This window comes from Limimaricola pyoseonensis (assembly GCF_900102015.1).
In the GTDB taxonomy this organism is placed as follows: domain Bacteria; phylum Pseudomonadota; class Alphaproteobacteria; order Rhodobacterales; family Rhodobacteraceae; genus Limimaricola; species Limimaricola pyoseonensis.
In genome coordinates this window covers 273997-328268 of record NZ_FNAT01000003.1, presented here as the reverse complement: position 1 = coordinate 328268, position 54272 = coordinate 273997, and the positions used below count along the sequence as shown (strand labels likewise).

The 54272-nt window shown below is 71.1% G+C and carries 53 protein-coding genes, 1 tRNA gene, 1 pseudogene and 1 riboswitch (1 of these 56 running past the window's edge); of the genes and pseudogenes, 19 read left to right on the top strand and 36 right to left on the bottom strand.

All coding sequences use genetic code 11. From position 1 onward, the window contains the following. Together BLT43_RS09145 and BLT43_RS19345 are read right to left on the bottom strand one after the other, a co-directional pair. On the bottom strand, nucleotides 1–329 hold the 5' portion of the coding sequence (locus BLT43_RS09145) for an outer membrane protein (protein ID WP_090112132.1). The gene continues 319 nt to the left of window position 1, outside the view; the window shows 329 of its 648 coding nt (coding positions 1–329); it begins with the start codon at nucleotides 327–329; its stop codon lies off the left edge, out of view. A 127-nt stretch (nucleotides 330–456) separates the two neighbouring features. Beyond that, nucleotides 457–828 (bottom strand): GFA family protein, encoded by a 372-nt coding sequence (locus BLT43_RS19345; protein ID WP_090112130.1) that lies wholly within the window; start codon nucleotides 826–828, stop codon nucleotides 457–459. A 183-nt stretch (nucleotides 829–1011) separates the two neighbouring features. On the opposite strand from BLT43_RS19345, the gene petA reads away from it, so the two are divergent. The 3 genes from petA to BLT43_RS09125 are packed head-to-tail and all read left to right on the top strand — an operon-like array spanning nucleotide 1012 to nucleotide 3800. Continuing rightward, nucleotides 1012–1572 (top strand): ubiquinol-cytochrome c reductase iron-sulfur subunit, encoded by a 561-nt coding sequence (gene petA / locus BLT43_RS09135; RefSeq protein ID WP_090112128.1) that lies wholly within the window; start codon nucleotides 1012–1014, stop codon nucleotides 1570–1572. 12 nt (nucleotides 1573–1584) lie between these two features. After that, nucleotides 1585–2928 (top strand): cytochrome b, encoded by a 1344-nt coding sequence (locus BLT43_RS09130; RefSeq protein WP_090112126.1) that lies wholly within the window; start codon nucleotides 1585–1587, stop codon nucleotides 2926–2928. A 14-nt stretch (nucleotides 2929–2942) separates the two neighbouring features. Then, entirely contained in the window at nucleotides 2943–3800 is an 858-nt protein-coding gene (locus tag BLT43_RS09125) for a cytochrome c1 (RefSeq protein ID WP_090112123.1), read from the top strand. A 155-nt stretch (nucleotides 3801–3955) separates the two neighbouring features. On the opposite strand, the gene BLT43_RS09120 is transcribed toward BLT43_RS09125, so the two are convergent. Genes BLT43_RS09120 through BLT43_RS09110 form a run of 3 tightly spaced genes read right to left on the bottom strand, consistent with a single transcriptional unit; the run spans nucleotide 3956 to nucleotide 7144 of the window. Continuing rightward, nucleotides 3956–4651, bottom strand: coding sequence for a thiamine ABC transporter ATP-binding protein (locus BLT43_RS09120; protein WP_090112121.1), 696 nt, complete (start codon nucleotides 4649–4651; stop codon nucleotides 3956–3958). Further along, nucleotides 4638–6182, bottom strand: a complete 1545-nt coding sequence (locus tag BLT43_RS09115) for an ABC transporter permease family protein (RefSeq protein ID WP_165612575.1) — start codon at nucleotides 6180–6182, stop codon at nucleotides 4638–4640. The genes BLT43_RS09120 and BLT43_RS09115 overlap by 14 nt, the downstream gene beginning before the upstream one ends. Then, a complete protein-coding gene (locus BLT43_RS09110; protein ID WP_090112117.1) occupies nucleotides 6158–7144 on the bottom strand; it encodes a thiamine ABC transporter substrate-binding protein in 987 nt (328 codons plus the stop codon). The genes BLT43_RS09115 and BLT43_RS09110 overlap by 25 nt, the downstream gene beginning before the upstream one ends. A gap of 37 nt (nucleotides 7145–7181) precedes the next feature. Continuing rightward, a riboswitch (TPP riboswitch) is annotated at nucleotides 7182–7285 on the bottom strand. Nucleotides 7286–7419: 134 nt separating this feature from the next. Between BLT43_RS09110 and aroC the strand changes: the two genes are divergently transcribed. Continuing rightward, a complete protein-coding gene (gene aroC, locus BLT43_RS09105; RefSeq protein WP_090112115.1) occupies nucleotides 7420–8520 on the top strand; it encodes a chorismate synthase in 1101 nt (366 codons plus the stop codon). Between the two features lie 99 nt (nucleotides 8521–8619). Here aroC and BLT43_RS19120 read toward each other — a convergent pair whose 3' ends face one another. The 5 genes and pseudogenes from BLT43_RS19120 to BLT43_RS09085 all read right to left on the bottom strand — a co-directional run bounded on the left by BLT43_RS19120 (nucleotide 8620) and on the right by BLT43_RS09085 (nucleotide 13726). Beyond that, nucleotides 8620–8976 carry a PRC-barrel domain-containing protein gene (locus BLT43_RS19120; RefSeq protein ID WP_165612582.1) on the bottom strand — a complete coding sequence of 119 codons (357 nt, stop codon included), beginning with the start codon at nucleotides 8974–8976 and terminating at the stop codon, nucleotides 8620–8622. Between the two features lie 87 nt (nucleotides 8977–9063). Then, nucleotides 9064–9924: pseudogene (locus tag BLT43_RS09100) on the bottom strand (DMT family transporter); the annotation flags it as partial. A gap of 98 nt (nucleotides 9925–10022) precedes the next feature. Continuing rightward, nucleotides 10023–10310, bottom strand: a complete 288-nt coding sequence (locus BLT43_RS09095) for an HU family DNA-binding protein (RefSeq protein WP_090112111.1) — start codon at nucleotides 10308–10310, stop codon at nucleotides 10023–10025. A gap of 132 nt (nucleotides 10311–10442) precedes the next feature. Continuing rightward, nucleotides 10443–11927 (bottom strand): AMP nucleosidase, encoded by a 1485-nt coding sequence (locus BLT43_RS09090; protein ID WP_090112109.1) that lies wholly within the window; start codon nucleotides 11925–11927, stop codon nucleotides 10443–10445. Further along, a complete protein-coding gene (locus tag BLT43_RS09085) occupies nucleotides 11924–13726 on the bottom strand; it encodes an adenine deaminase (protein WP_090112108.1) in 1803 nt (600 codons plus the stop codon). Before BLT43_RS09085 ends, BLT43_RS09090 begins: the two co-directional genes overlap by 4 nt. A gap of 173 nt (nucleotides 13727–13899) precedes the next feature. Here BLT43_RS09085 and BLT43_RS09080 point away from each other — a divergent pair, with 173 nt between their 5' ends. The 3 genes from BLT43_RS09080 to BLT43_RS09070 are packed head-to-tail and all read left to right on the top strand — an operon-like array spanning nucleotide 13900 to nucleotide 16166. Beyond that, on the top strand, nucleotides 13900–14880 hold the full coding sequence (locus tag BLT43_RS09080; RefSeq protein WP_090112107.1) for a DNA topoisomerase IB: 981 nt from the start codon (nucleotides 13900–13902) through the stop codon (nucleotides 14878–14880). Next, complete coding sequence (locus BLT43_RS09075; protein WP_090112106.1) at nucleotides 14877–15287, top strand: DUF1810 domain-containing protein; 411 nt, start codon at nucleotides 14877–14879, stop codon at nucleotides 15285–15287. The genes BLT43_RS09080 and BLT43_RS09075 overlap by 4 nt, the downstream gene beginning before the upstream one ends. A 24-nt stretch (nucleotides 15288–15311) precedes the next feature. Further along, nucleotides 15312–16166 (top strand): SDR family oxidoreductase, encoded by an 855-nt coding sequence (locus BLT43_RS09070; RefSeq protein WP_090112105.1) that lies wholly within the window; start codon nucleotides 15312–15314, stop codon nucleotides 16164–16166. A 13-nt stretch (nucleotides 16167–16179) separates the two neighbouring features. On the opposite strand, the gene dxs is transcribed toward BLT43_RS09070, so the two are convergent. The 6 genes from dxs to BLT43_RS09040 are packed head-to-tail and all read right to left on the bottom strand — an operon-like array spanning nucleotide 16180 to nucleotide 21412. Then, entirely contained in the window at nucleotides 16180–18123 is a 1944-nt protein-coding gene (gene dxs, locus BLT43_RS09065) for a 1-deoxy-D-xylulose-5-phosphate synthase (RefSeq protein WP_090112104.1), read from the bottom strand. Nucleotides 18124–18135: 12 nt separating this feature from the next. After that, nucleotides 18136–19002, bottom strand: a complete 867-nt coding sequence (locus BLT43_RS09060; protein WP_090112103.1) for a polyprenyl synthetase family protein — start codon at nucleotides 19000–19002, stop codon at nucleotides 18136–18138. Further along, nucleotides 18995–19234: an exodeoxyribonuclease VII small subunit gene (locus BLT43_RS09055; protein ID WP_090112102.1), complete on the bottom strand. Its 240-nt coding sequence runs from the start codon at nucleotides 19232–19234 to the stop codon at nucleotides 18995–18997. The genes BLT43_RS09060 and BLT43_RS09055 overlap by 8 nt, the downstream gene beginning before the upstream one ends. Further along, the gene (locus BLT43_RS09050) at nucleotides 19231–20157 is read right to left on the bottom strand and encodes a histone deacetylase family protein (protein ID WP_090112101.1); all 927 of its coding nucleotides are present in this window, start codon (nucleotides 20155–20157) and stop codon (nucleotides 19231–19233) included. The genes BLT43_RS09055 and BLT43_RS09050 overlap by 4 nt, the downstream gene beginning before the upstream one ends. Nucleotides 20158–20210: 53 nt before the next feature. After that, nucleotides 20211–20909, bottom strand: coding sequence for a response regulator (locus tag BLT43_RS09045; RefSeq protein WP_090112100.1), 699 nt, complete (start codon nucleotides 20907–20909; stop codon nucleotides 20211–20213). Then, entirely contained in the window at nucleotides 20906–21412 is a 507-nt protein-coding gene (locus tag BLT43_RS09040; RefSeq protein WP_090112098.1) for a MarR family winged helix-turn-helix transcriptional regulator, read from the bottom strand. The genes BLT43_RS09045 and BLT43_RS09040 overlap by 4 nt, the downstream gene beginning before the upstream one ends. Before the next feature lie 155 nt (nucleotides 21413–21567). Here BLT43_RS09040 and BLT43_RS09035 point away from each other — a divergent pair, with 155 nt between their 5' ends. Further along, complete coding sequence (locus BLT43_RS09035) at nucleotides 21568–22437, top strand: branched-chain amino acid aminotransferase (RefSeq protein ID WP_090112096.1); 870 nt, start codon at nucleotides 21568–21570, stop codon at nucleotides 22435–22437. A gap of 93 nt (nucleotides 22438–22530) precedes the next feature. On the opposite strand, the gene BLT43_RS09030 is transcribed toward BLT43_RS09035, so the two are convergent. Further along, the gene (locus BLT43_RS09030) at nucleotides 22531–22875 is read right to left on the bottom strand and encodes a hypothetical protein (protein WP_090112094.1); all 345 of its coding nucleotides are present in this window, start codon (nucleotides 22873–22875) and stop codon (nucleotides 22531–22533) included. A 213-nt stretch (nucleotides 22876–23088) separates the two neighbouring features. Between BLT43_RS09030 and BLT43_RS09025 the strand changes: the two genes are divergently transcribed. After that, nucleotides 23089–23988, top strand: a complete 900-nt coding sequence (locus tag BLT43_RS09025) for a formate/nitrite transporter family protein (protein ID WP_090112092.1) — start codon at nucleotides 23089–23091, stop codon at nucleotides 23986–23988. 42 nt (nucleotides 23989–24030) lie between these two features. On the opposite strand, the gene BLT43_RS09020 is transcribed toward BLT43_RS09025, so the two are convergent. The 11 genes from BLT43_RS09020 to BLT43_RS08970 all read right to left on the bottom strand — a co-directional run bounded on the left by BLT43_RS09020 (nucleotide 24031) and on the right by BLT43_RS08970 (nucleotide 38205). Beyond that, nucleotides 24031–24996, bottom strand: coding sequence for a DMT family transporter (locus BLT43_RS09020; RefSeq protein WP_090112089.1), 966 nt, complete (start codon nucleotides 24994–24996; stop codon nucleotides 24031–24033). Nucleotides 24997–25243: 247 nt separating this feature from the next. Further along, the gene (locus BLT43_RS09015; RefSeq protein WP_090112087.1) at nucleotides 25244–25432 is read right to left on the bottom strand and encodes a hypothetical protein; all 189 of its coding nucleotides are present in this window, start codon (nucleotides 25430–25432) and stop codon (nucleotides 25244–25246) included. A gap of 113 nt (nucleotides 25433–25545) precedes the next feature. After that, nucleotides 25546–26745: a PQQ-dependent sugar dehydrogenase gene (locus BLT43_RS09010; protein ID WP_090112086.1), complete on the bottom strand. Its 1200-nt coding sequence runs from the start codon at nucleotides 26743–26745 to the stop codon at nucleotides 25546–25548. Between the two features lie 38 nt (nucleotides 26746–26783). Next, the gene (gene queG / locus BLT43_RS09005) at nucleotides 26784–27824 is read right to left on the bottom strand and encodes a tRNA epoxyqueuosine(34) reductase QueG (RefSeq protein WP_090112085.1); all 1041 of its coding nucleotides are present in this window, start codon (nucleotides 27822–27824) and stop codon (nucleotides 26784–26786) included. Between the two features lie 25 nt (nucleotides 27825–27849). After that, the gene (gene fzlA / locus BLT43_RS09000; protein WP_090112083.1) at nucleotides 27850–28536 is read right to left on the bottom strand and encodes an FtsZ-binding protein FzlA; all 687 of its coding nucleotides are present in this window, start codon (nucleotides 28534–28536) and stop codon (nucleotides 27850–27852) included. 38 nt (nucleotides 28537–28574) lie between these two features. After that, nucleotides 28575–29333 (bottom strand): monofunctional biosynthetic peptidoglycan transglycosylase, encoded by a 759-nt coding sequence (mtgA, locus tag BLT43_RS08995; protein ID WP_090112081.1) that lies wholly within the window; start codon nucleotides 29331–29333, stop codon nucleotides 28575–28577. A gap of 109 nt (nucleotides 29334–29442) precedes the next feature. Then, the gene (gene gltB, locus BLT43_RS08990; RefSeq protein WP_090112079.1) at nucleotides 29443–33990 is read right to left on the bottom strand and encodes a glutamate synthase large subunit; all 4548 of its coding nucleotides are present in this window, start codon (nucleotides 33988–33990) and stop codon (nucleotides 29443–29445) included. Next, nucleotides 33977–34699 carry a hypothetical protein gene (locus BLT43_RS08985; protein ID WP_090112077.1) on the bottom strand — a complete coding sequence of 241 codons (723 nt, stop codon included), beginning with the start codon at nucleotides 34697–34699 and terminating at the stop codon, nucleotides 33977–33979. Before BLT43_RS08985 ends, gltB begins: the two co-directional genes overlap by 14 nt. A gap of 98 nt (nucleotides 34700–34797) precedes the next feature. Further along, a complete protein-coding gene (locus tag BLT43_RS08980) occupies nucleotides 34798–36237 on the bottom strand; it encodes an NAD(P)-dependent oxidoreductase (protein ID WP_090112075.1) in 1440 nt (479 codons plus the stop codon). A gap of 158 nt (nucleotides 36238–36395) precedes the next feature. Continuing rightward, nucleotides 36396–37202: an undecaprenyl-diphosphate phosphatase gene (locus tag BLT43_RS08975; protein ID WP_090112073.1), complete on the bottom strand. Its 807-nt coding sequence runs from the start codon at nucleotides 37200–37202 to the stop codon at nucleotides 36396–36398. A 19-nt stretch (nucleotides 37203–37221) separates the two neighbouring features. Next, nucleotides 37222–38205, bottom strand: a complete 984-nt coding sequence (locus BLT43_RS08970; RefSeq protein ID WP_090112071.1) for a complex I NDUFA9 subunit family protein — start codon at nucleotides 38203–38205, stop codon at nucleotides 37222–37224. A gap of 376 nt (nucleotides 38206–38581) precedes the next feature. On the opposite strand from BLT43_RS08970, the gene BLT43_RS08965 reads away from it, so the two are divergent. From BLT43_RS08965 to BLT43_RS08925, 8 genes are all read left to right on the top strand, one after another. After that, nucleotides 38582–38668, top strand: a tRNA-Leu gene (locus BLT43_RS08965). 32 nt (nucleotides 38669–38700) lie between these two features. Then, nucleotides 38701–39312 (top strand): ribonuclease D, encoded by a 612-nt coding sequence (locus BLT43_RS08960; protein ID WP_090112069.1) that lies wholly within the window; start codon nucleotides 38701–38703, stop codon nucleotides 39310–39312. A gap of 1 nt (nucleotide 39313) precedes the next feature. Continuing rightward, entirely contained in the window at nucleotides 39314–40300 is a 987-nt protein-coding gene (locus tag BLT43_RS08955; RefSeq protein WP_090112066.1) for a KpsF/GutQ family sugar-phosphate isomerase, read from the top strand. A 2-nt stretch (nucleotides 40301–40302) separates the two neighbouring features. Beyond that, entirely contained in the window at nucleotides 40303–40914 is a 612-nt protein-coding gene (gene lptC, locus BLT43_RS08950) for an LPS export ABC transporter periplasmic protein LptC (protein ID WP_090112064.1), read from the top strand. Then, the gene (locus BLT43_RS08945; RefSeq protein ID WP_090112062.1) at nucleotides 40911–41399 is read left to right on the top strand and encodes an LptA/OstA family protein; all 489 of its coding nucleotides are present in this window, start codon (nucleotides 40911–40913) and stop codon (nucleotides 41397–41399) included. The genes lptC and BLT43_RS08945 overlap by 4 nt, the downstream gene beginning before the upstream one ends. Further along, a complete protein-coding gene (gene lptB / locus BLT43_RS08940; protein ID WP_090112060.1) occupies nucleotides 41396–42157 on the top strand; it encodes an LPS export ABC transporter ATP-binding protein in 762 nt (253 codons plus the stop codon). Before BLT43_RS08945 ends, lptB begins: the two co-directional genes overlap by 4 nt. 213 nt (nucleotides 42158–42370) lie before the next feature. After that, entirely contained in the window at nucleotides 42371–42946 is a 576-nt protein-coding gene (hpf, locus tag BLT43_RS08930; protein ID WP_090112056.1) for a ribosome hibernation-promoting factor, HPF/YfiA family, read from the top strand. 54 nt (nucleotides 42947–43000) lie between these two features. Next, nucleotides 43001–43465 (top strand): PTS sugar transporter subunit IIA, encoded by a 465-nt coding sequence (locus tag BLT43_RS08925; RefSeq protein ID WP_090112055.1) that lies wholly within the window; start codon nucleotides 43001–43003, stop codon nucleotides 43463–43465. A 21-nt stretch (nucleotides 43466–43486) separates the two neighbouring features. Here BLT43_RS08925 and BLT43_RS08920 read toward each other — a convergent pair whose 3' ends face one another. The 8 genes from BLT43_RS08920 to cysQ all read right to left on the bottom strand — a co-directional run bounded on the left by BLT43_RS08920 (nucleotide 43487) and on the right by cysQ (nucleotide 52674). Then, nucleotides 43487–44905: a nodulation protein NodH gene (locus BLT43_RS08920; protein ID WP_090112053.1), complete on the bottom strand. Its 1419-nt coding sequence runs from the start codon at nucleotides 44903–44905 to the stop codon at nucleotides 43487–43489. After that, nucleotides 44902–46563 carry a DUF5927 domain-containing protein gene (locus tag BLT43_RS08915; protein WP_090112051.1) on the bottom strand — a complete coding sequence of 554 codons (1662 nt, stop codon included), beginning with the start codon at nucleotides 46561–46563 and terminating at the stop codon, nucleotides 44902–44904. Before BLT43_RS08915 ends, BLT43_RS08920 begins: the two co-directional genes overlap by 4 nt. After that, nucleotides 46560–47558: a glycosyltransferase family 2 protein gene (locus tag BLT43_RS08910; protein ID WP_090112049.1), complete on the bottom strand. Its 999-nt coding sequence runs from the start codon at nucleotides 47556–47558 to the stop codon at nucleotides 46560–46562. The genes BLT43_RS08915 and BLT43_RS08910 overlap by 4 nt, the downstream gene beginning before the upstream one ends. Next, a complete protein-coding gene (locus BLT43_RS08905; RefSeq protein WP_090112047.1) occupies nucleotides 47531–48799 on the bottom strand; it encodes a glycosyltransferase family 4 protein in 1269 nt (422 codons plus the stop codon). The genes BLT43_RS08910 and BLT43_RS08905 overlap by 28 nt, the downstream gene beginning before the upstream one ends. A 12-nt stretch (nucleotides 48800–48811) precedes the next feature. Then, the gene (galU, locus tag BLT43_RS08900) at nucleotides 48812–49705 is read right to left on the bottom strand and encodes a UTP--glucose-1-phosphate uridylyltransferase GalU (RefSeq protein ID WP_090112045.1); all 894 of its coding nucleotides are present in this window, start codon (nucleotides 49703–49705) and stop codon (nucleotides 48812–48814) included. Nucleotides 49706–49847: 142 nt separating this feature from the next. After that, a complete protein-coding gene (locus tag BLT43_RS08895; RefSeq protein WP_242652254.1) occupies nucleotides 49848–51080 on the bottom strand; it encodes a glycosyltransferase family 2 protein in 1233 nt (410 codons plus the stop codon). Further along, entirely contained in the window at nucleotides 51077–51880 is an 804-nt protein-coding gene (locus BLT43_RS08890; RefSeq protein WP_090112041.1) for a 3-deoxy-manno-octulosonate cytidylyltransferase, read from the bottom strand. Before BLT43_RS08890 ends, BLT43_RS08895 begins: the two co-directional genes overlap by 4 nt. Continuing rightward, the gene (gene cysQ / locus BLT43_RS08885; protein WP_090112039.1) at nucleotides 51880–52674 is read right to left on the bottom strand and encodes a 3'(2'),5'-bisphosphate nucleotidase CysQ; all 795 of its coding nucleotides are present in this window, start codon (nucleotides 52672–52674) and stop codon (nucleotides 51880–51882) included. The genes BLT43_RS08890 and cysQ overlap by 1 nt, the downstream gene beginning before the upstream one ends. 145 nt (nucleotides 52675–52819) lie before the next feature. Between cysQ and BLT43_RS08880 the strand changes: the two genes are divergently transcribed. Next, entirely contained in the window at nucleotides 52820–53644 is an 825-nt protein-coding gene (locus BLT43_RS08880; RefSeq protein WP_090112037.1) for an ABC transporter permease, read from the top strand. Continuing rightward, nucleotides 53641–54243 (top strand): SH3 domain-containing protein, encoded by a 603-nt coding sequence (locus tag BLT43_RS08875; RefSeq protein ID WP_090112035.1) that lies wholly within the window; start codon nucleotides 53641–53643, stop codon nucleotides 54241–54243. Before BLT43_RS08880 ends, BLT43_RS08875 begins: the two co-directional genes overlap by 4 nt. Nucleotides 54244–54272 lie beyond the last annotated feature (29 nt).

The following is a 54272-nucleotide window of genomic DNA, read 5'->3' as shown; positions in this document are numbered from 1 at the left end:
TTGATCCCGTCGGTGAACTCCAGCGTCTCGAGCCCCTGCTCGGCAAGCGTGTCGTCGTCCGAGTAGACCTTGGCGTGGTTGAAATCCAACCCGAAGCCCAGATCGTCCTCGCGCCACCAGGTCGCGCGCAGGCCGTAATAGGGCGGCGCATCGAAGGAGTTGCCCTCCCAGTCGACGGTGAACTCGCGATCGTCGTCGACGCCGGGGCGGTCCACCTCGACGGTGGAATGCGGTGCATCCTGCACGCCGCCGTAGAAGCTCAGCTCGACTTCGGCCGCGGCGAGGCCGGGGGCGAGGATCAGGGCAAGCGGAAGCGCACGGGACAGCATCGGATGATTCCAGTCGAGTCGGACAGGGTCGGGATCAGTATCACCCGGAACTAGGCCCGCGGGCCAACGGCGACAAGCGGCGGCGCATTCAAATCCGCGTTGTCGCTTCGCTGCAACGGATACGTGCTCAGATCCCGGGTTCGGGGTCGAGGAAGCGCCAGCTTTCGGCCCCGTCGAAGCGCCGCACCGGCAGCGCGGCAAGGTGCTCGGGCGGCGCCATGCGCAGGTTCAGCCCCATGCGGTCGCCGCCGCGCCGCGGCTGCCAGTGGGTCACGCACAGACAGGTGGCGCAGGCCACGAACTCGAGGTCGCCGTCGCCCCAGACATAGCCGCGCCGCTGCGCGGTCTCGCCGTGCAGCGTCACGCCTTCGCGCGGCACGTGGCCCCACAGCGCGCCGAGCCTGCGGCAGATCGAGCAGTTGCACTCGGTCGCCCAGCGGGGCGCCGCGCGGCTGGTCCAGCCGGTCGCGCCGCAATGGCAGCGGCCCTCCATCGTCATCGCGCCCCCTCCCTTTACCGTATGGCCACGCGCCCTATCTGCCGGCCGGCTGCGCGGTATTGTCCGCTGGACGGGCGCGATCTCAATGGCTAAACAGCGCCAAAACACCGAGCGGGTCCCCCGGGCCCGCGGTCTTTTGCCGTCCGGGCGACGCCGCCCCAGCCATACCGGAGACCCACCCCCGTGTCACACGCAGACGAACATCAGGGCACCCGCCGCGATTTCCTCTACTACGCCACCGCCGGGGCGGGCGCCGTCGCTGCCGGTGCCGCGGTCTGGCCGCTGGTCAACCAGATGAACCCCTCCGCCGACGTTCTGGCGCTGGCCTCGATCCGGGTCGACGTCTCGGGCGTGGCCCCGGGCAGCCAGCTCACCGTGCTGTGGCAGGGCAAGCCGGTCTTCATCCGCGCCCGCACCGAGGCCGAGATCGCCGAGGCCCGCGAGGTCGACCCGGCCTCGCTGCCCGACCCGCTGGCGCGCAACGAGAACCTGGGCGGCGAAGCCGTCGCCACCGACGAGAACCGCGCGCTTGACGAAGAGGGCATCTGGCTCGTGCAGATGGGCGTTTGCACCCATCTGGGCTGCGTGCCGCTCGGCGAACAGGGCGATTTCGGCGGCTGGTTCTGCCCCTGCCACGGCTCGCACTACGACACCTCGGGCCGGATCCGCAAAGGCCCCGCCCCGGCCAACCTGCCCGTTCCCGTCGCCGAATTCGTCGACGAGACGACCATCAAGCTCGGCTGAGGAGAGACTCTGATGTCCGGTATTCCGCACGATCACTACGAACCCAAGACGGGCGGCGAGCGCTGGCTCAACAACCGCCTGCCGGTCCTCGGCCTGCTCTACGACACGCTGATGATCCCGACCCCCAAGAACCTCAACTGGATGTGGATCTGGGGCATCGTCCTGACCTTCACCCTGGCGCTGCAGATCGTCACCGGCATCGTGCTGGTGATGCACTACACGCCGCATGTCGACCTCGCCTTCGCCAGCGTCGAGCACATCATGCGCGACGTGAACGGCGGCTTCATGCTGCGCTACATCCACTCGAACGGCGCCTCGCTGTTCTTCGTGGCGGTCTACCTGCACATCTTCCGCAGCCTCTACTACGGCAGCTACAAGGCGCCGCGCGAGGTGACCTGGATCATCGGCATCCTGATGTACCTGCTGATGATGGGCACCGCCTTCATGGGCTACGTGCTGCCCTGGGGCCAGATGTCGTTCCACGGCACCGCGGTGATCACCGGCCTGTTCGGCGCCGTGCCCTTCGTGGGCGAGGCGATCCAGACCTGGCTGCTGGGCGCTTCGGCGGTGGGCCAGCCGGCGCTGAACCGGTTCTTCTCGCTGCACTACCTGATGCCGTTCCTGATCGCCGGCCTGACCATCGTCCACATCTGGGCGTTCCACTCGACCGGCAACAACAACCCGACCGGGGTCGAGGTGCGCCGCACCTCCAAGGAAGAGGCCAAGCGCGACACCCTGCCCTTCTGGCCCTACTTCGTGCTGAAGGACCTGTTCGCCCTGGCGCTGATCCTCGCGGTGTTCTTCGCGATCGTCGGCTTCATGCCGAACTACCTGGGCCACCCCGACAACTACATCGAGGCCAACCCGCTGGCGACGCCCGCGCACATCGTGCCGGAATGGTACTTCCTGCCCTTCTACGCCATCCTGCGCGCCTTCACCGCCGACGTCTGGATCGTGATGTTCACGAACTGGATCACCTTCGGCATCGTCGACGCCAAGTTCTTCGGCGTGCTGGCGATGTTCGGCGCGATCGCGGTGATCGCCCTGGCGCCGTGGCTCGACACCTCGAGCGTGCGATCGGGCCGCTATCGCCCGATGTTCAAGTGGTGGTTCGCGCTGCTGGTGGTCGACTTCATCGTCCTGATGTGGGTCGGCGCGATGCCCGCCGAGGGGATCTATCCCTACATCGCGCTGCTGGGTGCCACCTACTGGTTCGCCTACTTCCTCGTGATCCTGCCGATCCTCGGCGTGATCGAGAAGCCGCTGCCGATCCCGGCGACCATCGAGGACGACTTCAAGGCCCATTACGACAAAGAGACCGGCGGCACCCACACCGTCGTCAAGCCGGCCGAGTGAGAGAGGCAAGAGACATGCTGAAACAAGTCACGCTCGCCGCCGTCGCGGCGCTGGGGCTCGCCGCCCCGGCGACCGCCGCCGAGACCGAAGTCCACATCACCGACTACGACTTCCCCTTCGAAGGTCCGTTCGGGTCGTTCGACCAGATGCAGCTGCAGCGCGGCCTGCAGATCTACACCGAGGTCTGCGCCGCCTGCCACGGCCTGCAATACGTGGCCTTCCGCAACCTGCATGACGAGGGCGGCCCCGGCCTGCCCGAGGACCAGGTGCGGGCCTATGCCGCGCAGTTCGAGGTGTTCGACGAGGCGCTGGCCGACGGCGACGGCGACTGGCGCCCCGCCACGCCGAACGACAAGTTCCCGAAGAGCGCGATGGCCGAGGCCCCGGACCTGTCGCTGATGGCCAAGTCGCGCGCCGGCTTCCACGGCCCCTACGGCACCGGCCTCAACCAGCTCTTCAAAGGCATGGGCGGCCCGGAATACATCACCTCGCTGCTCGCGGGCTACGAGGAGGCGCCCGAATGCGCCCCCGAGGACTTCCCGGGCTACTACAACGTCGCCTTCAACGCCGGCGGCTTCCCCGAGGAGTGCATCGACGAGGAAGGCCACCACAAGGCGCCCGGCTCGTGGATCGCGATGCCGCCGCCGCTGCTGGGCGACGACGTGGTCTACGCCGACGGCCACCCGGCCACCGTGGTCGAGACCTCGAAGGACGTCACCGCCTTCCTGATGTGGACCGCCGAGCCCAAGCTCGAGGCGCGCAAGCAGGCCGGCTTCACCGCCGTGCTGTTCCTGGGCATCCTCGCCGTGCTGCTCTACCTCACCAACAAGCGGATCTGGTACCGCGCGAAATACGGCAAGCCCGAGGAGTGATCCTCGACGCCAGGCCAGGAAGGGCGCCCCGCGGGGCGCCCTTTTTCGTTGGGGGACGGCCCGCGCCAAGGCCCGGCGCCGCGGCGGCGGAACCGCCGGGCCGGAGTATTTGAAGAGTGAAGTGGCAGGGGTCCGCGTCCCTGCCCCGCGCCCGGCTAGAGGCCGAGATAGGCCCTGAGCGCGGGCGGCGGGTCGGCCAGCAGCGCCTGCGCCTCGCCGGGCGGGGCGGCGCGCCCCTCGCCCACCAGCACGATCCGGTCGGCGATGCGCGCCGCGTCCTCGGGCGCGTGGCTGACCATCAGGAGCGTCCGCCCCGGCCCGGCCAGCACCTCGCGCGCCAGATCGAGCATCTCGGCCCTGAGCCCCGGCCCGAGCGCGGCGAAGGGCTCGTCCAGAAGCACCAGCGGCCGGTCCATCAGCAGCACCCGCGCCAGCGCCGCCCGGCTCTGCTGCCCGCCCGAAAGCGCGCCGGGCTTGCGGTCGCCTAGGCCGGCAAGGCCGACGCGGGCCAGCACCTCGGCGATGCGGGCCTTCTGGTTCGCGTCGAGCCGCAGACGGGGGTCGAGGCCGAGCCCGAGATTGCGCTCCACCGTGAGGTGCGGGAACAGGTTGTTGTCTTGAAACAGGATCGAGATCGGCCGCACCGCGGGCGGCAGCCCGGTCAAATCGCGCCCGTCCCAGACCACCCGGCCCCGCGTGGGCGCGAGGAACCCGGCGATCACCGACAGCAGCGTCGACTTGCCGCCGCCCGACGGCCCCATCACCGCGCAGATCGCGCCGTCATCCAGCGACCAATCGGCCGAGAGCGCGAAATCGTCCTGCCGGATCTCCAGCCCCTCAAGCCGCAGCATCGACCCGCCCTCCCCTGTCGAACACCCAGAACAGCGCGAGGCTCAGCGCCAGCAGCACCAGCGCCGCCCCCGCCGCCTGCTCCATCCGGTAGGCGCCCATCAGCCGCACCATCAACAGCGGCAGCGTCGCCTGCCCGTCGCCCGCGAAGAGCGCGATGACGCCCAGATCGCCCATCGACAGCGCCGCCGTCAGCCCGGCGGCGAAGCCCAGCGGCCTGCGGATGCGCGGCAGGATCAGCCAGCGCAGCCGCGCCCAGCCGTGCAGTCCCAGTGAATCCGCCAGCCGCCCATGCGCGGCCTCCGCCTGCGCCACGGCCGGGGCCAGCACGCGGGCCGCGAAGGGCAGCGCCATCGCGGCATTGACCAGCGCCGTCACCACCAGCGCCACGTCGCGCGGCGCGACGAAGGGGTAGAGCACGACGAACAGCCCCGTGCCCATGACGAGGCTCGAGGCGGCGAGCGGCAACAGGCTCGACAGCTGCGCCGCCACGCCACCGCGCAGCACCAGCGCCAGCGCGAGCACCAGCGTCAGCGCCGTCGCGCCCAGCGCCACCGCGACCGAACGCCCCGCAGCCGCCCAGAGCCCGTCGGGCAGCTCCACGAGCCCCGGCAGTCCGCGCGCCACCACCATCGCCAGCGGCGCCAGCAGGAACAGCGCGGCGAGCGCGATCCACGCCGCATCGGCCGCGCGCGACCAGCCGCCGCCCTCGTGCCGCTCGACCACCCGGTCGAGCCCGCCGCCCATCGCCTCGGGCGCGCCGCCCGCCGCACGCACCGCCACCGCCGCCGCCGCGCACAGCCCGAACTGCACCGCCGCCAGCGTCGCGGCGCGGCCCAGGTCGAACTCGAAGCGCACCGCCTGGTAGATCGCCAGCTCCACCGTCGTCGCACGCGGCCCGCCGCCCAGGATCAGCGCCACGGCGAAGCTGGTCAGGCAAATGAGGAAGATGACCGCGAAGGCGCCGGGCGCCACGGCCCGCAGCATCGGCCATTCCAGCAGCCGCCCGGTCGGCGCGCCGAGGCTCGCCGCCAGCCGGAACCGCTCGGCCGGGATCGCCTGCCAGCCCTGCAGGATCAGCCGCGTCGCCAGCGGCAGGTTGAAGAAGACATGCGCCAGAACGACCCCGTGCCAGCCATAGATCGACACCGGCCCGAGACCCACGAGCCCCAGCGCGTCGTTGAGCACGCCGCCGCGGCCGAACACGCCCAGAAGCCCCATCACCGCCACCACCACCGGCAGGATGAAGGGCGCGCCCAAAAGCGTCACCAGCGCCCCGCGCCCCGCAAAGCGCCGCCGCGCCAGCGCGCGCGCCACCGGCACCGCGAAGCCGACCGAGAGCGCGGCCGACAGCAGCGCCTGCCAGATCGTGAAGCGGATCGCCGAGAGGTCGGCCGGGCCGAGGCGCAGCGCGAAGCCCGCCCGCCACAGCACCGCCGCCAACGTGCCGAGCGTTAGCGCCAGGACCAGCCCGGCGGCCAGGCCGCCGGGCCAGCGCGCCACGCGGATTACCGCGACAGGCCCTGCTGCCATGCCGCGATGGCCGGGTCGCGCGCCTCGGAAGCCTCCGCCTCGGGCAGCCAGATCGCCTGCTCGGGCAGCGGCAGGTCGCGGAAGCCCTCGGGCCATTCCGCCGCCGGCATCGCCGAGGGGTAGGACCAGTTCGAGGTCGGGATGATCTCCTGGAAGGTGTCGCTCACGACGAATTCCATGAACCGGCGCGCCAGGTCGGGGTTGTCGGTCCCCTCCAGCATCGCGGCCAGCTCGATCGTCATGTAGTGGCCCTCCTCGAAGATCGCGGCCGAGACGGTGTCGTCCTCCTCGGCGATCCGGTGATAGGCGGGCGAGGTGGTGTAGCTCAGCACCATGTCGACCTCGCCCTCGGTGAAGAGGCCGTAGCTCTCGGACCAGCCCGGCGTCACCGTGACGATCTTCGGCGCCAGCGCGGCCCATTTCTCCTCGGCCTCGTCGCCGAACACCTCGTCGGCCCAGAGCGCCAGCGACAGCCCCGAAACCGAGCTGCGCGGGTCCTGGATCGCGATCCTGAGATCGTCCGGCGCGGCCACCAGCTCGGCGAAGCTCGCGGGCACCTCGCCCAGCGCCTCGTTGTCGTAGACGAAGGCGAGGTAGGACCAGTTGAACGGCAGGAAGACCTCGTCCTCCCACGCGATCGGCAGCGTCAGCTCGCCGGTCGGCGCGCCGTGCGGCGCGAAGAGGCCGGTCTCGCGGGCGCGGGCCATCTCGGTCGAATCGAGGCCGATCGCCACGTCGGCCTCGGTGCGCGCGCCCTCGAGCAGCAGCCGCGGCATGAGATCGCCGGTCTGGTATTCGAGGTCGCAGCCGCATTCGGCCTCGAAGGCCGCCTCGATGGCGGGGCCGGGCCCCCATTCGGAGGCGAAGTAGTCGGGGGCGTAGACGGTCAGCGTCTCGGACTGCGCCAGCGCCGGGGCGGCGGCGAGGGTGAGAGCGAGACCCGCAGGCAGGCGATGGATCATGGTCGTCCTCCGTTGCGGGCGAAGAGCAAGGGAGGACGCGTCGTCCGGAAACCTTCCCTCCGCCGGTGTTATCCGGTTCAGGTTCAACGGGTCCGCGCCTTCGCGCATCTCAGCCCTTGCCGGGCCCCCCGAGGTGGTGGCGACGCTAGAGGATCGGGCGGTGAGCGCAAGTCCCCTTCCGGCCGCCGCACCGGGACAACGCTTGAGACCTGACAAGGGGTCCGGCTTGTGGCACTGAGGCCCGGCCCGACCCGGCCGCAAAGGAGTGCCCACCCATGTCCCTCAACAGCTTCGGCCACCTGTTCCGCGTCACCACATGGGGCGAGAGCCACGGCCCGGCGCTCGGCGCCACGGTGGATGGCTGCCCGCCGGGGGTGGAGATCCGCGAGGAGGACCTGCAGGTCTGGCTCGACAAGCGCCGGCCCGGCCAGAACAAGCACACCACCCAGCGGCGCGAACCCGACGCGGTGGAGATCCTGTCCGGCGTGTTCGAGGGCCGCTCGACCGGCACGCCGATCCAGCTGATGATCCGCAACACCGACCAGCGCTCCAAGGATTACGGCGACATCGCCGAGACCTTCCGCCCCGGCCATGCCGACATCGCCTACCACCTGAAGTACGGCCTGCGCGACTATCGCGGCGGCGGCCGGTCGAGCGCGCGCGAGACCGCCGCCCGGGTCGCGGCGGGCGGCGTGGCGCGCGCCGCGCTGGCCGCGCTGTTGCCGGATCTGAAGATCACCGGCTACATGGTGCAGATGGGCGAAAAGCGGATCGACCGCGACCGCCTCGACATGGCCGAGATCGAGCGCAACGACTTCTGGTGCCCCGACCCGCAGGCGGCGGGGGAATGGGCCGATTATCTCGACGCGCTGCGCAAGGACCACAACTCGGTGGGCGCGATGATCGAGGTGACCGCCTCGGGCGTGCCCGCGGGCCTCGGCGCGCCGGTCTACGGCAAGCTCGACACCGACCTCGCCGCCGCAATGATGTCGATCAACGCCGTGAAGGGCGTCGAGATCGGCGAGGGCATGGCGGCCGCCGCACTGACCGGGCGCGACAACGCCGACGAGATCTTCATGGGCGAGAACGGCCCGGAATACGGCTCGAACCATGCCGGCGGCGTGCTGGGCGGGATCAGCTCGGGGCAGGACGTGGTGGTGCGCTTCGCGGTGAAGCCGACCTCCTCGATCCTGTCGCCGCGCCGCTCGATCAAGCTCGACGGCAGCGCCACGGAGGTGGTCACCAAGGGCCGGCACGACCCCTGCGTCGGCATCCGCGCGGTGCCGGTGGCCGAGGCGATGATGGCCTGCGTGCTGCTCGACCACTACCTGCTCGACCGCGGCCAGACCGGGGGCGTGCGCGGCCGCATCGGCTAGAGCCGGACCCTTGCAAGGGTCCAGGCCGATCTCTTGGAAGAGATCGAAAAAGGCCGCCGGGGTCATCCGGCGGCCTTTTTCGTGCACGTGGCAGGCGTATCAGATCCAGTAATAGGGCGCGCCGTAATGGGCGTAGGTCGCCTCTTCCCAGCGCCGGTCCTCGAACCAGCGCTCGGGCCGCGCCGGCGCCCCCCTGAGTTGATCCTCGGTGATGTCGGTGCGGTAGCCACCGAGATCGGTGTCGTAGTCGAGCTTGGCCCAGGGGATCGGGTGATGCTCCTCGCCCATGCCGAGGAAGCCGCCGAAGCCCATCACCGCGTAGGTGATCTTGCCGCTCTTCTTGTCGATCACGAGGTGGTCGATATGGCCGACGCGTCCGCCGTCCTTGCCGAAGACCTCGGTGCCGTTGACACGGTCCGAGGAAATGGTGGTATGGCTGTCGCTGTAGTCGAACATGCTGTCCTCCCGCGCTGTCCTGACGGAAAAACGTACAGCCCCCGCGGGCTGTTCCGCCGGCCTCGCCGCGGCGCCGGTGCCCGGCCGGGGCCGCCGCGCGATCTGCACGGCGAGGATGCCTGCGGCCACCACCACGACGCCCAGCGCGTCGCCCGGCCCCAGCGCCTCGCCCAGGAGCACGGCCGCGATCAGCACGCCGAAGACCGGGTTGAGGAAGTGGAAGGTCGCCGCGCGCACCGCGCCGATCCGGCCGACCAGCACGAACCAGACCAGCGTGGCGAGCACCCCCGGCACCAGCACCGTGTAGGTGAAGGCGACGGCGAGCGGCCATGTCCAGTCGACCACCCAGCTCTCCAGCAGCAGCGCCGGCACCATGAGCGCCGCCGCGCCGACCAGCATCTGCAGCCCGACCACCATCATCAGGTTGCCGCCCGAGGCCGCGCCGCGCACCGCCAGCGTCGCGATGGCCAGCGCCAGCGCCGCGACGGCGCAAAGCGCGAGGCCTAGAAGGTCGATGCCGCCCGCCATGCGGCCGAGCATGATCACCGCCACCCCGGCGAAGCCCGCCGCGAGGCCCGCGGCGGCCAGCGGCGACAGCCGCTCGCGCAGCACGATCCAGCCGATCAGCGCCACCAGAAGCGGCATGGTCGAGGCGATGATCGAGGCGACCGAGGCGCCGATCCACTGCATCGCCACGAAGTTGAGCCCGAGATAGACCGCGTTCTGGCACAGCCCGAACACCACCACGCCGCGCCATTGCGCCGCCGTCAGCCGCGCGGTCTGGCGCAGCGCCAGCGCGATGCCGATCGCCACCGCGCCCGAGGCAAGAAAGCGCAGCGTCAGCGCGGTCAGCGGCGGCGCGTAGCTCACCACCACCCGGGCCGAGGTGAAGGCCGAGGACCACATCAGCGCGAAGGCGAGACCCAACCCCAGTGACCGGATATCCATGGACGACCCCCGTTCTCTACGGCGCCGCCATGAAAAAAGGGCCGCCCCGGGGGCGACCCTTCAACGATTGGTCCCTGCCCGCAAGGGCATGGGCCGGATTATTCGTTGACGCTGTCCTTGAGCGCCTTGGCGATGGTCATCTTGACCACCTTGTCGGCGTCCTTCTTGATCTGCTCGCCGGTGGCCGGGTTGCGGACCATGCGCTCGGGGCGCTCGCGGCAGTAGATCTTGCCGACGCCGGGCAGGGTCACGGCGCCGCCCTGCGACACTTCGCGGGTGATGATGGCGACCAGCGCGTCCAGATGGGCGCCGGCGGTCTTCTTGTCGCCGCCGGTCTCGTCGGCGATGGCGCTGACGAGCTGCGCCTTGGTCATCGGTTTGGCCATTCCAGGTCTCCTCTCACGGCCCCTCAGGGGCGTATTCCTGCGCCGCTCGCGCGCGGCGTGTTGCCAAGACCCACAATGAAACAAGCTGCATTGCAAGCAAAAACCGCTGTTTCCTTGCGGTATCGGCGGGATTCAGAGAAAGGCCGTTTCCTCGAAGCTACGCAGCTTGCGGCTGTGGATGCGCTCGAGCGGCATCTCGCGCAGCCGCTCCATCGCCCGGATTCCGATCATCAGGTGGCGCGCCACCTGCGTCTTGTAGAAGTCCGACGCCATGCCCGGCAGCTTCAGCTCGCCATGCAGCGGCTTGTCCGAGACGCACAGAAGCGTACCGTAGGGCACCCGGAACCGGAAGCCGTTGGCGGCGATGGTCGCGCTCTCCATGTCGAGCGCCACCGCGCGCGACTGCGAGAGCCGCTGCACCGGGCCGGACTGGTCCCTGAGCTCCCAGTTGCGGTTGTCGATCGTCGCCACCGTGCCGGTGCGCATGATCCGCTTCAGCTCGAACCCTTCGAGCGCCGTGACCTGCGCCACCGCGTCCTCGAGCGCGATCTGGATCTCCGCGAGCGCCGGGATCGGCACCCAGACCGGCAGGTCGTCGTCGAGCACGTGGTCCTCGCGCAGGTAGCCATGCGCCAGCACGAAGTCGCCCAGCCGCTGCGAGTTGCGCAGACCGGCGCAGTGCCCGACCATCAGCCAGGCATGCGGGCGCAGCACCGCGATGTGGTCGGTCGCGGTCTTGGCGTTCGAGGGCCCGACGCCGATGTTGACCAGCGTGATCCCCTGCCCGTTCGCCCGCTTGAGGTGATAGGTCGGCATCTGCGGCATCTTGGCCGGCACGTGCATCGGCCCCTCGGGGTCGGTGATCACCTGGTTGCCGGGGCCGACGAAGGCCGTGTAGCCGTTCTCGGGGTCGGCCAGCACGTGGCGGGCATAGGCCTCGAACTCCTCGACGTAGAACTGGTAGTTGGTGAACAGCACGTGGTTCTGGAAATGCGTCGGGTCGGTCGCGGTGTAATGCGCGAGCCGCGCCAGCGAGTAGTCGATCCGCTGCGCCGTGAACGGCGCGAGCGGGATCGAGCCGTCCGGATAGGTGAAGCCGTTGCCGTTGACGATGTCGTCATGCGTGGTCGAGAGGTCCGGCACGTCGAACACGTCGCGCAGGTGGAACTCCATCGCCCCGTCCTGCGGCACCGTCACGCCGGAATCGTTGGCCACCGCGAAATGCACCGGGATCGGCGTGTCCGACGCCCCGATCACCACCGGCACGCCGTGGTTCTGGATCAAGAGCCGCATCTGCTGCATCAGGTAGTTGCCGAACAGCTCGGGCCGGGTGACGGTGGTCGAGTAGGTGCCCGGCCCCGCCACGTGGCCGAAGCTCAGCCGGCTGTCGGCCAGCGCGAAGGTCGCGGTGGAAAAGCGGATCTCGGGATAGAAGGCGCGGTAGCGCGCCTCCGGCACGCCGCCCTTCAGCGTCTCGGTGAACTTGTCGCACAGAAACCGCGTGGCGGTGGCGTAGAGATCCTTCAGCCGCGCCAGCGCGGCCTCGGAGTCGGTGAAGGCCTCGGCCGCGGGGGCATGCGGCGTCTCGACCCTCAGGCTTTTTTCCATCCTGTTCATTGCTGTCCCTCGAAGAGTCCGGTGATCTCGAAGCGGGTCACGTCGACCAGCCCCAGATCGGAAATGCGCAGCTCGGGGATCACCACGAGCGCGAGCAGCGAATGCTGCATGTAGGCGTTGTTGAGCGTGCAGCCAGCCTCGCGCATCGCCGCGCCGAGCTCCTCGGCCGCCGCCGCCACCTCGCGCGCCGGGGCGTCCGACATCAGCCCGGCGACCGGCAGCCGCACCAGCGCCCGCTCGGCGCCGTCGCGCCACAGCGTCACGCCGCCGCCGACCTCGCCCAGCCGGTTGGCGGCCGCCGCCATCATCCCGGCATCGGTGCCGACCACGATCATGTGGTGGCTGTCATGCGCGACGGTCGAGGCCATCGCCATCCGGCCCTCGTAGCCGAAACCCTCGACGAAGGCGTTGGTGACGCCGCCGGTGCCGCGATGCCGCTCGACCAGGGCGATCCGGGCGACCGGGCCCTCGGGCAGCACCTGGCCGTCCCGCACGGGAAGTTCGCGCAAAAGCGCGCGGGTCGGCGCCTGGTTCTCGACCACGCCGATCACCTTGGTCCGGACCGTCGTCCCGGCGCCCTCGGGCGCCGCCACCTTGAAGTCATCCGCCACCAGATCCCGTCCCAGCCGCACGGTGTCGCGCGCCCGTGCCGGCCAATCGTAATGCGGGCATGTGACACGCAGATCACCATCCTCGGCCACCAGCACGCCGCGAGCGAAGACCTGCTCGATCGGCAGCGTCTCGAGGTCCGAGGTCAGGATCGCGTCGGCCCGCCGCCCCGGCGCGATGGAGCCCAGCTCGCGCTCCATGCCGAAATGCGTGGCGGTGTTGATCGTCGCCATCTGCAGCGCCACCACCGGGTCGCAGCCGCAGGCGATGGCATGGCGCACCACCCGGTCCATGTGGCCGTCATTCACCAGCGTTCCGGAATGGCAGTCGTCGGTGCACAGCACGAAGTTGCGCGGGTCGAGCCCCTTCTCGGTCACCGCGGTGATCTGGCTCTCGACGTCGTACCAGGCGCTGCCCAGCCGCAGCATCGAGCGCATGCCCTGCCGCACCCGGTCGATCGCGTCGCTCTCGCGCGTGCCCTCGTGGTCGTCGGCCGGGCCGCCCGCGACATAGGCGTGGAAGGGCACGCCGCGGTCGGGGCTTGCGTAATGCCCGCCCACCGTCTTGCCCGCGCGCATGGTGGCCGCGATCTCCGAGAGCATCTTGGCGTCGCCCGCCATTACGCCGGGGTAGTTCATCATCTCGCCCAGACCCACGATGCCGGGCCAGCCCATCGCCTCGGCCACGTCCTCGGGCGAGATCTCGTGACCGGTGGTCTCGAGCCCCGGCGCCGAGGGCGCGCAGCTGGGCATCTGGGTGAAGATGTTCACGGGCTGCATCAGCGCCTCGTCATGCATCATCCTGACGCCGTCGAGCCCGAGCACGTTGGCGATCTCGTGCGGGTCGGTGAACATTGTCGTGGTGCCGTGCGGGATCACCGCGGCGGCGAACTCGGCCGGGGTGAGCATGCCGCTCTCGATATGCATATGCGCGTCGATCAGCCCGGGGATCAGGTAGCGGTCGCCCGCATCGACCACCTCGGTGCCCTCGCCGATGCAATGGCTGGCATCGGGGCCGACATAGGCGAAGCGCCCCTCGGCCACCGCCACCTCCCAACCATCGAGGATCTCGCGGCTCTGCACGTTCACCAGACGGCCGCCGCGGATCACGAGATCGGCGGCCTCGCGGCCGGCGGCCACGGCGACGAGACGGGGGGCCGTTTCGGCCCATGATTTGATCGGATGTTCCATCTTCGGATTTCATACCAACTGACCGTCCGCCGCAACCCCGGCGACACGCGCGGCGGCCCCGGTCGCGTCCGGCGTCCGGGCGGGGGCATGCACGCTCTGCGCGCGCGACCGTGACATTCCGCCCCGGAACGGCGGGGCGGAATGCGGCGTTTCGGCCATGAGGAGATCCGCCCATGCCGCCCCCCGCCCAGCTCGTCTACTACCCCGACTCGGAGCCCGGCATCCGCCGCCGCCGCTGCGGGCGCGGCTTCAGCTACACCGCGCCGGACGGCACCACCATCGAACGCGGCGCCGAGCGCAAGCGGATCGAGGCGTTGGCCGTGCCGCCCGCCTACGAGCAGGTCTGGATCTGCCCCAAGCCGCATGGTCACCTGCAAGCCACCGGGCACGACGCGCGCGCCCGCAAGCAGTATCGCTACCACCCCGACTGGCGCGCCTGGCGCGAGGCGCACAAGTTCGACCACCTTGCCGAGTTCGGCGACGCGCTGCCGGCGATCCGCCGCCGCATCCGCCGCGACCTCTCTGGCGAGGCGGGCGAGCTGGACTTCGCCATCGCCGCCGTTCTGGCGCTGATCGACCGCGTCTCGATCCGCGTCGGCAACCCGACCTACGCCGCCGAGAACCGCACCTACGGCGCGACCACGCTGACCGGCCGGCACATCCGGCTCGACGGCGGCGCGGTGCGGCTGCGTTACGTGGCCAAGGGCAACAAGAAGATCGACCGCACGCTCAAGGACCGCCGGCTGATGAAGGTGCTGGGCGCGCTGCACGACCTGCCCGGCCGGCAGCTGATCGGCTGGATCGACGAGGAGGGCTGCCCGCGCGGCGTCTCCTCGGGGCAGGTCAACGAGCGGCTGGCCGAGATCACCGGCTCGGACCACGTCACCGCCAAGACCTTCCGCACCTGGGCGGGTTCGGAAGCGGCGCTGGCCTGCGCGCTCTCGGACGAGACGCTGACGATCAAGGGCATGAGCGAGGCCGCCGCCGAGCGGCTGCACAACACGCCCACCATCGCCCGCAACAGCTACATCCACCCCAAGGTGATCGCGCTGCACGAGGCCGAGCCCGGCGAGCGCTTCGCCCTGCTCGAAGACCTGCCCGAGCGCGACGGGCTGCGGCAGGCCGAGCGGGCATTGCTGAGGTTGCTGTCATGAGCCTAGAGCGGTTCGTCGAGGCGCAACGCGCCACATATCACGAGGCTCTGGCCGAGATCCGCGCCGGGCGGAAACGCAGCCACTGGATGTGGTTCGTCTGGCCGCAGCTTCAGGGCCTCGGCCATTCGCCGATGGCGCAGCGCTTCGGGCTCGACGGCGCCGCGGAGGCGCGGGCCTATCTCGACCACCCGGTTCTCGGGCCGCGCCTCGTCGAGATCAGCCGCGCCATGCTGGCGCATCGCGACCGCGCGCCCGAGGACGTGCTCGGCGGCATCGACGCGATGAAGCTGCGCAGCTCGGCCACGCTGTTCTCCACCCTGCCCGGCGCCGACCCGGTCTTCGCGGAGATCCTCGACGCCTTCTACGAGGGCCCCGACGACCGCACGCTCGTCCTGCTGGACCGCTAGGCCGTCTTGCGGCAGACAGGCGCCATGCCTACGCTTCTTTCCTTCGGCCACGGCTACTCGGCCCGCGCCCTGACCCGCCTCCTGCCGGACGACTGGCGCGTCATCGGCACCACCCGCAGCGCCGACAAGGCGGACAAGCTGCGCGCCGAGGGCGTCGAGCCCGCGATCTGGCCCGGCGCCGACCTGACGCCCGCGCTCGACGCAGCGACCCATCTGCTGATCTCGGCCGCGCCCGATGCCGAGGGCGACCCGGTGCTGCGCGAATGGCAGGACGCCATCGCGGCGCGGGCGGATCGCTACGACTGGGTCGGCTACCTCTCGACCACCGGCGTCTACGGCGACCGCGACGGCGGCTGGGTCGACGAGCAGAGCGATCTGCGCCCCGCCACGAAGCGCGGCCAAGCGCGGGTCGCGGCCGAGGCGGCGTGGCAGGCGATTCCGGGCCTGCCGCTGCACATCTTCCGCCTCGCCGGGATCTACGGCCCCGGCCGCGGCCCGTTCGAGAAGGTGCGCCAGGGCACGGCGCGGCGCATCGTCAAGGAAGGCCAGGTCTTCAGCCGCATCCATGTCGAGGACATCGCGCAGGTGCTGAAAGCGAGCATCGACCGCCCGAACCCCGGCGCCATCTACAATCTGTGCGACGACGACCCCGCGCCGCCGCAGGACGTGATCGCCCATGCCGCCGCGCTTCTGGGCCTGCCGGTGCCGCCCGAGGTGGCCTTCGACGAGGCCCAGATGACGCCGATGGCGCGCAGCTTCTACGCCGAGTCGAAGAAGGTGCGGAACGACCGCATCAAGGACGAGCTCGGCGTGAGGCTGATCCACCCCGACTACCGCTCGGGGCTGGCGGCGCTGCTGGAGACGGAAAGCGCGGGCTGAGAGGCGGGCCCGTTCAGGCCCGCTTGCCGATCACCTCGACGCCCATCAGCGACAGCACCTTCTCCTTGATGTGCCGCGCCGAGAGACCGGCGGTCTCGTACATGTCGGCGGGGCTCGCCTGGTCGATGAAGGTGTCGGGCAGCACCATCGAGCGGAACTTGAGGCCGGTGTCGAACACGCCCTCGTCCGACAGGAGCTGCGCGACATGGCTGCCGAAGCCGCCCACCGCGCCCTCCTCGATGGTGATCAGCGCCTCGTGCTCCCCGGCCAGCCGCAGGATCAGCTCGCGGTCGAGCGGCTTGGCGAAGCGCGCATCGGCGATGGTCGGGCGGATGCCCTTGGCGGCCAGCGCCTCGGCGGCCTTCACCGTCTCCGACAGCCGGGTGCCGAAGGACAGAAGCGCCACGCCCTGCCCCTCCTGCACGATCCGGCCGCGGCCGATCTCCAGAGGCTGCGGATCGGTCGGCAGCTCGACGCCCACCCCCTCGCCACGCGGGAAGCGGAAGGCGATCGGGCCCTCGTCATGCGCGGCGGCCGTCGCGACCATGCGCACCAGCTCCGCCTCGTCGGCGGCGGCCATCACCACCATGCCCGGCAGGTTCGACAGGAAGCCCACGTCGAAGCTGCCGGCATGGGTCGCGCCGTCGGCGCCCACCAGCCCAGCGCGGTCGATCGCGAAGCGCACCGGCAGGCGCTGCAGTGCCACGTCGTGCACCACCTGGTCGTAGCCGCGCTGCAGGAAGGTCGAGTAGATCGCGCAGAACGGCTTCATGCCCCCTGCCGCGAGACCGGCCGAGAAGGTGACGGCGTGCTGCTCGGCGATGCCGACGTCGAAGCAGCGGCTGGCATAGCGGTCCATGAAGCGCGCGAGCCCGGTGCCGTCGGGCATGGCGGCGGTGACGGCGACGATCTTCTGGTCGGTCTCGGCCTGCTTGATCAGGCTGTCGGCGAAGACCGAGGTGTAGGAGGGCGCGTTGCTCTTGGCCTTGGACTGCTTGCCCGAGATCACGTCGAACTTGGCCGTGGCGTGGCCCTTGTCGGCGGCGGCCTCGGCCGGGGCGTAGCCCTTGCCCTTCTTGGTGATCGCGTGGATCAGCACCGGCCCGTCGGCACGCGCCTTTACGGTGCGCAGCACCGAGAGCAGCTGCTCCATGTCGTGCCCGTCGATCGGGCCGATATAGGAAAAGCCCAGCTCCTCGAACATCGTGCCGCCGATGGTCATGTGCTTGAACACGTCCTTGGCCCGCTTCGCGCCCTCCTGGAACGGCGGCGGCAGGAAGCTCACCGCGCCCTTGGCCAGCGCCTTGAACTCCTGGAACGGCGCGCCGGCATAAAGCCGCGACAGGTAGGAGGACATCGCGCCGACCGGCGGCGCGATCGACATCTCGTTGTCGTTGAGGATGACGATCAGCCGGCGGCCCAGATGGCCCGCATTGTTCATCGCCTCGTAGGCCATGCCGGCGCTCATCGCGCCGTCGCCGATCACCGCGATGCAGTCGCCGACGCTCTCGCCCTCGAGCCCCTTGCCGCCCAGATCGCGCGCCACCGACAGGCCCAGCGCCGCCGAGATCGAGGTCGAGCTGTGCGCCGCGCCGAACGGGTCGTAGGGGCTCTCGGAGCGCTTGGTGAAGCCCGACAGCCCGTCCTTCTGGCGCAGCGTGCGGATGCGGTCGCGCCGCCCGGTCAGAATCTTGTGCGGGTAGCACTGGTGGCTCACGTCCCAGATCAGCCGGTCGCGCGGCGTGTCGAACACCGCGTGCAGCGCCACGGTCATCTCGACCACGCCGAGCCCGGCGCCGAGATGGCCGCCGGTCTCGGAGACCGCGCTGATGGTCTCGGCCCGCAGCTCGTCGGCCAGACGCCGCAGCTCGGTGTCGCTCAGCCGTTTCATGTCGGCCGGGATCTGCACCCGGTCGAGGGTCGGCGTGGCGGGCCGGTTCGGCGTGGTCTGGCTCATGCGGGCCCTCTCTCAGCTCTCGCGCGCGATAACGAAGCGGGCGGCGTCGCGCAAGGTTGCGGCCCCCTCGCCATAGGGGGCGAGCGCGTCGCAGGCGGCCTCGACCAGCTCGGCCGCGCGCGCCCGGGCGGCGTCGAGACCAAGGAGCGACACGAAGGTCGCCTTGCCCGCGCCCGCATCCTTGCGCACCGCCTTGCCCATCTTCGCCGCGTCCCCCTCCACGTCTAGGATGTCGTCCGCGATCTGGAAGGCAAGGCCGAGCGCCGTGGCGTAACGCCCCATGGCGGAGGGATCGGCCCCCGCCATCACCGGCCCGGCTTCGGCCGACCAGCGGATCAGCGCGCCGGTCTTGCCCTGCTGCAGCTCGGTGATGCGTTCGAGGTCGAGCGGCTCGGCCGCGCTTTCGGCCATGATGTCGCGCGCCTGCCCGCCGACCATGCCGGCGATGCCCGAGGCGCGGGCCAGCGACAGGCACAGATCGGCGCGGTGCGGCCCGACGCCCGGATCGGCGCAAAGCTCGAAGGCGAGGCTCTGCAGCGCGTCGCCGGCGAGGATCGCCGTCGCCTCGTCCCAGGCGACATGCACCGTCGGCCGGCCGCGGCGCAGTTCGTCGTCATCCATCGCCGGCAGGTCGTCATGCACGAGGCTGTAGGCGTGCAGCGCCTCGATCCCGGCGGCCGGGCGCAGGGCGGCGGCACGGTCGACGCCGTGCAGCGCGGCGCCTTCCAGCACCAGGAAGCCGCGCAGCCCCTTGCCGCCGGTCACCGCGTGCTCCATGGCGCGCGCCACCGGCAGGTCATGCGCCGCCAGCCTCTCGCGCAGCAGCGCCTGGCTGTCCTCGGCCGCCCGCGCCAGCGCGGCCCGGAAGGCCTCAGCCATCGAGCGGCGCGGTGCCCTGGGCCTGGCCGTCGGGGCCTTGCGTGATCTTCGCGACCTTTTCCTCGGCCTCGGCGAGCTTCTTCTCGCAGCGCGCCTTGAGCGCGGCGCCGCGCTCGTAGAGCGCGATCGAATCGTCGAGCGCCACGTCGCCGCGCTCCAGCTTGCCGACCACGGTCTCGAGCTCGCGGATCGCCTCCTCGAAGCTCATCTCCTCGACGGGTCTGTCGCTCATCGCCCTCGTTCCTCCAAAGTCCTGACATGCGCGGCCGCCCCGGCCGCCAGCGCGTCGAGGTCATAACCGCCTTCGAGCGCGGAGACCACGCGCCCCGAGCACAAGTGATCGGCCAGATCGCAGATCCGCCCGGTCAGCGTCGCGAAATCCTCGGTCTCGAGCCTCAGCCCGGCCAGCGGGTCGTCGCGATGCGCGTCGAAGCCGGCCGAGACGAGGATCAACTGGGGCTTGTGCGCCGCGATCCTCGGGAAGGCGTCGCGCTCCCACGCCGCTATCAGCCCCGCCCCGTCGGTGCCGGTGGGCAGCGTCATGTTGACCACCGTGCCATGCGGCCCGGTGTCGGTGGCCGCGCCGGTGCCGGGCCAGAGCGGCCATTCATGGCTCGAGCAGAACAGGATGCGCGGGTCGTCCTCGACCAGCGCCTGCGTGCCGTTGCCGTGATGCACGTCGAAATCGAGGATCGCGACGCGCTCGAGCCCGTGATGCTCGAGCGCGTATTTCGCCGCCGCCGCCACCGTGCCGAACAGGCAGAAGCCCATCGCGGTCTCGGCCTCGGCGTGGTGGCCGGGCGGCCGGGTCAGCGCGAAGGCGTTGGCCGCCTCGCCCGCAAGCACCATGTCGACGCCGCGCGTCGCCGCCCCCACCGCGCGCCACGCGGCGGCGAGGCTGCCGGCCGAGAGATAGGTGTCGGAATCGATCGCGCGCCAGCCGCCCTCGGGGGCAAAACGCTTCAGGTCGTCGACGTAGGATCGCGGGTGCACCCGCAGGATGTCCTCCTCGGCCGCCAGCGGCGCGCGGACCTGCAGCAGGTCCATGTCGTGCAGGGCGCCGAGCACGGCGTCGTAGCGCGCCACCCGCTCGGGATGGCCCGGAGGCGGGATGTGGCCAAGGAACTCGGGGTGGCAGATCAGCGCGGTGGTCATGGGGCGTCAGGCAACATCAGAAGCCGGACCGGCGCAAGGGCGCGGCGCGGCTTTCAGTCCGGCGCCAGCATGTAGCCCTCGCCCCGCACCGTCTGCAGGTAGCGCGGCTGGCGCGGGTCGGATTCGAACTTGCGCCTGAGCCGGGTGATCTGCACGTCGACCGCCCGCTCCTGGCTCTGGCCGCCGCGGTCGAGCTCCTCGACGAGCCGGGCCCGGCTCACCGGCTCGCCGGGGCGGGCGGCGAAGATCCGCATCAGCTGGCTCTCGGTCGCCGTCAGCCGGATCTGGCTCTCGCCCTCCCACATCTCGCCGCGCGCGATGTCGTAGCGCACCGCGCCGAGGCTGAGCACCTTGGGCCGGGCCGGCTCGGGCTCGGGGTTGGGCTGGCGGCGCAGCACGGCGCTGATCCGGAGCAGCAGCTCCTTGGGATCGAAGGGCTTGGCGAGGTAGTCGTCGGCCCCGGCCTCGAGCCCGCGGATCCGGTCCTCGGTGTCGCCGCGCGCGGTCAGCAGCAGGATCGGCACGGCGAGGCTCTCGCGCAGCGCCCGGCACAGCGCGATCCCGTCCTCGCCCGGCATCATCACGTCAAGCACGATCAGGTCGAAATCGAGCCCGGTCAGCAGGCGGCGCGCATGGCCGGCGTCGCGGGCGCCGGTGACGAGAAAGCCGTGCCGGGCCAGGAACTTCTGCAGAAGGCCGCGCAGCCGGGCGTCGTCGTCGATCACCAGCAGATGGGCGAGGTCGGTGCTCATTGCCCGCCCCCCTCGGCCAGCGTCTCGTAGTGGCGGCGGCTTTCTTCGTCCATCATCGCCTCGAGCACCTGCCGGAAGCCCGCCACCGCCACCGGCCCGGCGGTGCGGTAGGCGGCGCGCATCCGCTCGCGCTGCGCGTCCGACAGCTCGCGCTCGAGCGCCGCGCCCTCGCGGGTGAGGTAGAGATGCCGCTCGCGCCGGTCGCGGCGGCCGACCCGTGCCTCGACGAGACCGGTCTCGATCAGCGCGCGGAGCACCCGGTTCAGCGACTGCTTGGTGACCCCGAGGATCGCCATCAGGTTCGACACGGTGGTGCCGGGGCTGCGGTGGATGAAATGGATTGCGCGGTGATGCGCGCGTCCCATATCCTTGCCCTCGAGGATCCGGTCCGGATCGGAGGTGAAGCCGCGATAGGCGAAGAACATCGCCTCAATGCCCTTGCGCAGCTGCTCGTCGGTCAGGAACAGCAGGCTCTGCCCGCCCGGCGGCGCCCCTTCGGCCATCGACACTCTCCTTCGCTCGCTCACCTCCGCGTCACAATACGTCAGCCTTGTTGACATTCCAAGGGCGAAGCGATAGCGATCGGGGCATATCGCGCAATATTGTGACTTTGAGGCATGATATCGCGCCGGGACCATCTGACAGGGGGAGGCACGCCATGGCCGGCGGCTACGACGATCGCGACGGTAAGATCTGGCTCGACGGCCAGCTGGTGGAGTGGCGCGAGGCCAATGTCCACATCCTGACCCACGCGCTGCATTACGCGTCCTCGGTGTTCGAGGGCGAGCGCTGCTATGGCGGCACCATCTTCAAGAGCGAGGCGCATTCGCAGCGCCTTCGCACCTCGGCCGAGCTTCTGGATTTCGAGATCCCCTACTCGGTCGAGGAGATCGAGGCCGCGAAATACGCGGTGCTCGAGGCCAATGGCTGGAAGGACGCCTATGTGCGCGCGCTGGCCTGGCGCGGCGCCGGCCCGGACATGGGCGTGGCCTCGCAGCGCAACCCGGTGCGGATGGCGGTCGCGGCCTGGGAATGGGGCAGCTATTACGGCGACGCCAAGATGAAGGGCGCCAAGCTCGACATCGCCAAGTGGAAGCGCCCCTCGCCCGAGACCGCGCCCTCGCAGGCCAAGGCGGCCGGCCTCTACATGATCTGCACCATGTCCAAGCACGCAGCCGAGGCGAAGGGCTGCTCGGACGCGCTGATGTTCGACTATCGCGGCTACGTCGCCGAGGCGACCGGCGCCAACATGTTCTTCGTGAAGGACGGCGAGGTGCACACGCCGCTGGCCGACTGCTTCCTCAACGGCATCACCCGGCAGACGGTGATCGCCATGCTGAAGGACAAGGGCCTGACCGTGCATGAGCGCCACATCATGCCCGAGGAACTCGAGGGCTTCGAGCAGTGCTGGCTGACCGGCACCGCGGCCGAGGTCACGCCGGTGGGCCAGATCGGCGACTACAACTTCGAGGTCGGCGCGCTGACCCGCGACGTCGCCGAAAGCTACGAGAAGCTGGTGCGCGCCTGATCCTTCGGCCCCCGAAGACGAGCGGACGGCAAAAGGCCCGCGGGAGCGATCCCGCGGGCCTTTCGCGTGGCCGGACCTCGCGGTCCGCGATCGTCAGTCGTTCAGGAACAGGCGGCGCTCGGCGACCGCGTTGCCCTCGGCGTCGTAGAGCACGGCGATCACGTCGCTGAACGGCTCGCGGTCCAGCTGGATGCGGACATCCGAGTTGGCGCCGGCATTGACCATCGCCTCGCCCAGCACGGCGCCGGCGACGCTGCCGCGGTAGTCGAGGATCTCGACCGAACCGCCGGTGGCCGAGCGGACGAGGTCGAGGTTCACGTAGCTTCGCTCGGGGATGTAGTTCTGGTTGCCGAAGCCGTTGACCTCGGTCATCGCGAGGGCGGAGGTGCCGATGGTGGCGGCGGCGATGGCGGCAAAGGTGGTCTTGATGGTGGTCATCTGACGTCTCCTTCGGGTTTGATGCGCCCCGTGCTCGGGGTGTGACCAGGAGATAGGCCCTGCATCACGGAACAGAAGGCTTCCGTTTGTGCGATTTTGCAGTAGGACTTTTGCGGGCGTTTCGCTCACATCCCGGCGAGCGCCTCTTGCAGCGCCGCGGGGGAACCCGCACCGCGCCCTGCCGTTGGCCCCTGACCCCAAGGCGGAGCAGGCATGGCCGAAGACGGACAGGACGAGGACGCACGGGAGGAAAGCGCACGGGAGGAGGGCGAGGCCGACGCGCATCTCGCCCGCGTGCGCAACCGCGCCGAGGACGAGGCCGTCACCGAAGCCAGCCACCTGTCGCCGCGCCTCGTCTACCACGTGGTGCTGCGCGCCGGCGAAGAGGAGCTGCACCGCCCGACCGGCTCGCTGATCTGGTCGGGCATCGCGGCGGGGATGCTGATCTCGGCCTCGGTGCTGGCCGAAGCCGTGTTCCGCGCCTACCTGCCCGAGGCCGGCTGGCGGCCGCTGGTCGAGAACATCGGCTACACGGTCGGCTTCCTGCTGGTGATCCTGAGCCGGATGCAGCTCTTCACCGAGAACACGATCAGCACCGTGCTGCCCTTCCTGACCCGCCCCACCCCGCGCTGCGGGCTCGACGTGATGCGGCTGTGGGGGATCGTGCTGGGCGCCAACGTGGTCGGCGGCTTCGTCGCGGCGGCCTTCTTCGCGCTGACGCAGGGCCTGCCGCCCGAGATCGGCGCGGCGATGGTCGAGCTGTCGCACCACGCCACCGGCGCGGGGGCATGGGCGGGCTTCGCCAAGGCGATCCCGGCGGGCGTGCTGATCGCGGCGCTGGTCTGGATGCTGTCCTCGGGCGATCACGAGAACTTCTGGATCATCTTCACCTTCACCTGGCTGATCGCGGCGGGGGATTTCACCCATATCGTCGCGGGCTCGGTCGAGATGGCCTACCTGATGCTGCTGGGCGAACTCGGCCCCGGCCGGGCGCTCTTCTCCTTCTTCCTGCCGGTGCTGGCGGGCAACGTGGTCGGCGGCACGCTGGTCTTCACCCTGACCGCCTGGGGCCAGGTGCGCGAGGAGGTGCTGCCCGACCGGCTGCCGGACTGAGGCCGCCCTGGGCCGCCGCCCGGCCGGGCCGGCCGGGCCGTCTCAGCTGCCGCCCGGCGGCAGGGCCTTGCGGCCGCGGCCGCGCTCGATCCCGAGCTTGCGCTCGCGCCAGATGATCAGCACGCCGGCGGCGATGATGATCGCCGCGCCGCCCAGCATGGTCCAGGTCGGCACCTCGGCGAAGATGAAGTAGCCCACCCCCAGCGCCAGCAGCATCGAGGCGTAGTCGAAGGGCGCGATCAGCGAGGCGTCGGCGAAGCGGTAGGAGGAGGTGAGCAGGATCTGCCCGACCCCGCCCAGAAGCCCCGCGCAGACCAGGAGCACCGCCATGGTCGGGCTGGGCCAGACCCAGCCGAGCGGGATGGTCAGAAGCGACAGCGCGCTGGCGGTGACCGAGAACCAGAACACGATCGCCGCCGTGCCCTCGGTGCGGGTGAGCTTGCGCACGAAGACCTGCGCCAGCGCCGCGCAGAGCGCGCCGCCCAGCGCCACCACCGCGCCCAGCGTCTCCGAGAGCGACAGCGGATCCTCGGTGACGCTGAGCCGCGGCGACATCACGATCAGCACGCCGACCAGCCCCAGCCCCACCGCCGAGAGCCGGAACAGCCGCACCTCCTCGCCCAGAAACATCGCGGCGAGGATCACCACCATCAGCGGCGCGGCGTAGCCGATCGCCGTCACCTCCGGAAAGGGCAAGAGGCCCAGCGCGGTGAAGCCGAGCCCCATCGCGGCGGTGCCGACGAGGCCGCGCCAGAGATGGCCGAAGGGGTTGGGCGTCTCGAGCCCGTGCCGAAGGTCGCCGCGCGCCAGCAGCCAGACCACGATCACCGGCAGCGCGAAGAAGGAGCGGAAGAACACCGCCTCGCCGGGCGGGATCTCGGCCGAGGTCGCCTTGATGATCGACGCCATGGCGACGAAGACGCAGACCGAGGCGACCTTGAGCGCGATGCCGCGCAGCGGCTGATGCACCACCAGCGGGGTGGCCGGGGCGGAGGCGGAACGGGGCATGACATGTCCTTTCGCGCCGACCCTAACCGGGCGGGCGGCGGGAACAAGATGCCCCGGTCATGCAAATCGGGATCGATGCGGGGAAGCGGCCGCGAGGCGCGGGGCCGATCACGGACCGGTCGAGCGCGGCCAAGCCTCGACGCCGCGCGCGATCCGCCTGCCCCGAACGGGGCCCGGCAGCCGCGTCGCGCGACCCTGCCGCGAAGGGGTGGAATGAGGCGGGGAGTTCGGCCTCCCCGCCGGTCGCTCAGGCTTCGTGACCGCGCTCGATGCGCAGGAACTGGCTGAGCCGCGCCATGCCGCGTGCGCCCAGCTTGCGGGCGTGCAGCCGGGTCACGGCGCGATGCGGGCCGGCCTCGCGCTCCAGGCGCACATATTCGCGCGCGCGGATCTCGGGGTGGCGTTCCTTCGGCTTGTCGATCACGTGTCTGGTCATCGATACGTCCTCCCAAAGGGGTATCAGGACCTGCACCCTAGCCGATTCCCGCGCGAAGCGCATCCCGTGGCGTCAAGCCCCGGCGGAGGATGGCCGCCGGGGCCCCGCCGCGCTCAACCGGAGGTGTCGGGCGCCATGCGCAGCACCGCCCCGGCCTCGCTGTCGATCAGGAACAGCACCTCGCCGTCTTCCGTCAGCTCGACGTCGCGCACCCGGCCGTTGCCGCCGGCGAGCCGCTGCTCGCCCGTCACCCGGCCGTCCTCGAGCGTCAGGCGCACCACCTCGCCCGGCACCAGCGAGGCGGCCAGAACGTCGCCCTCCCATTCCGGGAAGGCCGCGCCCTCGTAGAACAGCATGCCGCCCGGCGCGATCACCGGGTCCCAGTAGTAGACCGGCTCCTCCATGCCCTCCCGGCGCGGCTCGCCGCTGCCGATCGGGCCGCCGTCGTAGCGCAGCCCGTAGCTCACCACCGGCCAGCCGTAGTTCATGCCCGCCTCGGGCCGGTTCAGCTCGTCGCCGCCGGCGGGGCCGTGCTCGATGGTCCAGTAGTCGCCGGTCGCCGGGTCGACCGCCGCGCCCTGGATGTTGCGGTGGCCGTAGGACCAGATCTCGTCCATGCCGTCCTGCCCGACGAAGGGGTTGTCCTCGGGGATCGAGCCGTCGGGGTTGAGCCGCACCACTTTGCCGTAGGTGTTGTCGAGGGTCTGCGCCATCTCGCGGTATTCGTCGGTGAAATGCTCGCCCGTGGTGACGAAGACATGGCCTTCGCCGTCGAAGGTGATGCGCGAGCCGTAATGCATCGGCGCGTCGGCCGCGGGCGACTGCACCCAGATGTCCTCGACCTGCGACAGGCTCGCCAGGTCGTCGGACAGCACGCCGCGCCCGGCCGCGGTGGCGGTGCCGCCATCGACCTTCTTGGCGTAGGTGAAATACACCATGCGGTCGGCGTCGAACTCCGGGCTCAGCGTCACGTCGAGAAGGCCGCCCTGCCGGCGCGCGTCGATCTCGGGCAGGCCGGCGATCGGCTCCGACAGCGTGCCGTCCGCCGCGATGTGGCGCAGCCGGCCGGGCCGCTCGGTGACGAGGTGGCCGCCGCCGGGCAGCGGCGCGATGCCCCAGGGGTGCTCCAGCCCCTCGGCGAGGGTCTCGACCGTCACCGGCGTGTCGGGCAGCTTCGGCGCGCGGGTCTGGTTCTCGAAGGCGGGCTCGTAGTCGGCATTGGCGGGGCCCTGGTCGACCGGCTGGGCCGCCTCGCCCTGCGCGCAGGCCATGCCGGGCAGCAGCGCCGCGAGGATCATCGGGTGCAGTCTCATCCATCTCTCCTGCATTGTCTGCGCGAAGAGCTAGACCGTCAGCCGCGCCCCTCCAGCCGCGCGGTGGCCCAGCGGGCGGCGTCTGACAGCGCCGGGTCGGGCTCGGCGCGAAGCGGCGCCAGCACCGGCAGCAGGGTCCGGTCGCCGGAATTTCCGATGGCGTAGCAGACGTTGCGCAGGAAGCGGTCGCGGCCGATCCGCTTGATCGGCGAGCCCGAGAACATCTCGCGGAAGCCCGCGTCGTCGAGTCGCGCCAGATCGGCCAGCCGCGGCGCCGCGACCTTGCCGAAATAGCGCATCTCGGTCGCCTCCTGCGCGAACTTGTTCCACGGGCAGACGGCGAGGCAGTCGTCGCAGCCGTAGATCCGGTTGCCCAGCGCCTCGCGGAATTCCTCGGGCACCGGTCCCTTGTGCTCAATGGTGAGGTAGGAGATGCAGCGCCGCGCATCGAGCTGGAACGGCGCCGGGAAGGCGTTTGTCGGGCAGATGTCGAGGCAGCGGGTGCAGGAGCCGCATTTCTCGGCCGCGGGCGCGTCCGCCGGCAGCTCCACCGTGGTGAAGATCGCGCCGAGGAAGACCCAGTTGCCGACGGTGCGGCCCAGCAGGTTGGTGTGCTTGCCCTGCCAGCCGAGCCCCGCGGCCTGCGCCAGCGGCTTTTCCATCACCGGCGCGGTGTCGACGAAGACCTTGATCTCCTCGCCCGGGCACTGCTCCAGGAGCCAGCGCCCGACCCGCTTCAGCCGCTTCTTGACGAGGTCGTGGTAGTCGCGGCCATGGGCATAGACGCTGATCGCGGCGTGGTCGCGCCGCCCCAGCACCTCGAGCGGGTCGTGGCGCGGCGTGTAGGCCTCGGCCAGCATGACGACGGATCGCGCCTCGGGCCAGAGCGCGGCCGGGTCGCCGCGCCAGTGCATCCGCTCCGCCATCCAGCCCATCTGGCCGTGCCGGCCCTCGCCCACGAAGGCGCCGAGCCGGCCCGCGGCCTCGGGGATCGCGTCGGGGCGGCACACGCCCATCTCGGCGAAGCCTTCGGCCAGCGCGGTGTCGCGCAGTCGGGTCTTGAGGGTCGGGGCGTCCATCGCCCCGCAGATAAGCCCCGCCGCCTCAGAAATCGAGGTCGGCGTAATGCGCGGGCTGCGGGAAACCCGGCAGCTGGTCGGCGAGGATCGAGCGGAAGGCCGGGCGCGACTTGATCTTGGCGTACCAGTCCTTGACCGTCTCGGAGCGGTTCCAGTCGACGTCCGAGATGTAGTCGAGGCAGCTCAGCTGCGCCGCGGCGGCGAAATCGGCCAGCGACAGCTCGTTGCCGGCCAGCCAGCGGCGCTGGTCCAGCAGCCACGCCATGTAGTCGATGTGGAACTTGATCGCCCGCGCGCCGGCCTTGACGTTGGCGCTGTCGGGGTAGCCGCCGCCCATCACCTTCTTGTGGACCCGCTCGCCCAGGAGCTTCGAGGTCACCTCGTGGTAGAACTTGTCGTCGAACCAGCCGACCAGACGGCGCACCTCGTAGCGCGCCTCGGCCGATTGCGGCAGCAGCGGCGGCTCGGGCTCGATCTCCTCGAGGTATTCGCAGATCGCCGCGCTCTCGGCGAGGTGGCGGTTGCCGACCTTCAGCACCGGGATCTTGCCGGCCGGGTTGCGGCGCAGGAAGTCGTGGTCGGGCTCCCAGTAGCGCTCCTCCACGAGCTCGACCTCGATCCGCTTCTCGGCGAGGCTGAGCCGCACCTTGCGGCTGAAGGGCGACAAGGGGAAGTGGTAGAGGCGGAAACTGGCGGCACGGGTGTTCTGCATGGCCCCATATCTGCCGCAAGCGCGAGGCCGCTTCAATCCTAGCCTTCGCCCTCGAAGCAGTCGTCGCGCCCGTCGCGGCGGATCGTGGCGGCGCCGTCGAGGATCGCGGCGGCGCGGCGGCGGGTGAAGTCGCCGGGGTCGGAGGCCGAGCGGCCCTTCGGGTCGGGCAGGATCGCGGCGAGGCGGGCGGCCTCGCGGTCGTCGAGCTCGGCCGCGCGCACGCCGAAATAATGCAGCGCCGCCGCCTCGACGCCGAACACGCCCTCGTCGAACTCGGCGACGTTGAGATAGGTCTCGAGGATGCGGCGCTTGGTCCAGAACGCCTCGACCGCCGGGGTGATCGCCGCCTCCAGCGCCTTGCGCGGCCAGCTGCGGCCCTGCCAGAGGAAGACGTTCTTCACCACCTGCTGGCTGATGGTCGAGGCGCCGCGATTGCCGCCCGCCGCCATGGCGCGGCGGATCGCCTCGAGGTCGAGCCCCCAGTGCAGGCAGAAATTGGCGTCCTCGGCGGCGACGGCGGCGCGCGCCATCACCGGCGCGATCTCCTCCATCGGCACCCATTGGTGGTCGAGCCGGCCGAGCCGGGCGCGCTCGGAGACCATGTAGGGCGTGGTCGGCGGCGCGATCACTGAGAAGGCGGCGATCGCCAGCAGCAGCGCCGCGGCGAGCGCGACGATCCCGCCCAGCGCCCAGCGCAGCAGCCGCCGCGCAAGCGGCGGCCGGGCCCGGGCCGCGCGCGTCACCCGGGGCTTGCCCTTGCGGGCGGTTTTCTTCCGGGTGTCGACCGGCTTCGTCATGGCGCCATAGACCCTGCCGGGCCGGGGCGGGTCAAGCGGGCCGGCGCGGATGCGGAAGGGGCCGGAGCGTTTCCGCCCGGCCCCTCCCCCGTCTGTCGGTGCTCCCGCCTCACTCGGCCGGGATCGCCTGCTCCTCGTGCCAGAGCGGCTGCGGGATGTGGCGCAGCATCTCCTTCGGGCAGACCTGCAGGAAGTTGTGCTTCTCGCTGTCCCAGTGCTGCAGGATCTCGGCCGCCTTGCGCGAACCGGTCTCGATTTGGTGGCGCTCGATCAGGGCGTGCAGCTCTTTCTCCCAGTGCTCCACCGTGACCGGGCAGGTGACCAGCGTCTCGGTGTTCATCAGCGGCTCGGCGGTGCCGTCGGGGTCGTAGAGATAGGCCATGCCGCCGGTCATGCCGGCGCCGAAGTTGGCGCCGATCGAGCCGAGGATCACCGCGACCCCGCCGGTCATGTATTCGCAGCCATTGGTGCCGCAGCCCTCGATCACCACATGCGCGCCCGAGTTGCGCACCGCGAAGCGCTCGCCGGCGCGGCCGGCGGCGAAGAGGTAGCCCATGGTCGCGCCGTAGAGCACGGTGTTGCCAATGATGACGTTGTCGGCCGCCACCAGCGGGCTCGCCATCGGCGGCCGCACCACGATGGTGCCACCCGACAGGCCCTTGCCGACATAGTCGTTGGCGTCGCCCGAGACCTCGATCTTCAGGCCGGGCGCTGCGAAGGCGCCGAGCGACTGGCCGGCCGAGCCCTTGAGCTTGACCGTCAGGTGGTCGGGCTGCAGCTGGTTCCGCATCCCGAAGTTCTCGACGATATGCGCCGAGGTGCGGGTGCCGATGGTGCGGTGCGTGTTCTGCACCGCGTATTCCAGCTGCATCTTCTCGCCGTCCTCGAGGAAGCGGCGCGCATCCTTGACGATCTCGGCGTCGAGCGTGTCGAGCACCTCGTTGCGCGGCTTGTTGCGGTCGAATTTCGGCCGCTGCACCCCGTCCACCGTGATCAAGAGCGGGTTGAGGTCGAGATCGTCGAGATGCGCCGAGCCGCGGCTGACCTGGGTCAGCAGGTCGGCGCGACCGATCACCTCGTCGAGGCTGCGCGCACCGATCGAGGCGAGGATCTCGCGCACCTCGGTGGCGTAGAAGGTGATCAGGTTGACCACCTTGTCGGCATTGCCGGTGAACTTGCCGCGCAGCCCCTCGTCCTGGGTGCAGACGCCGACCGGGCAGGTGTTGGACTGGCACTGGCGCACCATGATGCAGCCCATCGCGATCAGCGCCGCGGTGCCGATGCCGTATTCCTCGGCCCCGAGCATCGCCGCCATGACGATGTCGCGCCCGGTGCGCAGGCCGCCATCGGTCCTGAGCGTCACCCGCTCGCGCAGGTTGTTCATCGACAGCACCTGATGCGCCTCGGTCAGGCCCATCTCCCACGGCAGACCCGCATACTTGATCGAGGTGCCGGGCGAGGCGCCGGTGCCGCCATTGTGGCCCGAGATCAGGATCACGTCGGCCTTGGCCTTGGCCACGCCCGCCGCGATCGTGCCGACGCCCGAGCTGGACACCAGCTTCACCGTGACCTTGGCGCGCGGGTTGATCTGCTTGAGATCGTAGATCAGCTGCGCGAGGTCCTCGATCGAGTAGATGTCGTGGTGCGGCGGCGGCGAGATGAGGGTCACGCCCTCGGTCGAGTGCCGCAGCCGGGCGATCAGCTTGGTGACCTTCATGCCCGGAAGCTGGCCGCCCTCGCCGGGCTTGGCGCCCTGCGCCACCTTGATCTCCAGCTCCTCGCAGGCGCCGAGATACTCGGCGGTGACGCCGAAGCGGCCCGACGCCACCTGCTTGATCTTGGCCGAGGGGTTGTCGCCGTTGGGCTCGGGGTGGAAATGCGCCGGATCCTCGCCGCCCTCGCCCGAATCGGACTTGGCGCCGATCCGGTTCATCGCGACGTTCAGGGTCTTGTGCGCCTCGGGGCTGAGCGCGCCCAGCGACATGCCGGGCGTCACGAAGCGCTTGCGGATCGCGGTGATGCTCTCCACCTCCTCGATCGGGATCGCCTTGCCCATCGGCTTGATGGCCAGCAGGTCGCGCAGGTGGATCGGCGGGTTGGACTGCATCGCCTGGGCGTACTGCTTCCACAGCTCGTAGGAGGCGCGGTCGCAGGCGGCCTGCATCATGTGCATGGTCGTGGCTTCCCAGGCGTGCTTCTCGCCCGAGCGGCGCGACTTGTAGAAGCCGCCGATCGGCAGCGTGCCGAGATCGGCGCCGCCCTTGGACCAGCCCTTGGCGTGCACCTCCTCGAGCTTCTTCTGGATGCCGGTCAGGCCGATGCCGGAGATGCGGCTGTGCATGCCGGGGAAGTACTCCGCGCACATGGCGCGGCTCAGCCCCACCGCCTCGAAGTTCAGGCCGCCGCGATAGGACGACACCACCGAGATGCCCATCTTGGCCATGATCTTCAGAAGACCCGCATCCACCGCGTCGCGGTAGCGGCGCATGATGTCGGTGAGCGTGCCCTCCAGAAGGCCGCGGTTCAGCCGGTCGGCGAGGCTGTCCTGCGCGAGATAGGCGTTCACCGTGGTCGCGCCCGAGGAGATCAGCACCGCGAAGTAGTGCGGGTCGATGCATTCGGCCGAGCGGACATTGACCGAGCAGAAGGTGCGCAGGCCCTTGCGGGTCAGCCAGCTGTGCACGGCGGAGGTGGCGAGGATCATCGGCATCGCCACCTTGTCCTCGTCCTGGTGCTGGTCGGTCAGCACGATGTGGCCCGCGCCCGAGCGCACCGCGTCCTCGGCCTCGGCGCGGATCCGCTCGAGCCCGGCGCGCAGCGCGTCCGGCTTGCCGCCGGCGGGGAAGGTGCAGTCGACGAAGGCGACCTGCCGGCCGAGCTGCTCGACCATCACGTCGAACTCGGCATTGGCGACGAAGGGGCTCTCCAGCACCAGGATCTCGGTCTGGCTGGAGCTTTCGTCGAGCACGTTCTTGAGGTTGCCGAACCGGGTCTTGAGCGACATCACCCGGCTTTCGCGCAAGCTGTCGATCGGCGGGTTGGTGACCTGGGAGAAGTTCTGCCGGAAGAAGTGCGACAGCGGCCGGTAGCGGTTCGAGAGCACCGCCGCCGGGGTGTCGTCACCCATCGAGGCGATCATCTCCTTGCCGTCCTCGGCCATCGGCGCCAGCACCTGCTCGAGCTCCTCGATCGAGTAGCCGGCCGCGATCTGGCGGCGGCGCAGCTCGCCCGCCTCGAACAGCGGCTCCTCGGGGATCTCGCGCAGGATGTCGTTGAGGTTCACGACCTTCTCGATCCACTCGCCGAAGGGCTGCGAGCCGGCCAGCTTGTCCTTGATCTCGCTGTCGTGGAACAGCCGCCCTTCCTGCATGTCGACCGCGATCATCTGGCCGGGGCCGAGCGCGCCCTTCTCGACGACGCTGGATTCGTCGACCGGCACCATGCCGATCTCCGAGCCCGCGACCAGCAGACCGTCGCCGGTGACGACGTAGCGCATCGGCCGCAGGCCGTTGCGGTCGAGGCCGCCGCAGACCCAGCGGCCATCGGTCATCGCCAGCGCCGCCGGCCCGTCCCAGGGCTCCATCACGGCATTGCAGTAGGAGTACATGTTCTGCCAGGCCTCGGGCATCTCGACCCGGCTCTTCGACCAGGCCTCGGGCACCAGCATGGTCTTGGCCATCGGCGCGTTGCGCCCGGCGCGCACCAGCACCTCGAACACCGAATCGAGCGCGGCGGAGTCCGACGAGCCCTGCGCGACGATCGGCTTGATGTCCTCGGCATGCTCGCCGAAGGTCGCGCTCGCCATGCGGATCTCGTGGCTCTTCATCCAGTTCAGGTTGCCCTTCAGCGTGTTGATCTCGCCGTTATGGGCGAGCATGCGGAAGGGCTGGGCCAGCCACCATTGCGGGAAGGTGTTGGTCGAGTAGCGCTGGTGGTAGAGCGCGAAGGCGCTCTCGAAGCGCTCGTCCTGCAGGTCGGGGTAGAACTCGGCCACCTGCTCGGCCAGCATCATGCCCTTGTAGATCACCGAGCGGCAGGACAGCGAGGCGAGGTAGAGCTCGCGCACGCCGGCGGCGAAGGCCGCGCGCTCGATCCGGCGGCGGATGATGTAGAGCTCGCGCTCGAACTGCTCCTCGTCGATGTCCTTCTCGCAGCGGATCAGGATCTGCTCGATCTCGGGGCGGGTGGCGTTGGCCTTCTCGCCGAGGCAGGTGATGTCCACCGGCACGTGGCGCCAGCCATAGATGTAGTGCCCCATGCGGAGCACCTCGGTCTCGACGATGGTGCGGCAGGTCTCCTGCGCGCCGAAATCGTTGCGCGGCAGGAAGACCTGGCCCACGGCGATGCGGCGGTCGGGCATCGGCTCGTGGCCGGTGCGGCGGATCTGGTCCTCGAAGAAGGCGCGCGGGATCTGCACGTGGATGCCGGCGCCGTCGCCGGTCTTGCCGTCGGCGTCGACCGCGCCGCGGTGCCAGACCGCCTTCAGCGCGGCGATGCCCTTCTCGACCACCGCGCGCTGCGGCGTGCCGTCGATCGAGACCACGAGGCCGACGCCGCAGGAGGCGTGCTCGTCATCCTCGCGGTAGAGGCCGTTCTCGGCCATGAACTTGCGCTTGGCCTCCTCGGCGGCGACCCAGTCGGAATCAAAGCTGGTCATGGGAGAACTCCTTCGCGATCTGGCCGGGGACGAGCGACGACATGGTCGCGCCGCAGCCGTGTTTCGGGTGGGACGACAGGAAGCCCTGCTCGTCCGGAAAGATGAATTCGACCGGCGTGTCGTCCGACTCGAAGCTGCCCTCCGGGCCGGTGACGGTGCTGGTGCCGGACAGGAACAGCCGGTGCTCGCGGCTGATGAACTCGTGGCCGGCGCTGCGCCACAGCTCCTCGCCGTCGGGGCCGATGGCGCGGATCCGATACTCGGTGCGGTCGAGCTCGACGCCGTCGATGGTGACGGTCTCGCCGGTCAGGCTGTCGCCGCCGATGTAGCGGGTCTCGCCGGTCTGCTCCGAGCGGGTGGTGAAATCGAAGCTGTCGGCGCCGTTCTCCACCAGCTCGCTGAAGGAGGCCGGGTCGGCCGGCGCGGGGGCGAGCCGCTCGGCGCGGCCGGCGCGCGGGTAGCTGCTCTCGACCCACTGGGTCTCGGAATCGATGGCGCCGACATAGGCGACGCCCTCCTCGTCGAGATCGACCCGGCGCTGCCAGCCCTCGGGGTCGGCCTCGCAGGTGAAATGGTGCGACACGGTGCAGCCGGCGGTCTGCACGGTCATGTAGGCGGTGCAGCCCTCTGGCATCGGCACGGTGCCGGGCGACTGCGCGGCGGCAAGGCCCGGGATCGTGGCGAGAAGAAGGGCGATGGGCGTCTTCATGGCTGTCTCCGGTATGGGTCAGCGGTCCTGACGTTCACGGGGCGCCGCGGGGCGACCGGCGGCCAGCGCCGACCGGTCGCGTCCCGGTCGCGGCGGCCCTATTCGGCGGCGACGCCGGCGGCGAGGCTCTGGTCGAGATACTGCACGATCGCCTCGGCGCTGTCGCGCCCGTCGCGGATCGCCCAGACCACCAGCGAGGCACCGCGCACAATGTCGCCCACCGCGAAGACCCCGTCGAGCGAGGTGGCGCCGGTGCCGAACTCGGCCCGCACCGTGCCCCAGCGGGTCACTTCAAGCCCCTCGACGCCCCACAGCTGCGGCAGGTCCTCGGGCTCGAAGCCCAGCGCCTTCACGACGAGATCGGCCTCCTCGAGATAGTCCGCGCCCTCGATCTTCTCGGGCATGCGGCGGCCCGTCGCGTCCGGCGTGCCGAGCCGCATCTTGTGGACATGCACGCCGGTGACGCCGTTCGCGTCGCACTCGAAGCCCTTCGGGGCCGAGAGCCAGACCAGCTCGACGCCCTCCTCCTCGGCATTGGCGACCTCGCGCTGCGAGCCCGGCATGTTGGCCCGGTCGCGGCGGTAGAGGCACTTCACGCTCTCGGCGCCCTGGCGGATCGCGGTGCGCACGCAGTCCATCGCGGTGTCGCCGCCGCCGATCACCACGACCTTCTTGCCCTTGGCGTTCAGCTCGCCGCTGTCATATTCCGGCACCTCGTCGCCGAAGTTCTTGCGGTTCGAGGCGGTCAGGTAGTCGATGGCGCGCACCACGCCGTCATGGGCGCTGTCGGGCAGGTCGCGCGACTTGTAGACGCCGGTGGCGATCAGCACCGCGTCGTGCTTGCCGCGGATCGCGTCGAAGGAGATGTCCTCGCCGACCTTGCAGTTCAGCACGAACTCGACGCCCGACTCCTCGAACTGCCGGGTGCGGCGCTCGACCACGTCCTTCTCGAGCTTGAAGCCCGGGATGCCGTAGGTCATCAGCCCGCCGACGCGGTCGTAGCGGTCGTAGACGGTGACCTGCACGCCGGCGCGGCGCAGGTAGTCGGCGGCCGCCAGACCGCCGGGGCCGGCGCCGATGATGCCGACGCTCTCGGCGCGCTCGGCGGCCGGGCGGATCGGCTGGACCCAGCCCTCCTCCCAGGCGGTGTCGGTGATGTATTTCTCGACCGAGCCGATGGTGACGGTGCCGTGGCCCGACTGCTCGATCACGCAGTTGCCTTCGCACAGACGGTCCTGCGGGCAGATGCGGCCGCAGATCTCGGGGAAGGTGTTGGTGGCCTGGCTGATCTCGTAGGCTTCCTGCAGGCGGCCCTGGGCGGTCAGGCGCAGCCAGTCGGGGATGTTGTTGTGCAGCGGGCAATGCGTCTGGCAATAGGGCACGCCGCACTGGCTGCAGCGCCCGGACTGCTCGGCCGCCTTGTCGCGGGCGAACTCGGCGTAGATCTCGTGGAAGTCCTCGCGCCGGGCGGCGGCCAGGCGCTTCTCCGGCATGTCGCGCGGGACGGAGACGAATTTCAGCATCTTCGTGTCGGCCATGGCTGCTCTCCCTCTGGCTGGGCTCGCGAGGGTGATAGACGCAGCGTGGCGCGATGAAAAGTCAGCATGGCTGACCTATATGCCGGTTATTCGCGACCGGCGGCGCCCTTTATCGATATCCGGACCAAAAAATAGGTCACCAAAGCTTACTCATGCCCTCAGCCGGCCAGCGTCAGCGCCACCAGCGTCGCGCCGCCGACGATGATTCGCCACCAGCCGAACAGCGCGTAGCCATGCCGCGACACGTAGCCCAGAAGCCACTTCACCACCGCCACGGCGCTGACGAAGGCCATGGCGAAGCCGATCGCGATCTCGCCCATCGCGCCGAGATCCAGCGCGTCGCGGTTCTTGTAGAGGTCGTAGGCCACCGCCCCGGCCATAGTCGGCATCGACAGGAAGAAGGAGAACTCCGCCGCCGCGCGCTTGCCCACGCCCATCAGCAGCGCCCCGGTGATCGTCGCACCCGAGCGCGACACGCCCGGCACCATCGCCAGCACCTGTACGCAGCCGATCTTGAAGGCGGTGCGCACCGGCAGCCGCATCGCCTCCTCGTGCCGCGGCGCCGGCGCCATGCGGTCGACGAAGAGCAGCACGATGCCGCCCAGCACCAGCATCACCGCGATCAGCGCCGGAGTCTCGAACAGCACCGTCTTGATGATGCCATGCGCCAGCACGCCGATCACCGCCGCCGGCAGGAAGGCGATCAGCACCGCCGCCACGAATCGCCGCGCCGCCGGGTCGTGCGGCGCCGCGCGCAGCACGCCGAGAAGCTGCTGCGCGTAGATCGTCAGGATCGCCAGCACCGCGCCGAGCTGGATCACCACCTCGAAGGTCTTGCCGGCGCTCTCGAAGCCCAGGAAATGCCCCGCCAGCAGCAGGTGGCCGGTCGAGGAGACCGGGATGAACTCCGTCAGCCCCTCCAGGAGGCCGAGCAGGAGCGGCAGGAGAATCGTCTCTCCGGTCATCGGATCCGATCCTTCGCGGTCAGGATTTGCGCAGGTTGCGCGCCGATTCCTTGATCGCGGCGTACTGCCCCGAGGGGCGGAACCGCCACAGGTATTCCGGCAGCACCGCCTCGAGCGAGGTCGGCGTGATGCCGAGATCGGCGAAGCTCATCGCCTCGGGGCTCACCACGTTGTCGCGCCGCAGGTTGGCGACCTGGTCGCGGGTGATCGGCGCCCGCACGAGGCCGAGCGTCAGCGTCTGCACCGCGCCGCCGGCCAGCCCCATCAGGTTGCCGACCCAGAAGGGCAGCGCCAGGACCAGCCGCCGCCGGCGGATCTCCCCCAGCATGTAGGTCATCAGCTCGCGGAAGCTGTTCACGTCCGGCCCGCCCAGCTCGTAGATGCCGGGCTTGGCGCGACCCTCGACCGCCATCTGCGCGGCGGTGGCGACGTCGTCGACGAAGACCGGCTGGAACCGGGTCTTGGCGCCCACCACCGGCAGCACCGGCGAGAACTGCGCCATGCCGGCGAAGCGGTTGAAGAAGCCGTCCTCGGCACCGAACAGGATCGAGGGGCGCAGGATCACCGCCTGCGGGAAATGCCGCTGCACCGCGGCCTCGCCCTCGGCCTTGCTGCGGGCATAGGCGCTGTCGCTGCCGGCATCGGCGCCGATCGCGGAGATCTGCACCAGCCGCTTCACGCCCAGCTCCGAAGCCAGCCGCGCGACCCGCGCGGCGCCCTCGGCCTGCACCGCGCCGAAGCGATTCTTGCCCTTCTCGGCCAGGATGCCCACGCAGTTCACCACCGCGTCGGCGCCCTCCATCACCCGCCGCACGCTGTCTTCGTCGCGGATGTTGCACTGCACCGGCTCGACCTGGCCGACCACGCCATAGGTGCGTACGAACAGCGCCTCGTCGGGGTTGCGCACCGCCACGCGGATCCGCCAGCCCTCATAGGCCAGCCGCCGGGCGATGTAGCGCCCGAGAAAGCCCGATCCGCCGTAGATGGTCACAAGTCCGGTCATCGGCCCCGTCCTGCATATGGGTGAATTCTCGCCTCGCGGTTTACCCGCCGCGCGCCATGCGGACAAGTCGCGATCGGGCCGCGCATCGGGCCGTGCCCCGACCGCGACCGCGCGGCGGCCCGGCGCGGCCATCCCGCCGCCCGCCCTTGCAGCGCCCTGCCCCGCCACCTGCCTGCCGCCTGCGCGCGCGCACCACACATATACCCATGCGCGCCCGGCCCGCGCGCACCCGCGCGAGGGTCGCTGCATCCCGGCCCGGACCCTCGAGGCCCCGGCGGGCCGCCCGCGCCGCCTTCCGTCGCGTCGCGCGGATTTTGTGAAAGATTGGCCGTTGACACCCCCCGCGCCTTTCCGTAGATCGCCCCTCACACGACCTGCCCAGGTGGTGGAATTGGTAGACGCGCTGGCTTCAGGTGCCAGTGTCCGAAAGGACGTGGAGGTTCGAGTCCTCTCCTGGGCACCATCCCTCCCCGATATCGAAAGACGAGGGATCCGATGGCCAATCACCTGTACCAGCGTGACCTTCCGGACGATCTCGAGCTCGGCCCCGTCGTGGCGATCGACTGCGAGACCATGGGCCTCAACCCGCTGCGCGACCGGCTGTGCCTGGTGCAGATGTCCTCCGGCGATGGCCATTGCCACATGATCCAGGTCGCGCCCGGCCAGACCGAGGCCCCGAACCTCGTGCGGCTGCTCGAGGATCCGGAGGTGCTCAAGCTCTTCCATTTCGGCCGCTTCGACATCGCCGCGATGCGCCACGCCTTCGGCGCCACCGCCGCGCCGGTCTACTGCACCAAGATCGCCTCGAAGCTGGTGCGCACCTTCACCGATCGGCACGGGCTCAAGGTGCTTTTGCAGGAACTGGTCGGCACCGACATCTCCAAGCAGCAGCAGCAATCCGACTGGGGCGCGAAGGAGCTGTCGAACGCCCAACTCGACTACGCCGCCTCGGACGTGCTGCACCTGCACCGCCTGCGCGACGCGCTCGACGCGATGCTGGCGCGCGAGGGCCGCGCCGACCTGGCGCAGCGCTGCTTCGACTTCCTGCCGGTGCGCGCCGAACTCGACCTCGCCGGCTGGAGCGAGACCGACATCTTTTCGCACTGACATGCAGAAGCCCGCCCCCGAACCCGGTCCCGACGATCTCGCGGTGGCGCGGCAGGTGATCGCCGACGAGGCCGCGGGCCTCGCGGCGCTGGCGCGCGGGCTCGACGGCGGCTTCACCGCCGCGGTCGAGGCGATCCGCGCCGCGCCGGGCCGGGTGATCGTCTCGGGCATGGGCAAGTCCGGCCACATCGCCCGCAAGATCGCCGCCACACTCGCCTCGACCGGCACGCCGGCCTCCTTCGTGCACCCCGCCGAGGCCAGCCACGGCGATCTCGGCATGATCGCCAAGGGCGACGTGGTGCTGGTGCTGTCGAACTCGGGCGAAACGCCCGAGCTGGCCGACCTCGTCGCGCATACGCGGCGATTCGGCATCGTGCTGGTCGGCGTCGCGGCGCGGGCCGAGAGCACGCTGCTGACGCAGTCCGACATCGCCATCGTGCTGCCGGCGCAGCCCGAGGCCTGCGGCATCGGCGTGGTGCCCACCACTTCGACCACCATGACGCTGGCGCTGGGCGACGCGATCGCCATCGCGCTGATGCGCCGGCGCGGCTTCACCGCCGCCGATTTCCGCGCCTTCCACCCCGGTGGCAAGCTCGGCGCGCGGCTGGCGCGGGTGCGCGACCTGATGCATGGGCCCCGCGAGCTGCCGCTGGTCGCGCTCGACACGCCGATGCCGGAGGCGCTCCTGGCGATCACCGGCGCGGGCTTCGGCGTGGTCGGTGTCACCGACGCCAGGGGCGGGCTCGCGGGCATCGTCACCGATGGCGACCTGCGGCGGCACATGGCGGGGCTTCTCGACCACACCGCCGGCGAGGTGATGACCGCCGCGCCGCGCAGCATCCGCCCCGACGCGCTGGCCGCCGAGGCGCTGGCGCAGATGAACGCGCGCAAGATCACCTGCCTCTTCGTGGTCGACGAGGACGACCCCGACCGCCGCCCGCTCGGCATCCTGCACATCCACGACTGCCTGCGCGCCGGCGTGGCCTGACCATGCACGCCCGCGACAACGCCTATTCGCGCTTCGTCGGGCTCGCCAAGGTGCTCTTGCCGCTGGTCGGGCTGGTGCTGCTCTCGACCCTGTTCCTGATCGCCCGCTCGCCCTCGAGCGTCACCGGCATCCCCTTCGCCGAGATCGAGGAGATCGCGCGCGAGCAGCGCGTCAGCGCGCCGCGATTCGCGGGCTCCACCCCCTCCGGCGCCGCCGTCGCGGTCGAGGCCGCGCGTCTCGCGCCGCAGCCCGACACGCCCGAGCGCTACACCGTCGAGGCGCCGCGCGCCGAGATCGAGATGCCCGATGGCGGCCCGCGCTACGAGATGCAGGCGCCCTCGGGCGAGATCGACGCCACCACCCGGCGGCTGGAACTGCAAGGGCTGGTGCGGCTCGTCACCTCCGACGGCTACGAGATGGAGACCGCCGGCCTGACCGCCGATCTCGGCGAGGGCCGCCTCGTCGCGACGCAGCGGCTGGAGATCCGCGCCCCCTTCGGCGCGCTCGAGGCCGGGCGGATGGAGGCCGATGGAACCGAAGGGGCGGGCCGTTTGCTGTTCTCGGACGGGGTGCGGCTGCTATACCGCCCCGGCGAAGAAGGAGAGCCGCGATGATCCGAGCCCTTGCCCCCGCGCTGCTGGCGCTCCTGCCGCTGCAGGCCGCGGCCCAGACCAGCCTGTCGCTGGGCAGCCTGAACGCCGACCCCGACGCGCCGGTCGAGGTCACCGCCGAGAGCCTCTCGGTCGACCAGGCCTCGGGCGCCGCGGTCTTCGAGGGCGAGGTGCTGATCGTGCAGGGCGAGATGCGCATCGCCGCCGCCACGGTCGAGGTGATCTACGACGACGCCTCGGGCGAGATCAGCCGGCTCGAGGCCGTGGGCGGCGTCACCTTCGTGACCCCGACCGAGGCCGCCGAATCGAACGCCGCCGTCTACGACATCGCCTCCGGGATGCTGACCCTGACCGGGGAGGTGCTGCTGACCCAGTCCGGCACCGCGCTCTCGGCCCAGAGTATGGTGGTCGACCTCAACGCCGGCACCGCCCGGCTCGAGGGCGGCGTGCGTACCGTGTTCGAGCCGCAGGGGCAGTCGGCGCGATGAGCGGCGGACCCGACCTGGCGCTGGCGCCCGGCGATGGCGGCCTGCGCGTCACCGGCCTGCGCAAGTCCTACCGCAAGCGCCCGGTGATCCGCGACGTGTCGCTGCATCTCGACCGCGGCGAGGTGGTTGCGCTCCTGGGCCCCAACGGTTCGGGCAAGACCACCTGCTTCTACTCGATCGCCGGTCTGGTGACGCCGGAGGGCGGGCAGGTGACGATCGACGGGCGCGACGCGACGCTTCTGCCGATGTATCGCCGCGCCCGGCTCGGCATCGGCTACCTGCCGCAGGAGATGTCGATCTTCCGCGGGCTTTCGGTCGAGGACAACATCCTCGCCGTGCTCGAGCTGAGCGAGCCCGACCCGACCTCCCGCCGCGAGCGGCTCGAGGAGCTGCTGACCGAGTTCGCCGTGGGCCATCTGCGCCGCGCCTCGGCGCTGGCGCTGTCGGGCGGCGAGCGGCGGCGGGTGGAGATCGCGCGCTGCCTGGCCGCCAACCCGAAATACGTGCTGCTCGACGAGCCCTTCGCCGGCGTCGACCCGATCGCCGTGGGCGACATCCGGTCGCTGGTGGCCGATCTCAAGACCCGCGGCCTGGGCGTCCTGATCACCGATCACAACGTGCGCGAGACGCTGGGCATCGTCGACCGCGCCTACATCCTGCATGACGGACGGGTGCTGATGTCGGGCACCACCGAGGAGGTGGTGCGCGACGAGAACGTCCGCCGGGTCTATCTCGGGCAGGGCTTTCGCATCGGTTGAACCGGTCACGGCGACGTTGACAAGCCGCGCTCCGATCGGGCGTGATGGGACTCGATGACGCAGTCCGACCGCCCCGCCCCGCAGCCCCGACCGGTGATCTCTCGCCGGATCGCCACCTGCAGCACGGGCGCGCCGCGCATCACCAACCTCAGTCGGACCGGATGCGCCGCCGCCCCCGCGCGGCTGCGCTGACCCCCCTTCAAGGAGATGTCCATGCGCTACCAGATCACCGGCAAGCAGATCGAGATCGGCGAGGCGCTGCAGACCCATGTGCAGTCGGAACTCGGCAACACGGTCGGCAAGTATGCCGGCCGGCCGACCGACGCGAACGTGGTGTTCTCGCGCTCGGGCCACGAATATGTCTGCGAAACTGTGGTGCATCTCTCCACCGGGCTCGTGGCGCAGGCCACCGGCCGGGCCAACGAGATCTACCCCGCCTTCGAGGCCTGCTGCGAGAAGATGGACAAGCAGTTGCGCCGCTACAAGCGCCGGTTGAAGGACCATCACAAGAGCCGCGCCAACCCGGTTGAACTTTCCGCCGCAGGTTCCTATATCCTCGCCCCTACAGGAGATAGCGAAGACACCGAGCAGGACAGCCTGGCCCCGATCATCGTCGCCGAGATGGAATCGAAAATTCCCGAGCTCTCGGTCGGCGAAGCCGTCATGCAACTCGAGCTGGCGGAATCCCCGGTGCTGGTGTTCCGAAACGAGAAGCATAGCGGGATCAACGTCGTCTATCGCCGTGAAGACGGCAATTTCGGCTGGATCGACCCGCGCAACATCGGCTAGGAGGGCCCGCGTTCCGGCTCCTCGAGCCCGCCTCGCAGACAGGGAATTCCCGTGATGCAGATGTCCCAGATCCTTCCGGTGGACGGCGTGAAGATGCTGGCCTCGACCAGCTCCAAGAAGCGCCTGTTCCAGGACCTCGGGGATCTTGCCGAAAGCTGCTACGACCTCGTGCCGCCGCGCGTGGTCGAGGCGCTGCTCGACCGCGAGGGGCTCGGCCCCACCGGCGTGGGCCATGGCGTGGCGCTGCCGCATGCCCGGATGGGCGAGGTCGAGCGCGTGCGCGGCCTGTTCATCCGGCTCGAGAAGCCGCTGGAGTTCGATTCGATCGACCGCCAGCCGGTCGACCTGATCTTCTGCCTGCTGGCCCCCGGCGGCGCCGGGGTCGAGCACCTCAAGGCGCTGGCGCTGGTCTCGCGCACGCTGCGCGATGCCGGCACCTGCGCCAAGCTGCGCGCCAACAGCGACCCCGCGACGCTGCACGCCATCCTGACCGAGGGGCAGGCGATCCAGGCCGCCTGAGCGCGGCGCCGCGCGCCGCGCTCAGCCCGGCAGCGGCCGCCACGGCCCGAAGCCGAACGATTCGTAATCGCGCCCGTAGGCGGCGCGCGCCAGCCGTTCGAGCCCCGCGTCGTGGATCGCCGCCAGCGCCGGCTGCCACGGATCGCTCGCCGCCGGCCAGTCCGGCGCCGGGCGGCCGGCGCGCCGCGCCAGGCGCGGCAGCTCCTCCCCCAGATCGGCTTCGCGCAGCACCAGGTCCGGCGGCGCCAGCCGCGCCACTCCCTGCAGCAGGACGCCCTGGCTCGCCCAGGCCGGATCGACCCTGAGCGCGCTGCGCCCGGCGAGGTTGTCGTGCAGGAACCGCAGGAAGCTTGCGAAGCCGGCGCGGTGCCGGGCCGGGTCGGGATCCGGCCCCTCGGCGGCCGCGGCGATCGGCAGGCCGTGCCGGGCGCGCAGCGTCTCGCGGATCCGCGTCAGCCGCGCCGGGCCCGGCGCGAGGATGCGCTCGCAATAGGCGGCATGGGCGCGGGCCAGCGGGTGGCGCAGCACCGCGAAGCCGCGATGGCCCGGATGGGCGCGGCGCCAGTCGCGCAGATCGCGCCGGTTGAAGCCGCCGCGCGGCGGCGCGCCGTCGAGCGCGGCGAGCCACGCCGCCAGCGCCGCCTCCGGCCCGGAGCCGAGCGGCATGAAGACCAGCGGGCTTCGCGCCGCGAACAGCCAGCCCGGCAGCATCGCGCCGCGCTCGGGCTCGGCCCCCGCCTCCTCGGTCGCGGCCCCCTCGCCCATCCGCGCCAGCGCCGCCGCCATCTCCTCGGGGTTCTCGACCTTCTCCGCGGCCGGTCCGGGGTTCTGCCGCTTCAGCCGCCCGTCGAGCGCGTCGAGCCGGGCATCGAGCTCGAGATACGCCGCGAGCCCGTTGATCGCGCCCAGATCCTGCAGGTCGGGATAGGCCAGCCGGAACGCCGCCTGCCCCTCGCGCTGCAGCGCCGCCTCGATCTCGGCCGCGCGGCGGGCCAGCGCGGCGCGGTGGGCGGCGAACTCGGCCGGGTCGAACCGCACCTTGGCGCGGCGGGCGTCGCGCGCCTCGGTCAGCTTCCACTGCCCGGTCAGCGCCGCGATCTTGCGGCTGAGATAGGCATCGAGCGGGTCGCGGGTCAGCACGATCTTGGCGATGCCCGCATCCGCCATCAGCGGCCCGAGAATGCGCGGGTCGTGATCGCCGAAATAGCGGAAGCCATGCAGCCCCGGCGCCGCCCGGATCGCGGCCAGCAGCGCCAGCGGCTCGGCGTCGCGCGCCGCCCGGTCGAAGCCCAGAACCGGCGCATCGCCCGGCGTGCCCAGGAAATGCGGGTTGAAGGCCTCGCCATGACAGCGCGCGCCAAGGGCTGCGAGCTGCGCCTCGAGAAAGTTCGAGCCGGTGCGCATCTCGGCCAGCACCACGAAGGCGGCGAAGCGGCTCATGCCCGCGCCTCGTCGCGCGGCGCGCAGAGCGCGTCGAGATCGCCCGCGAGGTAGGGCGGCGTGCCGAGGTCGCGCAGCGCCGCCAGCAGCCGGCCCAGGCCCTCGGGCCGCGCCAGCCGCGGCGCGGCGGCCAGCCCCGGCCGGGCGCCCGGCGCCGTCTCGGCCGCCATGGCGAAAAGCGGCGCCATCGGCGCGGCCAGCGCCTCCGACAGGGTCCAGATCCGCGCCCGGGCGCGGGCCTGCGGCGCGCGCAGCGCCGCCAGAAGCTCCGCCTCGGCGCGCTGCAGCCGCGCCGCCTCGGCCCGCAGCGCCACCGCCGGCCGGCCGCTGCGCGCCAGCCGCAGCGCCCAGGCGCCCGAGATCACCCCGACCCGCGCCTCGGGGTCGGCCGCCAGCCGCTGCATGACCGGCGCCAGGTCGCCCGGCGCGGCGCAGAACGCCTGCACCCGGCCGCGGCCGTTCCACAGCAGGTTGCCCTGGAACCGCTCGGGGTCGTGGTCGCGCCAGGCCGGGCTGGCCGGCAGCGCGCCGCGCCACAGCGCCGCGCCGCCCGCGAATTCGACCCGGCCGGGCGCGAAGAGCCGGCCATGCAGCTCGGCCCCGGTCGCGCGGGTGAACCAGGCCTCCCAGCCCTCCCAGAGCTCGTCGAAGCCCTGCAGCACGGTCCAGGGGCCGGGGCTCGCCCCGTATTCCCAGCCCGGCCGCGGCAGCCGGCCCTGCATGGCAAGCCCCGGACGGCCGCGGGTCCGGCGCAGCCGCGCGGCGGCGAAGGCCGGCTCGATCGGCTCGGGGCCCGGCGCAAGCCGCTGCCCGGCCCGCGCGGCGGCGTAGAGCCGCTCCGCCCCCGGCCAGATCTTGCGCGCCACGAAGCAGCCCGAGGCCGCGAGCGCCGGGGCGTGGTCGTCGTAAAGGATGTGCGGCTTGCCCTGCGCGTCGAAGCGCGCCAGCGTCAGCGACCGGCTCTCCAGCGTCACCGAATGCCGCCGCGCCAGCGTCTGGAAATAGCTTTCGTCGGGGATCCAGACCCGGCGGAAATAGCGGTCGAACTCCGGGCGGCGCGGATCGGCGAGGATCGCGCGCAGCGTCCGGCCGCTCAGGCACCACCATTGCGCGCCCAGATGCGGCTCGAGCCCCTCAGGCAGGCTGCGCCGCAGCCCGAGCCGGCGCTGCAGCGCCACATGCGCGTCGAACAGCCGGCGCTGCCGTTTCCAGGAGAAGGGAAAGCGCAGGGTGAACCGCTCTTCCGACAGCCCGTCCTGCGCCCATGGCACGTCCGCCACCGCCGCGCTCTCGATGAAGTCGAGCCCCGGCCGGGCGGCGAGAAAGGCCTGCAGCTCGGCCACCGGGCGCAGCGGCAGGCAGGCGCCCGAGACGAGATAGGCGTGGCCAATCGCGGGCCAGCGCAGCAGCAGCGTCGCGGCCGCCTCGAGCGTCGCGGCGACGATGCCCCAGCCGCCCCAGTCGCAGCGATGGCGGCGGCAGAACAGCACCCGGTCCGACAGGTCCGACAGGTCGGCCTGCAGCCGCAGCATCCCGGAGGTCGGCACGCGGCGGTCGAGATGCACCACCACCGGGCAGCCGGCCTCGGCCCAGATCCGCGCCGCCTGCGCCGCGCGGCCGAGATTGTCATGCGCCAGCAGCACGATGCCGAGGCTCATGCCCAGCCGCCCCGCGACATCAGCCCCAGCTCCTCGAGCTGGCGCCAGCCCTCGTATCTCTCGCTTTGCGCGCACCACGGCTCGCGCCCTTCCTCCAGCCCCTCGGCATAGGCCCTGTACTCGGCGCTCGCGGCGAAATGTTGGCGCCGCTCCAGCTCCTCGCGCGCCTTCTCGGGAAAGCCGGACATCAGCTTGGTGTGCAACAGCACCCCGCAGGCCTTCTCGCCGCCCCACTCGTCATAGGTGCGGTTGAGCCCGCGCGGCAGCAGCATGTGGGTGGAGCTGACATAGGCGTAGGCGCGGTGCCACCTGACCAGCGGGATCTTGTTGAGCGCGGGCGCCCGCTCGGGCCGGTCGGAAAAGAACAGCCGCGCCCGCGGCCCGCCCTGGATCCAGAGATTGCCGTAGACCGGGTTGCGCGAGATCGCGTAGTTGCCGGCGTCGAACCAGCGCCCCTCCGGGTCCGGCGCCGCGCCGTCCGTTCCCAGCGCGCCCTTCGGGTAGAGGTCGAGCAGCATCGCCGGGAAGCTGCGCAGCCCCGAGGCGTCGAGCCAGTCGGTCAGCGCCCTGAGCGGGCGGCTGTCATGGAACGGGTAGACGAAGAGCTCGTCGGGATCGACGGTCAGGCACCAGTGGCCGTGGCCGTGGCGCCGCGCCAGCCCGTTCAGCCAGTCGGTGCCGAAGCGGGCGCGCTTGTAGCTCGCCTCGGTGCGCCACAGCGACACGTCCGGCTGCGCGGCGAGATAGGCGCCGCCGCCGTCGTCGCTGCCATTGTCGACCATCAGGAAATGGCCGACGCCCATGTCGCGGTAATGGGCGAGAAACTCCGCCAGGCGCGGCATCTCGTTGCGGAAGGTCGAGAAGACCAGCGCGTCGCGCGGGACGATCCCGGCGGTCCGGTCGGCGACCGGCTCGAGCTCGCGGCGCTTGCGCAGCGCCCGCAGGCGCCAGCGCTTGCGCTCGAGCCTCAGCCTGTATCTCTGCCACGGCTGCACCCGGTCCCCTCCCCCGTGTTCACGCCCGTTTCCTCGACCGCCGCCTCTGCCCCGGCCGCGTCGAGCCCGGCCAGCGCCAGCGCGACATGGCGCGCCCAGCCCGGGGGCGCGAGGCCCGGCTGCGCCGGCGGCCGCGTCGCGGCGGCGCGCAGCGCGGCCTCCCAGCCGTAGCGGTCGCGCGGGTCGAGGTAAACGGCGGCGTCGCCCAGAAGTTCGCGGCAGACCGGCAGGTCGGCGCAGAGCACCGGCACGCCCATCGCCGCGGCCTCGAGCGGCGGCAGGCCGTAGCCCTCGGCCAGCGATGGGAAGACCAGCGCCCGCGCGCCCGCGAGCAGCGCCGCCACCGCGCCGTCGGACAGGCCCGGCAGCTCGGTCACGCCCGCCACGCCCGCGTCGAGCCGGGCGAAGACGGCGTCGTTGTTCCAGCCGCGCGCGCCACAGATGTAGAGCCGCGGCGCCGCCGGCCCCAGCGCCGCCCAGACGTCGAGCAGGAGCGCGTGGTTCTTGCGCGGCTCGATCGTGCCGAGCGCGACCATGTAGGGCGCCGAGAGGTCGAGCCCCGGCGGCAGCGCCGCCGGGTCGGGCCGCGCCACGCTCACGCCGAGCGGCGCGACGGCGATGTCGGGCACCCGGCCATGCCGCGCGAGGTGGCGCTCGACGTCGCGGGCGGTGGCCCGCGCCGTCACGATCACCCGGTCGGCATGGCGCGCCACCGCCCGCAGCTTGGCGTCGAAGGGCGCGGGCGTGCCGGGCCGCGCGGCCCAGGGTAGGTCGAGCGGCAGGGTGTCGTGCACCAGTACCACGACGCGCAGCCCGGCGCGCCGCACCGCCCGCAGCGTCGCGGGTTCGAGATGGGCGTGACCGACATTGAGATAGAGTGCGCCCGGCGGCACGTGCCGGCGCAGCATCGGGCCGAGCAGCGCCCGCGGCGCGCGCGCGACGCTAAGGCTGCGCGACAGGCTCTCGGCCGCCGCCCGCGCCGGGTCGAGCCGGCGCGCCAGCCACGAGAGCCGGTCGATCCCGCCCCATGCGTCGGCGTCATGCGCGGCGGCGAAGCGCGCCATGCCGGCGCGGTCCAGAAGCAGCACGCCCAAGGCGCTGCGCAGCAGGCCGAAGACCGGGCCGGGCCGGTCGAGCGCGGCGGCGAGCCAGGCCCGCTCGACCCGGTCGATCCCGGTGCGCGCGCGGCCCGCCCGGCTCTGCAGCCGGGTCAGGTCGAGGAGCCACGGGGCCGGGCTCAAGCGATCACGCGGTCACTGCGCGGCGTTGCGCAGCGCCATCATCTCGTGGAGATACTGGCCGAACTCCTCGCGCAGCTCCTCGCGCGCGAGGCCGAAGGCCACGGTCGCCTGCAAAAAGCCCGCCTTCGAGCCGCAATCGTAGCGTTCGCCGGCGAAGCGGTAGCCGTAGACGCCGCGCGGGCTCTCGATCTCGCGGGCGATCGCGTCGGTGAGCTGGATCTCGCCGCCCGCGCCCTTCTCGACCGAATCGAGATGGCCCATCACCTCGGGCGACAGGATGTAGCGGCCGATCACGGCGAGGTTCGAGGGCGCCTCATCGGGCTGCGGCTTCTCGACCATCGCGCGCACCTTCATGGCGTTGCCCTCGCTCGATTCGACGTCGAGCACGCCGTAGGACTTGGTGCGCTCGCGCGGCACCTCCATCGCGGCGACCATGCAGCCGCCGGTCTCCTGATGCGCATCGACCATCTGCTTGAGGCAGGGCGTCTCGGCGGCGATCACGTCGTCGGGCAGAATCACCGCGAAGGGCTCGTTGCCGATCAGGTTGCGCGCGCACCAGACCGCGTGACCGAGGCCCAGCGCCTGGTGCTGGCGGATATAGGCGATCGCGCCCGAGGGCATGTAGGTCGATTTCAGCGTCTCGAGCAGCTTGTCCTTGCCGTCCTCCTCGAGCCGCGATTCGAGCTCGGGCGCGTGATCGAAATAATCCTCGAGCGCCGACTTGCCGCGCGCGGTGACGAAGATGAACTCCTCGATCCCGGCGGCGCGGGCCTCGTCGATCGCGTACTGGATCAACGGGCGGTCGACCAAGGTCATGATTTCCTTCGGCACCGACTTGGTCGCCGGCAGGAACCGGGTTCCGAGGCCCGCCACGGGAAATACCGCCTTGGTCACGCGCTTGGTCATAACTTGATCCTCTGAATGGGCCGCCGCTGGAGCGGCTGCGCGTTTCGATGGAAACGCCTGGAAACTTTACCCGTCACAGGACGGGCAATCACTGATACATGCAACGCGAAACTACCATGCAGGTTGCGCTGCGCCAAACGCTTCACGCCACGGCACCGCGCAGCGTAGCGCAGCGTTCCGCCTCGGCCGCGCTGCGCGCCGCGAAGCGCCAGGGCCCGACCCGCGGATCGTCGGGCCAGGCCGGCCCGAACAGCCCGCCGCTCTGGATCCAGACGCCGCTGGGATCAAGCCGCAGCCGGTGCCGCCGCGCATCCGGCCACAGCACGCACAGCGTCACCACATGCCCCGCCGCCACCAGCGGCGCCGCCTCGCCGAGACGCGCCCGCGCCTCCCACGGCCAGGCCGAAAGCCACAGATGCGGCCCCTCGGGCGGCTCGTCATGCATCGGCAGGAAGGCCGGCGGCGCGTCGTCGATCGGCGCCAGCCGGCCCAGAGGCCGGGTGCGCCCGGCCGAGACTCCGGCATCGAAGCTTTCCAGCAGGCGCCCCACGTCGCCCGGCGCGATCCGGCCCCAGTGCAGGTGGTGCAGCAGCCGCTCGCGCTGCGCCAGCCGCTCGGCCTCGATCCGGGCGTTGCCGTCGATCCGCGCGGCGTGGCGGCGCAGGAACACCGCGAGGCTGGCGCCGATGTCCGACAGGTCGCGCGGCACCCGGTCGGCGCGGCGGCGCGGGCTGGGCAGGTAGCCGTGATGCACCTGCGCCAAGGGCACGATCGCGGTGCAGGCGCCCAGCGCCGCCAGCCGCATGTTGAGATCGGTCTCGTCGAGATAGTAGCGGTAGGCCGGGTCGAAGCCGCCCATCGCGGCGAGCCGCTCGCGCCGCACCGCCATGTTGGTGCCCTCGGTCTTCACCCCGCGCCCGAGCCGGCCGCGCAGCACCACCGGCGTCTCGTCCTCCAGCGGCAGGTCGCGGGTGGTGGCGTCGGCAAAGGCGGCGCGGGCGCGCCACTGGTAGGCCCAGCCCGAGGGCCCGCGCACGAAGCCGCCCGCCGCCTCCACCGCCGGGTCCTCGAACGGCGCCACCAGCCGCTCGAGCCAGCTCGGCTCGGCCAGCGCGTCGTCGTCGATGAAGGCGACGATGCCGCCCGCCGCCGCGGCGATGCCGAGATTGCGGGCCAGACCGATATTGGGCTCGTCGCAGGCCACCATGCGGATCCGGCCATGCCAGTGCGACACCGCCGCCAGCCCCTCGGGGTCGGCGACGACGATCACCTCGTAGGCGGGGTGGCGCTGCTGCGACAGCGCCATCAGGCACAGCCGCAGCGCCGCGGGCCGGCCGCGGCTGACGACGACGACGCTGACCCGGGCCGGGCTCACGCCACCTGCATCTTGGCCAGCATCGCCTCGATGCGCGGCACGTCCTCGGGGTTGTTCAGCTCCCAGAACTGGCGGCCGCGCGCCTCGACCTCGACGCAGAGCACCGGCACCCGCCGCTCGAGGAACCTGAGCTGCTCGAGCCCCTCGAGCGTCTCCAGGGGCCCCTGCGGCCAGCGCGCATAGGCGCCCAGCGCCGAGGGCCGGTAGGCATAGGCGCCGACATGGTGGAACACCGGCGTGGCCTCGTCCTCGGCATAGTCGTCGCGGCCGGTATAGGGGATCACTTCCTTGGAGAAGTAGAGCGCGGTGCCGTCGGCGCCGAAGGTGGCGGTGGTGCCGCCGACCCGGCCGGCGCGGCGGTCCTCGCGAAAGCCCTTCAGCGCCGCGCCGTCGGCGCGCAGCACCGGCGTCGCCACCTCGGCCGTCTCGTGCGCGACCAACTCCTCGACCAGCCGCTCGACGAACCAGGGCGGCGTCAGCGGCGCGTCGCCCTGCAGGTTGACCACGACGTCGAAGCCGCCGCCCAGCGCGTCATAGGCCTCGGCGCAGCGTTCGGTGCCGTTGCGGCAGCTCTCGGAGGTCATCACCACCTCGGCGCCGAAGGCTTCGGCGTGCTCGCGGATGCGGTCGTCATCGGTCGCGACCACGACGCGGGGCGCGCCCGAGACCTGCCGCGCCGCCTCCCAGCTGCGGCGGATCAGGCTGCGCTTCTCGCCGGTGGCGCCGGTCAGCTCGACCAGCGGCTTGCCGGGGTAGCGGCTCGAGGCGTAGCGCGCCGGGATGACGATCAGCACCGGCATCAGGCGGTCTCCAGCGTCACGCCGGGCGCGTAGGCGATGAAGAAGGGGTTCTCGAAGCCCGGCTTGCCGTAGCCCAGCGGCTCGTGGTCGTCGAAGCGCACCACCTCGCCGCCCGCGCCCGACAGCACCGCGTGGCCGGCGGCGGTGTCCCATTCCATGGTGCGGCCGAGCCGCGGGTAGAGATCGGCCTCGCCGGTCGCCACGAGGCAGAACTTCAGCGAGGAGCCCGCGCTCTTCATGTCGGCCACCTCGTACTTGCCGATATAGGCGTCGGTGGCGGCGTCGCGGTGGCTCTTCGAGGCGACCACGCGCAGCGCCGCCTCGGGCGCGGCGACGCGGATCGGCCGGGTCTCGCCGCGGGTCTCGGCCGCCAGATCGCCGGTCTCCTCGACCGAGACGCCCTCGGCATCGGTGTAGAACAGCCGGCCCTTGGCCGGGGCGTAGACCACGCCGCGGGTCGGGCGGCCGTCCTCGACCAGGGCGATGTTGACGGTGAAGTCGCCGCGGCGCTTCACGAACTCCTTGGTGCCGTCGAGCGGGTCGACGATCAGGAAGGTAGAGACGTCCTGCGCGTGGCTTTCGGCCTGCTCCTCGGTGACCAGCGGCAGGTCGGGGAAGGCGTCGCGCAGCCCGGCCGAGATCAGCGCGTCGGCGGCCTCGTCGGCGGCAGTCACCGGGCTCTGGTCGTCCTTGGCGCGCACCTCGAAATCGGGGCCGTCATAGATCTCCATGATCTTCTCGCCCGCCGCGAGGGCGAGCTCGCGCATCACCCGTTCCAGCCTGCCGTAATCCATGTCGCACCCTTCCCGTTCACCGCGTCCCGCCCTGCCGATTGATCGGCGGGGACGCGAGTCTTATGCTGGTCCCCCGGGGGATCGGCAAGCCGCTCCTCGGCAAGGCGGGCCCCGCGGCGCGGGCCCGCGGGGGCAGGAGCGAGGCATGTTTCACCGGCCGCAAGGCAGCGACAACCCGGCGCGGCGCCTGCTGCGGCTGCTGGAGCTGATCTACCACGCCACGGTGCGCGAGATCCGCAAGAGCCACCGCAACCCGCTCGCCGGCCTGGCCATCGCCATCGCCCAGAGCCTGATCTTCGTCGCCGCCTTCTACGCGATGTTCACCCTGATCGGCGCCCGCGGCGCCGCGATCCGCGGCGATTTCCTGCTCTACCTGATGTCGGGGATCTTCCTGTTCCTGACCCACACCCGCGCCGTCGCGGCGGTGGTCAAGGCCGACGGGCCGGCCTCGCCGATGATGAAGCACGCGCCGCTCAACACCGCCGTGACGATCACGGCGGCGGCGCTGGGCGCGCTCTACCTGCAGCTGCTGTCGCTGCTGGTGGTGCTGTTCTTCTACCACGTGCTGGTGACGCCGGTGGTGATCGACGACCCCATCGGCGCCATGGCGATGTTCCTGCTGGCGTGGTTCTCGGGGGTGGGCGTCGGCATGATCTTCGCCGCGCTCAAGCCCTGGGCGCCCGACGCCGCGCAGATCGGCAGCTCGATCTATTCGCGGCTGAACATGATCGCCAGCGGCAAGATGTTCGTCGCCAACACCCTGCCCGGCCACATCCTCGTGCTGTTCGACTGGAACCCGCTGTTCCACGCCATCGACCAGGCGCGCGGCGAGGTCTTCCTCAACTACAACCCGCATTTCACCTCCGCGACCTACCCGCTCTGGGTCGGGCTCGGGCTTCTGGTGATCGGCATGATCGCCGAGGCCTACACCCGCCGCCACGCCTCGATCAGCTGGGGCGCGGGGCGGTGAGGCGGCTGGCGCTGCTCTTGGCGCTCTGGGCCGCGCCGGCCTTCGCCACTGTGGACGCTTGGCCCGCGCTTTACGACGTGGCGGGGGTGGCGGCGGACGACATGCTCAACATCCGCTCGGGGCCGGGCACCGGGCACGCGGTGATCGGCACGCTGGCGCCCGACGCGCGCGGGGTCGAGGTGCTGGAGATGTCGCGCGACGGCGGCTGGGGCCGGGTCAACGCCGGCGAAGGCAGCGGCTGGGCGGCGCTGGCCTTTCTCGAACGCCGCCCCGGCCAATGGCACGGCGCGGTGCCGCCCGTCTCGGCCTGCTTCGGCACCGAGCCGTTCTGGCGGCTGGAGACCGGCGAGGACTGGCGCATGGACACGCCCGAGGGCACGGTCTTCGCGGCCCCGGCGCCGGAGCTTGCGGGCAGCCTGTCGCATCGCGGCCGCTTCGCCGGGTCGGTTGCGGCGGAGGGCGCGACATGGGTGCTGACGCTGGCCAATGAAAGCTGCTCGGACGGCATGTCGTCGCGCCGCTACGGCTGGCAGGCGCTCTTGGTACGGGCGGGGGCCGGCACCGAGCTCTGGTCGGGCTGCTGCACGCTGGCCGAGTAGACCGAATTCCTTCGAAGGAATTTGCCAGA

Excerpts from the sequence above, each read along its gene's own strand:
- BLT43_RS19345 (WP_090112130.1), bottom strand. The coding sequence starts at position 828 with ATGACGATGGAGGGCCGCTGCCATTGCGGCGCGACCGGCTGGACCAGC.
- BLT43_RS09130 (WP_090112126.1), top strand. The coding sequence starts at position 1,585 with ATGTCCGGTATTCCGCACGATCACTACGAACCCAAGACGGGCGGCGAG.
- BLT43_RS09125 (WP_090112123.1), top strand. The coding sequence starts at position 2,943 with ATGCTGAAACAAGTCACGCTCGCCGCCGTCGCGGCGCTGGGGCTCGCC.
- BLT43_RS09120 (WP_090112121.1), bottom strand. The coding sequence starts at position 4,651 with ATGCTGCGGCTTGAGGGGCTGGAGATCCGGCAGGACGATTTCGCGCTC.
- BLT43_RS09115 (WP_165612575.1), bottom strand. The coding sequence starts at position 6,182 with ATGGCAGCAGGGCCTGTCGCGGTAATCCGCGTGGCGCGCTGGCCCGGC.
- BLT43_RS09110 (WP_090112117.1), bottom strand. The coding sequence starts at position 7,144 with ATGATCCATCGCCTGCCTGCGGGTCTCGCTCTCACCCTCGCCGCCGCC.
- aroC (WP_090112115.1), top strand. The coding sequence starts at position 7,420 with ATGTCCCTCAACAGCTTCGGCCACCTGTTCCGCGTCACCACATGGGGC.
- BLT43_RS19120 (WP_165612582.1), bottom strand. The coding sequence starts at position 8,976 with ATGTTCGACTACAGCGACAGCCATACCACCATTTCCTCGGACCGTGTC.
- BLT43_RS09095 (WP_090112111.1), bottom strand. The coding sequence starts at position 10,310 with ATGGCCAAACCGATGACCAAGGCGCAGCTCGTCAGCGCCATCGCCGAC.
- BLT43_RS09090 (WP_090112109.1), bottom strand. The coding sequence starts at position 11,927 with ATGAACAGGATGGAAAAAAGCCTGAGGGTCGAGACGCCGCATGCCCCC.
- BLT43_RS09085 (WP_090112108.1), bottom strand. The coding sequence starts at position 13,726 with ATGGAACATCCGATCAAATCATGGGCCGAAACGGCCCCCCGTCTCGTC.
- BLT43_RS09080 (WP_090112107.1), top strand. The coding sequence starts at position 13,900 with ATGCCGCCCCCCGCCCAGCTCGTCTACTACCCCGACTCGGAGCCCGGC.
- BLT43_RS09075 (WP_090112106.1), top strand. The coding sequence starts at position 14,877 with ATGAGCCTAGAGCGGTTCGTCGAGGCGCAACGCGCCACATATCACGAG.
- BLT43_RS09070 (WP_090112105.1), top strand. The coding sequence starts at position 15,312 with ATGCCTACGCTTCTTTCCTTCGGCCACGGCTACTCGGCCCGCGCCCTG.
- dxs (WP_090112104.1), bottom strand. The coding sequence starts at position 18,123 with ATGAGCCAGACCACGCCGAACCGGCCCGCCACGCCGACCCTCGACCGG.
- BLT43_RS09060 (WP_090112103.1), bottom strand. The coding sequence starts at position 19,002 with ATGGCTGAGGCCTTCCGGGCCGCGCTGGCGCGGGCGGCCGAGGACAGC.
- BLT43_RS09055 (WP_090112102.1), bottom strand. The coding sequence starts at position 19,234 with ATGAGCGACAGACCCGTCGAGGAGATGAGCTTCGAGGAGGCGATCCGC.
- BLT43_RS09050 (WP_090112101.1), bottom strand. The coding sequence starts at position 20,157 with ATGACCACCGCGCTGATCTGCCACCCCGAGTTCCTTGGCCACATCCCG.
- BLT43_RS09045 (WP_090112100.1), bottom strand. The coding sequence starts at position 20,909 with ATGAGCACCGACCTCGCCCATCTGCTGGTGATCGACGACGACGCCCGG.
- BLT43_RS09040 (WP_090112098.1), bottom strand. The coding sequence starts at position 21,412 with ATGGCCGAAGGGGCGCCGCCGGGCGGGCAGAGCCTGCTGTTCCTGACC.
- BLT43_RS09035 (WP_090112096.1), top strand. The coding sequence starts at position 21,568 with ATGGCCGGCGGCTACGACGATCGCGACGGTAAGATCTGGCTCGACGGC.
- BLT43_RS09030 (WP_090112094.1), bottom strand. The coding sequence starts at position 22,875 with ATGACCACCATCAAGACCACCTTTGCCGCCATCGCCGCCGCCACCATC.
- BLT43_RS09025 (WP_090112092.1), top strand. The coding sequence starts at position 23,089 with ATGGCCGAAGACGGACAGGACGAGGACGCACGGGAGGAAAGCGCACGG.
- BLT43_RS09020 (WP_090112089.1), bottom strand. The coding sequence starts at position 24,996 with ATGCCCCGTTCCGCCTCCGCCCCGGCCACCCCGCTGGTGGTGCATCAG.
- BLT43_RS09015 (WP_090112087.1), bottom strand. The coding sequence starts at position 25,432 with ATGACCAGACACGTGATCGACAAGCCGAAGGAACGCCACCCCGAGATC.
- BLT43_RS09010 (WP_090112086.1), bottom strand. The coding sequence starts at position 26,745 with ATGAGACTGCACCCGATGATCCTCGCGGCGCTGCTGCCCGGCATGGCC.
- queG (WP_090112085.1), bottom strand. The coding sequence starts at position 27,824 with ATGGACGCCCCGACCCTCAAGACCCGACTGCGCGACACCGCGCTGGCC.
- fzlA (WP_090112083.1), bottom strand. The coding sequence starts at position 28,536 with ATGCAGAACACCCGTGCCGCCAGTTTCCGCCTCTACCACTTCCCCTTG.
- mtgA (WP_090112081.1), bottom strand. The coding sequence starts at position 29,333 with ATGACGAAGCCGGTCGACACCCGGAAGAAAACCGCCCGCAAGGGCAAG.
- gltB (WP_090112079.1), bottom strand. The coding sequence starts at position 33,990 with ATGACCAGCTTTGATTCCGACTGGGTCGCCGCCGAGGAGGCCAAGCGC.
- BLT43_RS08985 (WP_090112077.1), bottom strand. The coding sequence starts at position 34,699 with ATGAAGACGCCCATCGCCCTTCTTCTCGCCACGATCCCGGGCCTTGCC.
- BLT43_RS08980 (WP_090112075.1), bottom strand. The coding sequence starts at position 36,237 with ATGGCCGACACGAAGATGCTGAAATTCGTCTCCGTCCCGCGCGACATG.
- BLT43_RS08975 (WP_090112073.1), bottom strand. The coding sequence starts at position 37,202 with ATGACCGGAGAGACGATTCTCCTGCCGCTCCTGCTCGGCCTCCTGGAG.
- BLT43_RS08970 (WP_090112071.1), bottom strand. The coding sequence starts at position 38,205 with ATGACCGGACTTGTGACCATCTACGGCGGATCGGGCTTTCTCGGGCGC.
- BLT43_RS08960 (WP_090112069.1), top strand. The coding sequence starts at position 38,701 with ATGGCCAATCACCTGTACCAGCGTGACCTTCCGGACGATCTCGAGCTC.
- BLT43_RS08955 (WP_090112066.1), top strand. The coding sequence starts at position 39,314 with ATGCAGAAGCCCGCCCCCGAACCCGGTCCCGACGATCTCGCGGTGGCG.
- lptC (WP_090112064.1), top strand. The coding sequence starts at position 40,303 with ATGCACGCCCGCGACAACGCCTATTCGCGCTTCGTCGGGCTCGCCAAG.
- BLT43_RS08945 (WP_090112062.1), top strand. The coding sequence starts at position 40,911 with ATGATCCGAGCCCTTGCCCCCGCGCTGCTGGCGCTCCTGCCGCTGCAG.
- lptB (WP_090112060.1), top strand. The coding sequence starts at position 41,396 with ATGAGCGGCGGACCCGACCTGGCGCTGGCGCCCGGCGATGGCGGCCTG.
- hpf (WP_090112056.1), top strand. The coding sequence starts at position 42,371 with ATGCGCTACCAGATCACCGGCAAGCAGATCGAGATCGGCGAGGCGCTG.
- BLT43_RS08925 (WP_090112055.1), top strand. The coding sequence starts at position 43,001 with ATGCAGATGTCCCAGATCCTTCCGGTGGACGGCGTGAAGATGCTGGCC.
- BLT43_RS08920 (WP_090112053.1), bottom strand. The coding sequence starts at position 44,905 with ATGAGCCGCTTCGCCGCCTTCGTGGTGCTGGCCGAGATGCGCACCGGC.
- BLT43_RS08915 (WP_090112051.1), bottom strand. The coding sequence starts at position 46,563 with ATGAGCCTCGGCATCGTGCTGCTGGCGCATGACAATCTCGGCCGCGCG.
- galU (WP_090112045.1), bottom strand. The coding sequence starts at position 49,705 with ATGACCAAGCGCGTGACCAAGGCGGTATTTCCCGTGGCGGGCCTCGGA.
- BLT43_RS08890 (WP_090112041.1), bottom strand. The coding sequence starts at position 51,880 with ATGCCGGTGCTGATCGTCATCCCGGCGCGCTACGCCTCGAGCCGCTAC.
- cysQ (WP_090112039.1), bottom strand. The coding sequence starts at position 52,674 with ATGGATTACGGCAGGCTGGAACGGGTGATGCGCGAGCTCGCCCTCGCG.
- BLT43_RS08880 (WP_090112037.1), top strand. The coding sequence starts at position 52,820 with ATGTTTCACCGGCCGCAAGGCAGCGACAACCCGGCGCGGCGCCTGCTG.